The organism is Actinokineospora sp. NPDC051303, assembly GCF_055586285.1.
Genome location: NZ_JBVJIN010000031.1, coordinates 20,032 through 76,766, shown reverse-complemented (window position 1 = coordinate 76,766; position 56,735 = coordinate 20,032). Strand labels below are relative to the sequence as shown.

Here is a 56,735-nt window from a genome sequence, read left to right as displayed (position 1 = left end):
GAGGTGCCGCCGGACGAGATGAGCGGCAGCGTGATGCCGGTGACCGGCAGCAACCCGACCACGTAGCCGATGTTGATGGCCGCCTGCGCTACCAGCCAGACGGTAAGCGTGGCGGCCACCATCCGGATCCACGGGTCGATGTTGCGGGTCGCGATCCGCATGCCGACCACCGCGAGCATCGCGAACAGCCCCAGCACCAGGCCACAGCCGAGGAAGCCGAGTTCGTCGCCGATGAGGGCGAAGATGAAGTCGTTGTGCACGTTGGGCAGGAAGTTCCATTTGGACGGCCCCTGCCCGAGGCCCCGGCCGAACAGCCCGCCGTCGGCGAGCGCGAGTTGCGCTTGCAGCGCCTGGTAGCTCTTGCCGCTCAGGTCGTCTTCCGGGTTGAGGAAGCTCAGCACCCGGTCGAGCCGGTACTGCGTGCCGACCGCGAGGAGGGCGACGCCCGCGAGGCCGCCGAGGGCGAGCGCGCCGAACAGGCGCAGCGGGGCGCCCGCGAACCACAGCAGCGCGATGAGCACCACGCCGAGGGTGATCGTGCCGCCGAGGTCGGGCTGGAGCATGACCAGCGCGAACATCACCAGGGCGGCGGGCACGACCGGGACCAGCAGGTGCCGGTACCGGTGCAGCACGGCCCGCTTGACCACCAGCACGTGCGCGCCCCACAGCGCCAGCGCGAGCTTGCAGACCTCGACCGGCTGGAAGGAGATGGGCCCGAACTTGAACCAGCTCTGCGTGCCGTTGAGCTCCGCGCCGAGCGGTGTGAGGACCACGGCCAGCATAACCAGGCTGATGACGAGCGCCGCCGGGCTGAAGGCGCGGATGCGCGCCAACGGCATCCTTAGCGCTATCCAGAACAAGACAGCGCCGACCAACACGTACAAGAGCTGCTTCTTGAACACGGTGTAGAGGCCCGAGCCCGGGGTGTTGAACGACACCACCGAGGACGCGGAAAGCACCATGACCAGACCGAGCACCGTGAGCAGGCTGAACACGGCCAGCACGAGGTGGAACGACGCCAGCGGCCTACCCAGCCACGCGGTAAGCGCGACCCGGAACGCGACAAGCCTGCCCGCGACCCGCACAACGCGGCGCGGGCGCTCCGGGACGGGCCGGGCGGCCAGCTCGGGCGCGGCCATCACCGCGCCCCGGCGTCGCCGTCGTCCTGCTGGGCGCGCCGGTGGACGGCGGCGGTGAACGCATCGCCGCGGTGGGCGTAGCCGCGGTACATGTCCAAGGAAGCCGCCGCGGGCGCGAGCAGCACGACATCACCGGGCCGTGCCAGGGCGCCCGCCGCGCGAACCGCTGCGATCATGGGCTCATCGTCTCCCGGGGCCACCCGCTCGACGGGGACATCCGGGGCGTGTCGCGCCAGCGACGCCTGGATCACCTCGGCGTCGGCGCCCAGCACCACCACCCCGCGCAGCCGCCCGGCCACCTCGGCGACCAGGCCGTCCACCGTGGCGCCCTTGAGCTGCCCGCCCGCGATCCAGACCACCGACTCGAACGCGCGCAGCGAGCCCGCCGCCGCGTGCGGGTTGGTCGCCTTGGAGTCGTTGACGTAGCGCACGCCGTCGACCTCGCCGACCGGGACCGCGCGGTGCGCGCCCGGCTCGAAGGCGAGCAGGCCCGCCTTGACCGCCTCCGGAGAAACGCCGTAAGAGCGCGCTAGAGCGGCGGCGGCAAGCGCGTTGGCCACGTTGTGCGGGCCAGCCGGGCGGACGTCGGCGAGCGTGGCCAGTTCCACGGCTGTGGTGGCCGGGTCGGCCACGAAGGCGCGGTCGATCAGCAGGTCTTCCACCACGCCCAGTTCCCCCGGCCGCGGGGTGTCGAGCCGGAATCCGACGCGCGTGCCGTCGTGCTCCCCCGCCAAGCGGCTGGACCACTCGTCGGCGACGTTGCTGACAACGAACTTCGCGCCCGTGTACGCGGTGCCCTTGACCCGCGCGTACTCAGCGAGCGAGCCGTGCCAGTCCAGGTGGTCTTCCGCGACGTTGAGCACCACCGCGGCGTGCGCGCGCAGCGAGGACTGCCAGTGGAGCTGGAAGCTGGACAGCTCGACGGCGAGCACCTCGGGGTTGGTCATAAGCGCGTCGACCACCGGGAGGCCCACGTTGCCGCAAGCCACCGCCCGCGCGCCGTGCGCGGTGAGCATCGCCGCCAACATCCCGACGGTCGTCGTCTTGCCGTTGGTGCCGGTGACGACCAGCCAGGCGGGCGGCGCGGGCAGCCGCTCGGACATCCGCCAGGCCAGCTCGACCTCGCCGATCACTGGCACGCCCGCCGCGGCGGCGGCCACGAGCAGGGGGCTGCTCGGCCGCCACCCCGGACTGGTGACGACCAGGTCCGTGCCGGGCGGGGGCTCGGTCAGACCGGGCGTCAGGTAAGCGCCGGTATCCGCCAGCTCGGCAAGTCGGTCCGCGTCGGCGTCCGTCACGGTTACCGACGCGCCCATAGCGACCAGAGCCGCCGCTACCGATCGACCGGTAACCCCGGCGCCCGCGACCAGCACGGAGCGCCCGGTGACCAGCCCCGGGAACACCTCGGTCACACGCCGCCGCCTCCCGCCAGCCAGTCGGTGTAGAACAGGCCGAGGCCGAACATCGCGCACACGCCCGCGAGCAGCCAGAACCGGATGATCACCGTGGTCTCCGCCCACCCGGCGAGCTCGAAGTGGTGGTGGAACGGCGCCATCCGGAACAGCCGCCGCCGGGTCGTGCGGAAGACCGCGATCTGCAGCACCACCGACACCATCTCGACCACGAACAGGCCGCTGATCACGATCATCAGCAGCTCGGTGCGGGTGGTCATCGACAGGCCCGCGACCAGGCCGCCGAGCGCGAGCGAGCCGGTGTCGCCCATGAAGATCTTCGCGGGCGCGGCGTTCCACCACAGGAAGCCGATGCACGCGCCCATCGACGCCGCCGCGACGACCGCGAGGTCCAGCGGGTCGCGCACGTCGAAGCACGCCGCCTCGGTCACCCGCGAGCAGTCGTGGCTGAACTGCCAGAACGCGATCACCACGTAGGTGCCCAGGACCATCGCCGACGAGCCGCCAGCGAGGCCGTCGAGGCCGTCGGTGAAGTTCACCGCGTTGGACCACGCCGACACCGCGAGGTAGCAGAAGACGATGAAGCCGATGCCGCCGAAGGAGACGATGGCGATGTCGCGCACGAAGGACAGGTGGTCCGACGCCGGGGTCAGCAGCCGCTCATCGGGAAAGCGGAGAGCCAGGATGGCGAAGGCGATCGCGACGACGAGCTGCCCGACCATCTTCGCGGTCTTGTTCAGGCCCAGGTTGCGCTGCTTGCGGATCTTGATGAAGTCGTCGAGGAAGCCGACCAGGCCCAGGCCGGTGGCCAGCATCAGGACCAGCAGGCCAGACGCCGTCGGCGCCTCCCCGGCCGGGGTGGACATGGCGTTGACGATGTGCGACGTGCCGTAGCCAGCCCACATCGCGACGATGATCGCCACGCCACCCATCGTCGGGGTGCCGCGCTTGCTCTTGTGGCCCTCGGGGCCCTCTTCGCGGATCTCCTGCCCGAAGCCCTGCCGGGAGAACACCCGGATCAGGTACGGGGTCAGCAGGATGGACACGACCATGGCGACCGCCGCGGCGATCAGGATGCTCTTCACTGGGCATCCTCCGCGAGCAGCGCCTCGGCGACCCGCCACAGGGCGGCTGCCTTCGACGCCTTCACGAGCACGACGTCACCCGGCGCCAGTTCGGCGCGCAACAGCGCCACCGCGGCATCGACGTCCGGCACCAGCACCGACTCCTCTCCCCACGAGCCCTCCAGGCTCGCCCCCTGGTGCATGGCCCGGGCCTGCTCGCCCACCACCACCAAGCGGTTGATGTCCAGTCGAACCGCGAGCCTGCCGATCTCGTCGTGCGCTTGCACCGCCGAGTCGCCCAACTCGCCCATTACCCCGAGGACGGCCCAGGACCGGCGCCGGTTGCCTGTGCGCGCCATCGTCGCCAAGGTCTTGAGCGCGGCGCGGACCGATTCGGGGTTGGCGTTGTAGGAGTCGTTGACCACCGTGACGCCGTCCGGCCTGGTGATCACCTCCATGCGGCGCGCGGAGACGCGCTGCGCGCCAGAAAGCCGGTCGGCGACCTCTTGCGGAGTCGCGCCCAGTTCCAAGGCCACCGCGGCGGCGGTAAGCGCGTTGCCCACGTGGTGCGCGCCGTGCAGAGCCAGGCTCACCTTGGCCTGCCCCTGGTCCGTGACGAGCCGGAAGCTCGCGCGGGCCTGCTCATCGAGGGTGATGCCGGTCGCCCGCACGTGCGCGGCCTCGGCCTCCCCGACCAGCACGACCCTGGCCCTGGTGCGCTCGGCCATGGCCGCGACCAGCGGATCGTCGGCGTTGAGGATGGCCACGCCGTCGGCGGGCAGCTTCTCGACCAGCTCGCCCTTGGTCCGGGCGATGTCCTCCCGGGAGCCGAACTCGCCGAGGTGGGCGCTGCCCACGTTGAGGACGGCGCCGATCCGCGGCGGCGCGGTCTCGCACAGCGCGGCGATGTGGCCGGGTCCGCGCGCGGACAGCTCCAGCACCAGGTGGCTGGTGCCCGCGTCGGCGCGCAGCGCGGTCCACGGGTGGCCGAGCTCGTTGTTGAACGACCCGGGCGGGGCGACGGTCGGGCCCATCGGGGTCAGCAGTTGCGCGATGAGGTCTTTGGTGGAGGTCTTACCCGAAGAACCGGTGATCCCGACGACGACAAGACCGCTCTCGGTAAGCCGGTCTACCACCGCGCGGGCAAGCGCGGCCAAGCCCGCCAAGACAGCGGCGCCCGACCCGTCCTTGTCCGCGGTGAGCGCGTAAGCCCGGCTGTTCGCCTGGGACACCGGCGGGACGATCACGGCGGGCGCGTCGACCTCGCGGGCGGCCAGCACCGCGACCGCGCCCGCCTCGACGGCCCGGCCCGCGAAGTCGTGCCCGTCGACCTTCTCGCCGGGCATCGCCACGAACAGCCCGCCCGGGCCTACCCGGCGCGAGTCGAACTCGACGCCACCGGTCACCACCTCGGCCGGGTCGGCCCGGTGGAGCCTGCCGCCGACGGCGTCGGCGATTTCCTGCAAAGTCAGCGGGATCATTCGGTCACCGTGCCCAGTCGCTCGCGGATCGCGGCCTCCAGTTCGTCGCGGTCGGAGAACGGGTGCACGACACCGGCGATCTCCTGCCCGGTCTCGTGTCCCTTGCCCGCGACGACGACGACATCGCCGGTCGTCGCGCGCGCCACCGCCGCGGCGATGGCCTGCCTTCGGTCGCCGATGTCGACCACCTCGCCTCGCTCGGAGAGCGGAACGTCCCGTGCCCCGGCGAGCATCGCGGCCCGGATTTGGGCCGGGTCCTCACTCCGGGGATTGTCGTCGGTGACCACCAGCAGGTCGCTGCGGCGCGCCGCCGCCGCGCCCATCAGGGGGCGTTTCGCCACGTCGCGGTCGCCGCCGCAGCCGAGCACGACGATGAGCTTGCCGTCGGTGCGCGCGCGCATGGCGTCCAGCGCGACCGCGACGGCCTCGGGCTTGTGCGAGTAGTCGACGACGGCGGTGAAGTCCTGGCCGAGGGCGACCCGCTCCATCCGGCCGGGCACCTGCACGCTCGCCAGGCCGCGTGCGATGGCCTCGGCGGGCACCTGGGCCGCGGTCAGGATCGCGGCGGCCACGAGCGCGTTGGCGACGTTGAACGTCCCCGGCATCGGCAGCGTCACCGGCAGGCTCTCGCCCTCGGGGGTGCGCATGACGAACGACTGCTCGCCCGCGAGCGAGACGCGCAGGTCTCCGGCCGTCCAGTCCGCGTCCCCGATCGTGGACACGGTGATGGTCTGCGGCGTGACCAGCCTGCGGCCCCACTCGCCGTCGACGCAGACGACCTCGGTGGTGGAGCGGCCGTCGAACAGCAGCGCCTTCGCCTGGAAGTAGTCCTCCATGTCCCGGTGGAAGTCGAGGTGGTCCTGGGACAGGTTCGTGAACGCGCCGACGGCGAACCGGGTCCCGGCGACCCGGCCGAGGCTCAGCGCGTGGCTGGAGACCTCCATCGGCACGTGCGTGACGCCGCGCTCCACCATCACCGCGAACAGCGCCTGCAGGTCGGGCGCCTCCGGGGTGGTCAGCGCGCTGGCGAGCCGCTGGCCCGCGATCCGCGTCTCGATCGTGCCGACCAGCCCGGTCGTGCGGCCCGCCGCGGCGAGGCCCGCCTCGACCATGTAACTGGTCGTGGTCTTGCCGGACGTGCCGGTCACCCCAAGGACGGACAGGGTCAGCGACGGCTCCCCGTAGATCCACGCGGCGACGGAGCCGAGCACGGCGCGCGGGTCCGGGTGCACGAGCACCGGCAGTCCCGCGTCGCGGACCGCGGGCCGCGCGGCGCCCGCCTCGTCGGTGAGCACGGCGGCGGCGCCCGCGGCGACGGCCTGGCGCGCGAAATCGGCCCCGTGCGCGCGAGCGCCGGGGAGGGCGGCGAAAAGGTCTCCTGGGAGGACATGCTGCGCGCGCAGCGTCACACCTGTGACGGCCACATCGGACACCGAGGCGTCGCGCGGGACGTCACCGCCCCCGGCCGCGATCGGCCGCGCGTCCGCGCGCGCGACGAGGGTGGCGAGCGGAACGGGCTTGGTCCGGGAGGGGCGAGGCGGCGCTGTGACAGCCTTGCCTTCGAGCTTGGCGGGCACGACGCGGAAGGCTACCTGCGCACGGAGGGCGACTATCCAGCCCCTCGATCACACCAGCGCACCCGAATGAGGTAAGTGTGCCGAGAGTGACAAAAAGTCACCCAGTCGCGGTGCCCGGCGACACGTTTGGGTTGTTCCCGTTTTCGCACTTCACAATGCCCGCCAGGCCGGTATTGTCGAACATATGTTCACCTCATTCGCCACCCCGGCCCAGCGCCTCGGCGCCCGCCTCCTCCGCACGCGTCGCCGACATCGCGGACACGAGCCCCATTCGGATCCGCCCACTGTCCTGATCGGACGGTCAGGGCACGACCAGCGGGACGATCGGCGTGGGTTCCTTCGACAGCGGCAGGTTGTAGCGCTGCGCGATGAAGGAGGCCACGTCGTGGAAGAACGGCGCGGCGGAGTGACCGTCCGGAGTGGAGTAGGTCGGAGTGTCGTAGACCATGCCGACCACGAAGCGCGGGTTGTCCGCGGGCAGGATGCCCGCGAAGGTGATCCAGTACTTCGAGTTGCTGTAGCGGCCCGCGGCCGGGTCGAACTGCTGCGCTGTGCCGGTCTTGCCCGAGATCTGATAGCCGGTCAGGGCCGCGGCTGGCGCGGTGCCCGAGTTCTGGTTCGGCGCCTTCTGGGTCACCGCCCGGAGCATCTCGCGGGTCGTGCGGGCGGTCTCCGGGCTGACGACACGGACAGACTCCGGCCGGGGCTCCTCGATGCGCGTCCCGTCCGGGGCGATCTTGGCCTTGACGATGCGCGGCGGCACACGGACCCCGTCGTTGGCGATCGTCTGGTACATGCCCGCCATCTGCAGCACCGTCATGGACAGGCCCTGGCCGATGGGCAGGTTGCCATAGGTGCTGCCCGACCACTGGCTCTGGGGCAGCACCTTGCCCGGGCTCTCGCCGGGCAGGCCGATCCCGGTGCGCTTGCCGATGCCCAGCTTCCCCAGCATGTCGGCGAACCGCTCGGGCCGCACCTGGTTGGCGATCATCAGCGTGCCGACGTTGGACGACTTGGCGAACACCCCGGTGGTGGTCATGTTCAGCGTCCCGTGGTCCCAGGCGTCGCCGACCACCCGGTCGGCGACCTTGATCGAGCCGGGCACGGCGTGGACGGCGTCCGGCGTGGTCACCCCGTACTCCAGGGCGGCCATGGCGGTCACGACCTTGTTCACCGACCCGGGCTCGAACGGCGTGGTGACCGCCGGGTCCGCCATCAGGTTCGGATCACGGCCACCCGGCGTCGACGGGTCGAACGTCTTGTCGTTCGCCAGCGCGTAAACCTCGCCGGTCTTGGCGTCCATCACGACCACGCTCGCGCTCTTGGCGCCACTGCGCTGCGCGTACTCGGCCGCCTTCTGCTGCACGAAGAATTGCAGGTCCGCGTCGATGGTCAACTCGATGTCCTTGCCGTCGACCGCGGGCTGCAGGTCGCGCTCGGTGCCCGGGATGATGACGTCCGCGCCCTCCTCGGTCTCCACCATCTGGCTGCCCGGCGTGCCGGACAGGTCGTTGTCGCGCAGCATCTCCAGCCCGACGAGACCGTGCAGGTTGTGCTTCTGGTGGTCTTTGTCCTCCATGCGCCAGTTGGCGAACCCGACCACGTTGGCGGCCAACGTCCCGCCGGGATACTCGCGCACGGCGCGATACTCCACGTTCAACTGCGGGAACTCTTCCTTGAGCTGCCGCGCGGCCGCGGGCTCGGCGGTGGTGGTCAGGTAGACGAACGCGTCGTCCGACCGCAGCTTCGCCAGCAGGTCCTCTTCGGACACCTGCGGCCCAAGCAGCTCCCGCATCCGCCGGGCGATGGCAGCGGTCTCCTCCTCGAACGACACCGGCTCGTCGGGGTGCTTCCGGTTGAACTCGGCGATCTGCTTGCGCTCCATGTTGGGTTGGAAAGCCAGTGCGCGCGCCTCGACGCTGAACGCCAACTCCACCCCGTTGCGGTCCAGGATCGATCCCCGCGTCGCCGGAATCGGAATCTTCTGCACCCGCTGCCGCTCGGCCCGCGACGCGAGAGCCTCCGCCTCAAACCCCTGAACCTGCACCAACTTCAACCCGGCGGCCACCAGCGACGCGATCAACAGAAACCGCACCACCACAACCCGCACCCGGTGATCGGTCCCCGCGGCCCGCTTGGTCACCCGCCGCATCCGCCCAGGCGCGGGCGACCGCCGCTGACCGCCACCGCCCCCACCGCTGCCTCTACCGCCACCACCGGCTTTCCCACCGCCACCAGGCCAGCCACGCGCTCCCACCGGCCCCCGCTGACCACCACCCCCTCGTGGGGTTCCCCCATGCCCTACCGCCCCAGCCCGCACCGCCCCACGTCCGGAGGCTCCAGCACTCCCCTGAACCGCGCGCCCGTGCCCACCTCCGCGCTGCCCACCGCCGCCTTGCCGACTGCTGCCTTGTCCCCCGCCAGCACCTTGCCCACCGCCGCCTTGCCCACTGCCGTGCCACCCACCGCCGCCTTGCCCAGCCCCACGCACGTGTCCACCCTGCCCTTGCCCACCGCCGGACCCTCGCCCATCACTGCCCTGCCCATCACTGCCCTGCCCACCGCCGCCCCGTCCACCGCCGCGCTGCCCAGCCCCAGTTCCGTGCCCAGTTCCGTGCCCACGCCCAGCCCCGTGCCGACCATGCTCATGTGCGCGTCGCCCCGTCACACCAAGCTCCTCAATCCCGTGTGCGGGCGCCCCTTGGGCCACACCGCCGCCCTCGCCCGCAACCCCGTGCCCCTCATCGACCACACCGCGCGTCTCCGCCCCAAGCCCACGCCCTTGATGGCCCTGGCCACCCTCGACTACGCCACGTCCCTCAGCCGCACGCCCAATGTCTCCTTGGTCGGCACCGCGATCGCGCTCATCGCCGGTGTAACCGCCGCCATACGCTTGGCCGCCAACGCGCTCGTCGCCCCCGCCACCCTGCTGGGGCGGAGCATCTCGGGCAGCCGCCCTGCCCCTCCCCCGCGCCTCGCGCCCCCCATTCCCACCGGACTCGGGCACTCCATCCCCCTCGGCCCCCGCACGCCCCTCAACACCCAAGCGACCCGCACGCCCCAACGCACGGTGCCCCCCAGCCACACCGTCCGACATGCGATCCGCACTGTCCCGCCGACCACCCGAACTAGCCACACCGCCACGCCGACCACCCGAACTAGCCACACCGCCACGCCGACCACCCGAACCAGCCACACCGCCACGCCGACCACCCGAACCAGCCGCACCATCCCGCCGACCGTCCGAACCGCCACGCGAACCAGCCACACTGTCCCGCCAACCACCCGAACCAGCCGCACCATCCCGCCGACCGGCCGAACCAGCCGCACCGTCCTGCCGACCATCCGAACCGCCGCCCGAACCAGCCGCACCGTTCCGCCAACCATCCGGACCCCCACGCGAACCAGCCACACCGTCCGGACCGCCACCCGAAATAGCCGCACTGTCCCGCTGGCGATCCGCACCGTCCCGCCCACTAGCCGCACTGTCTGGCCAGCGATCCGGACCATTCCGCCAATCGTCTGGTTCGCCCTGCCTTCTGCCCTGCTGGTCCCGGTAGTCCCCGGACATCAGCCACCTCCTCCCGGAAGCCGACGCCCACAAGCAGCGAAATCAACCCATCTCGCCAGCGCACCACGTACGCCAGTCCGCCGCCCCACCACGGCCACGCACGCCGCACCCGTCCCAGCGCCCACCGCCAAAGCCGAACGCGCCGATGCCCCGTGTGCCGCCATGCCCGCCACCGCGGCCACGCTCTGGAAAGCGCCATCGACCCGAGAGCCGCATACCGCGCCAGCGCTTCCCCCCGACCCAACCACCCGGCCGGGTGCCGGCTGCCCGACCGCGGCACCCCGCGCGGCAGCGCGGGCGTCACCGGCAGGGCGGCAGTCCCTCGACCCCGGAACAGGTGCGGCTGGCAAGGGCGCGGAGCCGGGTTCACGACCGAAGCGCGCGGCTGCCGGCGCCTGCTGGCTTCGGCAGTCGAACCGGCGGTACTCCAACCGCCTTCCGCTTCCCTGCCCAGGTGCCAAGCGGGGCAGGCGCGAAGCCATGCCCCGCGTCTGCCCCTGCAACGAACGGCCTGGCATCAGCCGCCTCCTCCAGGGGGCGTCTGCGTACCCGCCTCCGCCTGTCCGGCGGGCGGTTGGGTGCCTGAGTCCGCGTTCTGGGCCGGACCCTGATCCGAGGGCTGCGACTGGTCCGCCGGGGGTTGGCCGGAGGACGGCTGGGCAGCGGCGTTCGGCGGCGGGGTGGTCACCGGTTTGGCGTCGCCGACCACCGCCACGGTGCCGTCGGGGTTCACCACGAGCCACGAGGGGTCGCCCGCGGGGACCATGCCGAGGGCACGGGCGCGGTCGGCCAGTGCCGAGGGGGACTCCTGCTTGGTCACCTCGCGCTGGAGTTGGGCGGCTTGTTCGGACAGGCGGGTGGCCTCCTGCTTGGCCGCTTCGAGGCGGTAGGAGTCGGCGATGGCCTGTGTGGTCAGCCACAGGGTGGCCACGACACCCACGACCAGGAGGGCGATGATCAGGACCACGAACGAGGCGCGGCCGGAGGTGGCCTCGTCCGCCTGGACCGCGGGGGCGGTGTGCGAGCGGGTGGCGCCGCGGCCCTCGCGCTGGGCGCGGCGGGCGTAGGCGCGCTCGGCGGCGGGCGTGCGGGGGCGGCCCGCGGTGCGGTCGGCGCGGGTGGGCTTGGTCGGGGCGGCGACCGAGTCGGTGTCGGCGGTGCGCGTCCGGCGGGTGTGGTCCGGGGTGCGCTCGGGTGCGCGGCGGCTGCCTCGCGTGCTGCGCGTCGGCGCGGTCATGATGCCTCCCGGATGCGTTCGGCGGCGCGCAGTCGGACCGACTGGGCGCGGGGGTTGTGGGCGATCTCCTGCTCGTCGGCGAGTTCGGCGCCTCGGGTGAGCAGTCGCAGATGCGGGCCGTGGCCGGGGAGTTCCACCGGCAGGCCCGGCGGGGTCGTCGACTTGGCGAGGTCGGCGAACGCGCGCTTGACGATGCGGTCCTCCAGCGACTGGTAGGCCTCCACGACGATCCGGCCGCCGACGCGCAGAGCGTCGAGGGCGGCCGGGATGGCGCGGCGCAAGACGTCGAGTTCGGCGTTCACCTCGATGCGCAGGGCCTGGAAGGTGCGCTTCGCCGGGTGGCCGCCAGTGCGCCTGCTCGCGGCGGGAACCGCGTCGTACAACAGCTCCACGAGGCGGGCGCTGGTGGTGAACGGCTCCTTGTCGCGGGCGGCGACCACCGCCTTGGCGATCCGGGGCGCGAACCGCTCCTCGCCGTAGTCGCGCAGGACGCGGATCAGGTCGGCGGCCGAGTAGGTGTTGAGGACGTCGGCGGCGGTCAGGCCCCCGGTGGGGTCCATCCGCATGTCCAATGGGGAGTCCCGCGAATAGGCGAAACCGCGTTCGGGCACGTCGAGCTGCATCGAGGACACGCCGAGGTCGAACAGCACGCCGTCCACACGCGACAGTCCCAGGTCGGACAGGGCGTCGGGGAGTCCGTCATAGACAGTGTGCACGAGGTGGACGCGGTCGCCGTGGCGGGCGAGGCGGTCACGGGAACGGGCCAGCGCGTTCGGGTCGCGGTCCAGGCCGACGAGGGTGAGCTGGGGGTGCGCCGACAACAGGGCGTCGGCGTGGCCGCCGAGGCCAAGGGTGGCGTCGACCAGGACAGCGGGGTGTCCGGCCAGGGCGGGCTCGAACAGGTCGAGGATGCGGTCCACCAGAACCGGCTCGTGCCGTGGCTGCTCCGTCATCACCCGCCCACCCCTCTCGACCAAATCCGGCCGGATGGCCGGATGCCGCCAGGTCCCCGCCCGCTCGTCGAACCTGGCACCGGGGAAGGTGCGCCAGGGCCGAAAGCGAGCGGACCGAGGCCTCGCGGCACCCGTGTCCCTCCTGTTCCCACACTCAGAACACGCCGGGCAGGACCTCCTCCCGAGCCTGGGAATAGCTGTCCTCGTGCTCGTCCAGGTAGGCCTGCCACGCCTGCGCGTCCCAGATCTCCAGCCTGGTGATCGCGCCGATGACCACGCACTCCTTGGTCAGCCCCGCGTACTTGCGAAGCTCCGGCGCGACCGCGATGCGCCCCTGCCCGTCGGGTCGCTGCTCGTCGGTTCCGGCGAACAGGTACCGCTGGTAGGCGCGAACCGCTTCGTTCGTGAGAGGTGCCGCGGCGACCTTGCGCGCCATCTCCTCGAACTCCGCGCGCGGGAACACGTAGAGGCAGTGATCCTGACCCTTCGTGACCATCAGTCCACCCGCGAGCGCTTCCCGGAACTTGGCAGGCAGCGTCAGCCGCCCTTTGTCGTCAAGCTTGGGGGTGTGCGTGCCGAGAAACATCGGACACCCACCTCCCCACCGAACCAGTCGGATCGGCCGTGAGGCCCCCTGCTGCCCCACTTGGCGCCACAGTACCCCACTTTTCACCACAGTCAACGCGAAACGAGCGCGTCTCGAACTCGAAGGTGGGACGTTTTCCCAGCTAGAAGGCCATTCATCTGGGTGGGGGGCGGTGGGGGCGTAACCGCGGCGGAACCGGCGGCAGCCCCGCGCGAGGGCGTCGAAACGTCCGGTTTCACCCCCGTGAGGGGTCTCGAACCCGCACGTCACGGCCAATAGTGGGGACGAGTGGGGCATCCGGGAGCGGCGCGGTGGGGCGGAGTGGGGAGCACCGGCCCGCACCCGAACGGGATCCCCTCGTCCGGTGTGGTCCGCCTACTCACAGTGACTTTGCGGCTCTCTCAATGCGGCCGAGCGGCGCAGCCCCCGGCGGGGTTCAGCCGAGCCCCTACGGCCGACCGAACCGGTCGAGGACCGGCGAACGGACCACGACGCACGGAGCCACGGCGGCCTGTGGATAACTCGCACCGGCCTCCGTTGCCCCGGCCTATCCTGGCAAGATCGGCAGCGATGACCGGCGATCGCCGGGGTTGGGTTGGAACATTGGGTACTTCGCCCTGGTTTGACACACTTCATGGCAGGCTGTCTCGGCCACGGGACGTGGTCGGCGACGTCGAACGCGCCGATCCTGGCCGCACCCCGACCGGGTGCCGACAGGCCTGGACAGCCGCCGAGACTCACCAGGAGGTCGCGTGACGTCGAGTACTCCGCCAACCGCTCTGCCGGGCAACCCCTACGGAGCACCAGGCGGCGAGCCGTTCACCGGCCACAACTCCACCGGTCCCTTCCCCACGGGCGACGGCAGGCCGCCGCAGGCCCAGCAGCACCACTCCCCGCCGCAGCCACAACCACCACAGTCCCCGCAGCAACAACAGCCGCAGTGGCCGGGAGCGGGCAAGCTCGACGAGCTGCACGCCACCGCGCAGCGGATCGCGGCGAACGTGGAGCGGGTGCTGGTCGGCAAGCCCGAGGTGGTGCGCATCGCGCTGGTCACCCTGCTCGCCGAGGGCCACCTGCTGGTCGAGGACGTGCCCGGCGTCGGGAAGACCTCCCTGGCCAAGGCGCTCGCCCGGTCCATCGACTGCTCGGTCAGCCGCATCCAGTTCACCCCGGACCTGCTGCCCAGCGACGTCACCGGGGTGTCGATCTTCAACCGGCAGACCAACGAGTTCGAGTTCCGCCCCGGCCCGGTGTTCGCGAACATCGTCGTCGGCGACGAGATCAACCGCGCCTCCCCCAAGACGCAGTCCGCGCTGCTGGAGTGCATGGAGGAGCACCAGGTCACGGTCGACTCCAACACCTACGACCTGCAGTCGCCGTTCATGGTGATCGCCACGCAGAACCCGATCGAGATGGAGGGCACCTACGCCCTGCCCGAGGCGCAGCGCGACCGGTTCACCGCGCGCGTGTCGATCGGCTATCCGGACCCGCAGGCCGAGTTGGCCATGGTGGACGAGCACGCGGGCCACGACGTGTTCAAGACGCTGCGGCCGGTGTCGGACGCCGACCAGGTGCGCGGCCTTATAGAGACAGTGCGGTCCGTGCAGATCGCGCAGGAGGTCCGCCGCTACGCGGTCGAGGTGGTCTCGGCCACTCGACGGCTTTCCGAGATTCGGATAGGGGCCTCGCCGCGCTCGACGCTGCACCTGGTGCGCGCGGCGCGGGCGCAGGCCGCCCTGTCCGGACGCGACTACGTGGTGCCCGACGACCTGCACGTGGTGGCGGTTCCGGTGCTGGCCCACCGGCTCGTGCTCACCCCGGAGGCGCAGGCCGCGCGCCGCTCCCCCGCCGAGCTGATCCGCGGGCTCATCCAGCGGGTGCCGGTGCCGCAGGCGGCGCCCGACCTGGGCGCGCCGTGGGCCGGGGCGCGCGGGCACTAGCGGCGAAGGGGGGATGGAGACGCGATGCGGGGAGCACTGTCGGGGCTGACCACTCGGGGCCGGTGCCTGCTGGCGGCCGGGCTGGCGGCCGCGCTGTGCTCGATCGTGCTCAACGAGCGCGACCTGCTGCGCGTGTCCGTGTTCGTGGTGGCGCTGCCGCTGCTGGTGTGCTTCCTCACCGCGATGACCCGGGTCGGTCTGCACGCCCAGCGGCACATCTCGCCCTGGCGGGTGCCCGTCGGCGGGCGCGCCGAGGTGGTGCTGTCGGTCCGCAGCACCGGCAGGCTGCCCACGGTGGGGCTGCTCGTCTCCGACGGCGTTCCCTATGCGCTCGGCGGTAAGCCGAGGTTCCTGATCGACCACCTCCCCCGGCACGGCGGCACGCGGCTGCACTACACGGTGCAGCCGATGCTGCGCGGCATCCAGCAGATCGGCCCGCTCAAGGCCACCGTGACCGACCCGTTCGGCCTGGCCGAGTTCGAGCGCGAGCTCGCGCACACGTCCCGCCTCGTCGTGGTCCCCCGGGTGGTCGCGCTGTCCGGGGTCCCGGGCGGGTCGGGCCTGGGGTCCGGCGACGACGGCTCGGTCCGGCTCAACGCGGGCCAGGGCGAAGACGACGCCGTGGTCCGGCCGTACCGGCAGGGCGACGACCTGCGCAAGGTGCACTGGCGGTCCACGGCCAAGCGCGACGAGATGATGGTGCGGGTCGAGGAAAGCCCCTGGCGCGGCGGCACCACCGTCCTGCTCGACCGGCGCGTCTACGGCCATCGCGGCTCGGGGGCGAACTCCAGCCTGGAGTGGGCGGTCTCCTTCGCCGCGAGCGTCTGCGTGCAGCTGCACCGCCACGGCCACCCGATCCGGCTGGTCACCGAGACCGGCGGCGTCCTGGTCAACGACTCCGGCGACGCGGGCCACAGCGACAACGCGATGCTCGACGCGCTCGCCGCCCTGCAACCGGTGCACCAGCGCGACATCGCGTGCCCGGCCGATCCCGGGCACGGCCAGGAGCTGATCGCCGTCCTCGGCGCGGCGACCCCGGAGTCGCTCGGCCAGCTCATCCGCTACCGCACCCGGGGCGCGCGCAGCCTGGCCGTCCTGCTCGACACCCCGGCCTGGGGGCAGGGCGACGGCCCGGACATCGACCCGAGGCCAGCGGCCACCCTGCTCAGCGGCGCGGGCTGGGGCGTCACGATCGCGCGCCCGGACGTGTCGATGACCCGGGTCTGGGGCAGTGTCTGCCGCACCGGCTTCACCCGGGGCGACGCGATGATCGCGGGGACCGGGCCATGACCAAGCGATCGTGGAGACGCGGGCCCCGCCCACAGCGCTCGGACGAGCACAGGCGGCCGCGAGTTCGTGCTGATCATGGGAGCCGGGTGGCGATGTCCCCTTCCCTCTGCGCCTCGGCCGGGAGGGCGGCCACGATCAGCGGCAACCGCGGGACGACCACAGGGGCGGCGGCGTGAGCGAGCAGACAGCGACCCCCCAGGCCCAGTGGTCGACCACGGTCACCCCGGTCGTCGCCGCCGCGACCACGCTCTGCGCGTCGACGGCGCTGGCGGGCGTGATCGACGGCATGCGGTGGCTCGGGTACGCGGGCGTCGCCGTGATCGTGGTGGCCGCGGTCGGTCTCGGCCTGCGGGCAGTGCGGACGCCGACGCTCGTCGTCGGGCTGTCGCAGATGGTGGCCTTGCTGTGCCTGCTGGTCGCCCTGTTCACCAACAGCGGTGTCCTGGGGCTGCTTCCCGGCCCTGCGGCGATCGCCGACCTCGGCGACGTCTTACGCAGCTCCGTCGAGGCGGTGCGCGTGGGCGTGCCGCCGGTGCCCGCGTCCGCGCCGGTGCTGTGCCTGGTCGTGATCGCGATCGGGCTGGTGGCCGTGCTGGTCGACACGCTCGCGGTGGCCGCGGGCACCCCCGCCGCGTGCGGGCTGGTGCTGCTGTGCGTCTACGCGGTGCCCGCGTCGCTGGCCGACGACCTGCTGCCCTGGTGGTCGTTCGTGCTGGGGGCGAGTTCGTTCGCCGCGCTGCTGGCCGTCGACGGCACGCACCGCCACCAGCTGTGGCGCAACCGGCCGCAGCTGCCGAGCACCGGAACCGGGTTCGGGTCGCCGGTGGCGATGGTGTCCTCGGCGCTGGTGCTGGGGCTGCTCGCCGGTGGGCTGATCACCGGGATCGGCACGGTCGGGAGCCTGCCCGGCGGGTCCGGCGGCGGTGGCGGGGACGGCGGGCTGGCCCTCAAGCCGTTCACCGCGTTGCGCGGGATGCTCGACCAGGGCAGCAACGTCGAGCTGTTCCGGGTCCGCGGGCTGGGCAACGAGAGCCGCTACCTGCGCGCGATGACGCTGCCCCGCTACGACCGCAACGGCGGCTGGATCGCCGCGGACGCCCTGGCCGACGACATCGTCGCCAACGGCGACCTGCCGCCCGCCCCGGGCGACGACGGGGCCGGGACGATCACCCGCGTCGAGATCGAGCCGATCAACTCGCAAGACCTGTGGGTCCCCGTCTACGGCATCCCGCGCAGGCTGAGCGACGTGCCCGAGGGGCTGTTCTACGACCGCAGCGGCGGAATGGTCTACTCCCGCAATTCGCGGAAGCTGCCCAAGTACGTCGAGGACGCCGACCTGAGCCAGCCCACCGCGGCCGACCTGCGGGCCAGCGGCGCCGACTTCGGCGAGATCGACCCGGTCTACCTGGCCGCGGACGGCATCGACGCCCAGGTCGTGCGGCTGGCCGACGAGCTGACCCGGGACCGGCCGACGATGTTCGACAAGACGCTGGCGTTGCAGGAGTACTTCTCCCTCGCCAACGGCTTCCGCTACCAGACCCAGACCGGCGCCGCCAGCGACGAGGACGCGCTCAAGGAGTTCCTCTTCGGCGCCAAGGTCGGCTACTGCGAGCAGTACGCCTCGGCGATGGCGATCCTGGCCCGCGCGGCGGGCATCCCGGCGCGGGTCGCCATCGGGTACACGGCGGGCTTCGTGTCCGGCGACTACCGCTCCATCACCACCCAGGACGCGCACGCGTGGGTGGAGGTGTTCTTCCCCGACCAGGGCTGGGTCACCTTCGACCCGACGCCGCTGTCGGACGGCCGCGCCTACGAGCCGCCGTACGTGAGTTCCGACCCCAGCACGGACCCGTCGACGGGTGCGACCGAGGAGGAGGTCCCCACCGGGGCCAGCAGCAGCGCGGCCGCCCCGCGCGACGACCTGCCCGACCCCGAGGACCCGGCCGCGAACGCCCCCGCCCCGGCCGAGGGGGACGGTTCCTGGCCCTGGCAGGCGTGGACGGCCCTGGGACTGGCGCTGCTCGCCGCCCTGGCCGTCGTTGTCACCCGGTCCACCCGCGTGCGGTTCGGCATGGCGGGCGCGGCGGGGGTGGGCGTGCTCGCGCTGGTCTTCCTGCTGTCGATCGTTTCCTGGTGGTTGAGCGTGCTCTTGCTGGTCGTGGCGGCGGCCGCCATCCCGGCCGGGGTGCGCGCGTGGCACCGTACCGAGCGCAGGGACGCGATCCTCGCCCAGTCCCCCTCGGCCCCGACGGCGGCGTGGGCGGAGCTGATGGCCGAGTCGTGGGACCGCGGCGCCGACGCCGCCGAGTCGGACACCGTGCGCACCGCCGCCCGTCGGCTGGCGAAGGAGCACAGCCTTGACGACCACAGCAAGCAGGCCCTGCGCACGGTGGTGAACTCGGTGGAGCGGTCCTGGTACGGCGGCCGGACCACGCACGAGCCGGAACTGGCCCTGGCCTTCGACCAGGTCGTGCAGGGGATGCGCCGAAGCTCGCCGCTGGACTGGAAGAGCAGGCTCCTGCCCCGCTCCGTGCTGCGTCCGCGCAAGAAGCGCCCCACTGACCCGACCGACTGAGCTGCCCTCGACCGGCTGAGCGGCTGAGCGCTGACCCGACCGGCCTGAGTCAGCCTGAGTGGCCGAGCTGATCCGGCCGAACTGGGCTTACCCGGCTGAGCCGACCCCTTCGGCTGGGCATGCGGGCGACCGGCCGGGTGAAGAAGACACGGCTGTGCGCCGAATCCACAGGCGGGATTCGGCGCTCAACCGGAGCTGCTGATGAAGTTAACGCTCTTCGTCAAAGCGCTTACGGAAGCGCTCTTCCATGCGTTGTGAGAACGAGCTTCGGCGATGGTGGGCGGCCGCGCCGCCCCCACCACCGGGGGACTCCTCACCTGGCTCCGGGTCGGAGCCGCCCTGGCGAAGCGCCGTCAGCGTCAGCAGAGCGCCGACGAACATCACCAGGAAGCCGAGCAGGCTCACCACGGGGATACCAGCCGGTTTGAACGGCAGCATCACACCGATCACGAGGAGCGCCACCCCCAGGACGAACAGGGCGACGCCCTGCAGCCTGCGCCGTCGGGACGGCTTGCGGAGACGAGCGCCTCGGACGGTGGAGGCGAACTTGGGATCCTCGGCGTAGAGCGCGCGCTCGATCTGGTCGAGCAGTCGCTGCTCGTGCTCGGAGAGTGGCATACGTTCCTCCTCCGGCACAGCGGTCGCGGGCGCCGGGCGATCACGGTTGCCGCCGGACCCGGCGGGCACCCCGCAAGGGGGGTGTCGGACTCCAGGATACGGGGCGTTCCCCTTGGCGACTACCCGATCCTGGATCACGGTGCCGCAGCTTTGCCGGAGTCCTCCGTACGGGGTAGCGCCAGGTCGCGGTGACTACTTTGCGCTTGCTGGCGATCACTTTCCGCACCCAGGGCGATCGGCGCGCCGATGAGGGCGTCCGGGATGGCGAACGCGTCGACCAGGACCTCGGCGTGCCCGCGCAGCGCCTTGCACAGCGCGTTCACCGCGCCGGTGACCGCCTTCGCCCGCGCCGCGGTCAGCCTGCCGTGCCCCAGGAACCAGTCCAGGTCGGCTTCGACGGTGCTCAGCACGTGCAGGTCGCAAACCCGGTCCAGCAGCGCCGCGGCATCCGGGTCGGGGCAGCGATCGACGGCGGCGACGAACGCCTCCAGCACGATCCGGTCGATGTGCGCGCGGGCGGCGCGCAGCACGTGGTCCTGGGCGTCGTTGAACACCTCGAACGCGTCGGCGTCGGCGTCACCCGCCCGGCGCAGGCGGCGGGCGAGGGTGTCGAGGACGTGCTCCTCGCGGTCCTCGAACAGCTTGAGGTGCCAGCCGCGGTCGAGCAGGTCGGTCTCCTCGTCCTGCGGGGTGACCGCGGTGACGAGGCGGTCGATGAGCGAGCGGGCCGCGGTGCGCTCGATGACGACGCCGACGAACTTCTCGGCGATGAACCGGGCCATGCCGACGCTGCCCAGCTCGTGGAGGTGCTGCTGGTAGCCAGTGAGCAGGCCCTTGGCCACGAGTTGGAGCAGGACCGTGTTGTCGCCCTCGAAGGTGGTGAACACATCGGTGTCGGCCCGGAGCTGGGGCAGCCGGTTCTCCGCGAGGTAGCCCGCGCCGCCGCAGGCTTCGCGGCAGATCTGGATGGTGTGGGTGGCGTGCCAGGTCGCCACCGCCTTGAGCCCCGCGGCGCGGGACTCAAGCTCGCGCCCGCGGCGGTCGGGTGGAGCGTCGCCCCCGCGGTCGGCGTGCTCGGAGTCCGACAGCTCGTGCAGGGTGGTGACCAGCTCCTCTTGTGCGAAGTGCAGCGCATAGGTGGTTGCCAGGGCGGGCAGGAGTTTGCGCTGGTGGGCGAGGTAATCGAGGATGACGACCTCGTCGGCGGAGCCGGGCCGCTCGAACTGGCGGCGGGCCAGGCCGTAGCGGATGGCGATGGTCAGCGCGCTCTTGGTGGCGCTGCCCGCCGCGCCCGCCACGCTGATCCGGCCGCGGATGAGGGTGCCGAGCATGGTGAAGAACCGCCGGGAGTCGCCCTCGATCGGGCTGCTGTACGTCCCGTCTTCGGCCACGGAGCCGTAGCGGTCGAGCAACGCCTCGCGCGGAACGCGGACCTGGTCGAACCACAGCCGCCCGTTGTCGACCCCGTTGAGCCCGGCCTTGCGGCCGCAGTCCTCGATCCGCACGCCAGGGACCGGGCCGCCGTGCTCGTCGCGGATGGGCACGAGCAGCGCGTGCACGCCGTGGCTCTCGCCGCCGGCGACGAGTTGGGCGAACACGACCGCCAGCCGCCCGTCGCGGGCCGCGTTGCCGATGTACTCCTTGCGCGCGGCCTCGTGCGGGGTGTGCACCACGAACTCCCGGGTCGCCGGGTCGTAGGTCGCGGTGGTCCGCAGGTGCTGGACGTCGGAGCCGTGGCCGGTCTCGGTCATCGCGAAGCAGCCGAGCAGGTCGCCGGACATGATCGCGGGCAGGTGCCGCTCGTGGTGGCGCTCGGCGCCGAGGGCTTCGACCGCGCCGCCGAACAGGCCCCACTGCACGCCCGCCTTGACCATGACGGACAGGTCGCCGAAGCCGAGCATCTCGAACGCCGTGAGGAAGCCGCCGGGGTCGCCGCCACCGCCGTGCCGCTTCGCGAAACCGACCCGCGGATAGCCGGACGCGGCCAACTCCCGCAGCTCGGCCAGGACCTGCGCGCGGTGCTGTTCGGTGCTCAAGTCATAGGTCCGGGGCGACGGCGCCGCGGCCATCCGCGTTCGCGCTTCCCGCCGGATGTGGGCCCACCGGCCGTCGAGCAGGTCGGTCAGCGTCGCGGCCGCGACCGGCGGGGTGGTCGGAATGTCCATGGCGTCCTCCTTGATCACCGCGGGTCCGACGCTAGCCGCGCCGGGGAGAGCGCGCCCGCTATGCGAACCGGGGCGGTTTGCGGTTTTCTTGGCGCATGGACCCGGTGGCGGCGCTCAAGCAGATCGCGCTGTTCCTGGAGCGCGCCGGAGAGCCGACGCACAAGGTGCGGGCGTTTCGGCGGGCGGCGGCCGTGATCGCCGACCTGCCGGCAGGCGAGTTGGCCAAGCGGGTCGACGCGGGCACCCTGACCGCGCTGCCCGGGATCGGCAAGGCGACCGCGACGGCCATCGCCGAGGCGGTCGCGGGCGGCGAGCCCGGGTATCTCACCCGGCTGACCGAGGGCGCGGCGGTGCCGGTCGCGGGCGGCGACGCGCTGCGGGCGGCGCTGCGCGGGGACTGCCACACCCACTCGGACTGGTCCGACGGCGGCAGCCCCATCCGGGAGATGGCCGAGGCCGCGATCGCGCTCGGCCATGAGTGGATGGCGCTGACCGACCACTCGCCGCGGCTGCGGGTGGCCAACGGGCTCAGCGCCGACCGGCTGCGCAGGCAGTTGGAGACGGTGGCCGACCTGAACGTGGAGCTGGCGCCGTTCCTGATCCTCACCGGCATCGAGGTCGACATCCTGCTCGACGGCTCGCTCGACCAGACCGAGGAGCTGCTCTCGCGGGTGGACGTCGTGGTGGCCAGTGTGCACTCGCAGTTGCGGATGCCCGAGGACGAGATGACCGAGCGGCTGCTCACGGCGGTGTCGAACCCGCACGTGGACGTGCTCGGGCACTGCACCGGCAGGCTCGTCACCGGCCGGGGCAGGCCGGAGTCGGCCTTCGACGCCGACGCGGTTTTTGGGGCCTGCGCCGAGTACGGGGTCGCGGTGGAGATCAACTCCCGGCCGGAGCGCCGCGACCCGCCGTTGCGGCTGCTGCGCCGGGCCGCCGAGCTGGGCTGCGAGTTCGCCATCGACAGCGACGCGCACGCGCCCGGGCAGCTCGACTGGCAGCCCTACGGCTGCGAGCGGGCGGAAACGTGCGGGATCGGCCCGGACCGGGTGATCAACACCCGGACGGCGGACGAGCTGCTGGCCGGGATCGCCGCGCGCCGGTGAGGTCGGCTACGCGGTCTCGTCCTGGCATTCGGCGCCGACCGGTTCGCGGTTGGCGACGGCGCTGAACTCGCGGAGGCCGTGCAGCAGGGCCGCGCGCCCCTGTGGGGTCATGCCCGCCAGTACCTCGGCCAGGTCGGCGCGGCGGGCGGCGCGGAGCCGGTCGAGGAGCCTGCGGCCGTCGCCGGTGAGGACTAGCTCCACTTCCCGGCGGTCGGTGGTGGCCGGGCGCCGGTCCAGCAGGCCCGCGGCCTGGAGCCGGTCGCACAACCTGCTCGCCGACGAGGGGATCGTGCCCAGCTCCTCGGTCAGCCGGGTCAGGTTGATCGGCTCGTGTCTATCGATGTAGTGCAGCGCGCGCAGCTGCATGGCCGGGACCTTGGGATAGACAGCGGTGTTGGCGCGGGTCAGCACGAGGCCGAGCGCCTCGGCGGCGATCTCGGTCTCCAGCGCCTCGTCCGGCCCCGGCGCTCCGGGCCCCCGCAGCGCGGCAGCAGCCATACTGCAACTCTCGCACACTGACGGCCGTTTCGGCCGGTTCCCCCGGCGGAGGCCCCGGTGACCATTTCGGAAAGACTGCGCGCGCTGGAGTCGGCGCTGAGATCGCTGCCGCTGCACTCCTTCGTCGAGCGGCTGCCCGCGCTGCTGGACGAGTGCGCGCGGCTGGCCGACGCCCGGGTGCGGCTGGTGGACTACCCGGCGGCGAACCTGGTCAGCGTGCACGACGGCGAGATGGTGGCGATCACCGGCACGCTGCCGGGCGCGGCTTACCGCGAGCAGCAGGCGGTGGTAGAGAACGACGGCACGGTGCACCTGCCGCTGCTCAGCCGGGGCAACTGCCACGGCGTGCTGACCGGCCGGGTGGACGGCGACCCGGACCGGGCGCGGCTCGGCGCGCTGGGCGAGGTCGCCGACGCGGTGGCGGACGCGCTGCTGGTGGCCGACATCGGCACCGACCAGCTCATGCGGGCGCGGCGCGACCGGCGAATGACCGTGGCCGCGGAGATGCAGTGGGAGCTGCTGCCCGGCCGCGGCCTGGCGTGCCCGGAGCTGACCCTGGCTGGCCAGTTGGAACCGGCCTACGCGGTGCGCGGCGACAACTTCGACTGGAGCCTCGACCCGGGCAAGCTGACCCTGGGCGTGACCAACGGGATGGGCGAGGGCCTCAACGCCGCTCTGCTCACCTCGATCGCGATCACCGCGATCCGCAACGCGCGCCGTTCGGGGCATGGGCTGGCCGAGGCGGCGGCCCTGGCGGACCAGGTGGTGTGGGGGCAGTACGGCGGCGAGCAGTCGGTCGCCGCGCTGCTGCTCTCCCTCGACCTGACCAACGGCGCCGTCCAGATAGTCGACGCGGGGTCGCCGCAGCTCTGGCGGGTGCGTGCGGACACCGCCGAGCAGATCGAGTTGGAGGTGCAGGTGCCGCTGGGCGCGCTGGAGGAGACCCAGTACCGCGTCCAGCACGACAGCCTCCGCCCCGGCGACCGGCTGCTGATCGTCAGCGACGGCGTCTACGCCTCCGAGAGCGACGACCGCGCGTACTCCGAGGTCGCCCTCCCCAGAACCATCCGCACCACTCGGGCGCTGCCGCCCGCGCAGGTCGTGCGCGCGGTGCTCTCGGACTTGGCCGTCTTCCGCGAGCACCGCGACCTCGATGACGACGCGGTGGTCGTCTGCCTCGACTGGCACGGGCCCGCGAGCTAGGCCCTAGTTCGCGAGGTCGAACTCGCCCTTGGCCGACGACGATGGGTGGGCCTCGTCGGCGTCGGCGGACGGGGCCAGGGCGAACTCGGCCCACACCCACTTGCCCTCGCGGTCGGGCTGGTGCCCCCAGGCGCGGCTGAGGGCGGCCACGATGGTCAGCCCCCGGCTGCGTGCCGAGAGCAGGCCGGACTGCCTGCGCACCGGCGCGTCGCTCGTCTCGTCGCGCACCCGTAGCAATACCCGGTCCGCCGCCACCGACAGCGCTACCGTGATCTCCCCCGCCCCATGCTCGACGGCGTTGGTCACCAACTCCGACGCCGCCAGCACGACGTCGCAGACCAGGTCTTCCGGAACGCCCCACGACCGCAGGGCCGAGCCCGCGAACTCCCGGGCCTCGCCCGCCGACCGCGTCGACCGCGGCAGGCGGGTGGTCAGCTCACGCACCCGCCCGCCGTCGGCCGCGGCCCGCATGTCCTCGCTCACGTCTGACGACACCACCCCTCACGCGCGGAATCGCGCGCCTTGACGCACATCGTTCCGCTCGTCCGTGCCCACGTGGCTCGCCGATGACGGGAAACGCTGCTTGCACGGGGGGTGAGATACCCCGGGAACCCGGGACTGAATCAAGACCGGCTCACCCCGACTCCGTGCTCGCCGAGTCGGCGAGTCCGAACACCTCGGCGAGGCCGGTGATCTCGATGATCCGCCGGACCCGGTCGTGCGGGGCGTGCAGCACCAGGCTCTGGCCCTTGGTCTCGGCGGTGCGCCGCGCGGCGACGAGCACCCGCAGCCCCGCCGAGTCCATGAACTCGACCCCGGACAGGTCGACGCGCACTCCGGTGGCCTCCGGCTGGGACAGGGCGGTGTCGAGCGCCCGCTCCAGATCCGGGGCCGTGGCGAGGTCGACCTCGCCGGTCACAGAGACGACGACCGGGTCGACGCCCACGCTGGTGATCTCCACTATCGGTCCTTCCTCACAGAGTTCGACGCGGGACGGGCACTCGGCCCGGCCACGCCGAGGTCACAGTAATTGGCGCCGTCCGCCGACGCCGTGCGGCGCGGGTCACCCCACCAGTCGTCCGAACGGCCGCGGGAACCTCGTTTCGGCCCTCGACGGCCGGGGTAGTTCCCGGTCGAGCCCGCGGTGCGGTGCGGGACCACGAGGAGGGAACCAGCATGGCCGAGATCACCCGACTGCCCAAGCCCGTCTCCGACGAGTGGGCCTGGCAGCTCAACGGGTCGTGCCGCGGGGCCGACAGCATGATGTTCTTCCACCCGGACGCCGAGCGCGGGCCCGCTCGGCACGCGCGCGAGGAGCGCGCCAAGGCCGTCTGCCGGGCCTGCCCGGTGCTGGAGCAGTGCCGTGAGCACGCGCTCGCCGTCCAGGAGCCGTACGGGATCTGGGGCGCGATGGGCGAGGGCGAGCGGCGCACGCTGATCGCTCAGCGCAGGCGCGCGCTGCGGGTCTCGTAAGGGGCGCATTCAGCCCGCCAGGGTGTCCTCGCCGAGAGCGGCGCGCAGCCGCTCAAGCGTCTTGGCCAGCAGGCGGGACACCTGCATCTGCGACACGCCCACCCTGCGGGCGATGTCGGCCTGGGACAGCCCGCGGAAGAACCGCAGCACGATGATCTTCCGCTCGCGCTCGGGCAGTTCCGCCAGCAGCGGGCCCAGCGCTCGTCTGTTGTCCACCTCGGCTAGGCGCTCGTCCTCGTAGCCGAACCGGTCTCCGGACGGCTCGGCGAGCCGGGCGTCCAGCGAGGTCCCCTGCTTCGCCGCGCTGGCCACCAGCGCCTCGTAGACCTGTTCCCGGGGCAGGCCGAGGTGCTCGGCCAGCTCGCTCGGCTTGGGCGCGCGGCCCAGCTTCTGGCTCAGCTCGTTGCGGCCAGCGGCGATGGTGACGTGCAGTTCCTTGAGCTGGCGTGGGACGCGCACCGCCCAGCCGGTGTCGCGGAAGTGCCTGCGCAGCTCCCCCATGATGGTGGGGATGGCGAAGGCGTAGAAGTTCCCACGGTCGGCCTCGAACCGGTCGACCGCTTTGATCAGGCCGATGGTGGCCACCTGGATGAGGTCTTCGAGCTGGTCGCCGCGCCGGTCGAACTTGCGCGCCAGGTTGCGGGCGAGGTCCATGTGGTCGGCGACGAGATCGCCGCGCAGCACCGCCCGGCGCGGGTCGTCGCCGTCGAGTTCGGCCAGGGCGCGGAACCGGTCGACGTCCCGGTCGCCGCGGTCGGCTGGGGCGTTCACCGCTGATCCGTTTCCCCTGGCACCGCACGGAGTTCGACGCGAACGCGGTAGCCGCCGTCGACGGCCTCGACCGACTCGGCGACCGACTCGGCCAGCGCGGTGAGGATCTGCCAGCCCATCGGGTCCGACGACGGGGCGGCGGGGCGGTCGGCGTCGACCACGACCTTCACCCGGATCGCGTGGTCCTCCGGCTCGAACCGGCAGTGCAGGGAGGTGTCGGGCAGCGCGGAGCGCACCAGCAGCGAGCACGCCTCGTCCACGGCCATGCGCAGGTCTTCGATGGCGTCGAGGTCGAAGTCCATCCGCATCGCGATGTCGGCCGCGAACGATCGGAGCAGAGGCACCTGTTCGGCGTCCGCCGACACTCGGACCTCCACGGCACGCACCCCGTGGGCGCGCGCGACCGGGCTGGTTTCGACCTCAGACACGCTTTCCTCCTGCCGTCCCGATACTGGCGAGGACCGTACCGCGAGGCCGAAAAAGGTGGAGCGGGGTGGGATTCGCGCCGTGCGGCGCCCTCGGCCACCCCGCCCCACAGCGGCAAGCTCGCAGGGCAGGACCCTCCTACGCATACCCGCTCTCGATCACGTTCAAACCATGATCACCGAAAAGAATTTCTGAGGTACGCGAGGCTGAAGGTCCCCTCGCCCGCGAAGTACTGTCCGACCAGGTAGGCGGGGTCGGTGGCGAGTATCCCGCGCGGGATGTCGCTGCCGTCGTTGCCGTCGTCCCAGCCCCACGGCGCGTTGGCGGCGTTGTCCTTGCCGTTGTCACCGCGGAAGGTGCCGTAAGAGGCGAAGGTCAGCGCGTTGTGGCGGCGCGCCCAGAGGCCGTCGGCGGCGAAGACGTCCACGAGTGTGTAGCCGACCGACTGGTCAGCGCCGCCCGAAGGCACCTCCGCGGTGCCGCTCGGGTAGTAGACGACACCGTCGCCGTCGGGCGAGTGGGCGCTGTTCATCGCGTAGACGCCGTGCCCCTTGGCCTCCTGGAACGTCGTGGGATGGCCCACACCGTTGTAGGTCTGGAGGTTGAGCGGGCCGTCGACGTTCTCCCGGCCGCTGGTGAACGGGCTGCCAGCGGGGACATAAGAGTAGAAGTCGGAGTGCGCGACTGTGACCATCGCCTCAAGCGCGCCGTAGGTCGTGCCGTTCTTGCGCACGGTGAGCAGGACGCCTTCGAGGTCGTTCTCGTGGGTGTAGACGCCGAACGGGTCGGAGAAGTCCTCCCAGTCCCGCGGGTGGTAGAACGAGTACGTCAAGAACCAGTGGGTGCCCGTCTCGACCACCGAGTAGTAGACGGTCCCGGTGAGCCGGAACAGCGCGTCGTCCTGGTGCTCCCAGTTGTTCAGCGTGTCCCACTCACCGTCAAAGTCGATCTTCGACAGGTAGTCGGCGTCGTAGTCGCTGGAATCGGTGTCCTGGTAGTGGATCGGCGCCCAGCGGGTGGCCAGGGCCAGGTCGGTCGGCGCGGCGGCGGCGGGCGGGGCGAGCGCCGCGCCGGTGAGAAGCGCCCCGGCGACCAGGGCGGCAAGGCGGGGTAAGCGGGTCATCGACGTGCTACCTCCATGGCGTGCCCTCCGCCTGCGATGGCGGAGCGGTAGCGAGTTGATTACCGTGCGCGCGCGTCGGCGCGGTTACCCGAACCCGAACCGGGCGGGACGACCGGAAGATCGTTCGCCGCCGCCAATCGAACATGTGTGCTAAATTGGTGGCATGGCCGAGGTGTTGCTGCTGGTGGATGTGCAACGGAACATGCTGTTGCCACCCGAGCCGGTGCCGGACGCGGTCTCGGTCGGCGCGGCCGTCACCGGGCTGCTCGCCCGCGCCCGGACGGCGGGTGTCCCGGTGGTGCACGTGCGCAACAACGGCGGCGTCGGCGAGCCGGACGAGACCGGCACGCCGGGGTGGGCGCTCGTCCACGACGTCCTCGCGGGCGAGCACGTGGTCGACAAGTTCGAGTCCGACGCGTTCGTCGGCACGTCCCTGGCCGACCTGATGGCCGAGGGCGCGGCGATCGCGGTGGCGGGAATGCAGAGCGAGCACTGCGTCCGGGCGACGGCCTTGGGCGCGTTGGGCCGCGGCTACTCGGTGACGCTGGCCGCGGGCGCCCACGCCACCTACGACGGCGCGACCCCGGCGGCGACGATCTCCCGGGAGGTCGAGCGCGAGTTATCGGACGCAGGCGCCCATGTCGTGCGGCACGGCGAGATCACCTTCGAGCGGCCGTCAACCCGCCCGTGAGCGGCTTGGCGGGGCACCGGCGGCGCTGAACCGGGTCATCGAGCCGAGCACCTGGTTCGCAGCGGCCGTCTCGACTGACTTCCTGAGACACCTCGCGTGTGTGCGCTCGCGGCAGTTCCGCTCGGCGCGGACCGCTCGACCTGTCGGGCGGACTCCACGCGGCATCCGGAAGCTCGTGCGGAAAGCCGACTATCGCGCACACCGAACCGAAAGCTCGCCGTAGGCCGGTGCGCGGGCGGAGCCGTTTGGCCGCCCAAGCCCCACGGGCAACCCACGAAACTCGGGCCGAAGGCCGACCTGGCATGCCCGAACGAGAGACTCGCCCTCAACCATGCGCGGCGCAGAGCCGCGGCCTGCCAGGGCGAACTCCAACGCCGAGCCCCGAAAGTCCTGCGGGAGGCAAACCTGGCACACCCGAACTGAAAGCCCGCGTCGGCCATGCGCGGGCGGAACCGTTCGGCCTCCCGAGCGAACTTCACGGGAAGTCCGTGAAACTCGTGCGGGAGGCCGACCGTCGCACACCCGGGCCGGAAGCCCGCGTCGGCCGTGCTCGGGTCCGCCTGCGCGGCGTCGGATGTGCGGTTCCTTGGCGCGGCAGGCGGCCGGTCCGGCCGAGGGCGGCCGCTATCCGCTCGGCGGCTGGGCTGGCCGGGCGGGCGCGGTGCGGCGCGCCCGCCGAAGTTCCCGCGATGCCCGCTCCGCGATCCTCGCCGCCGGTGGCGGTGACCACCACCGGCGCCAGGTGAGCGAGCGCGTTGCGCTGGAAACTCGGCCGTGTCCCAGGGTAGAGCGGGTTCGGGCCTGGCGCTCGGTCAGCGCGGGCGCTCCGGCTCGGGTTCGGTGGCGCCTGCCCGGTCCGGGCGGTTGCCCAGGAGCGCCGCGGGCCGGATGGCGGTGGCGCCGAACTTGGAGCGGGCGCGGTCGGCGGCCTGGTCGGCCTCCCGCCAGCCCTGTTCGGGGGCGTCGAGGGCCAGTTGCTCCGCGCCGTCCGCGCCCAGTTGCTCCACCCGCACGCCGATGAGGCGGATCGCGCCGGGTGGGGTTTGCTCGTCAAGCAGTTGGGCGGCGGTGCGGTAAATCTCCTGGGTGACGTCGGTGGCCACGGGCAGCGTCTTGGCGCGGCTGATCGTGGTGAAGTCGGCGAAGCGGACCTTGATCGAGACCGTGCGCCCGCGCAGGCCCCGCGACCGCAGGGTGGCCGCGGTGCGCTCGGAGAGCCGCAGCAGCTCCCGTTTGAGCAGGTCGCGGTCGAAGTGGTCGACCTCGAAGGTCTCCTCCGCGCCCACGGACTTCTCCACGCTCTCGGGCACCACCGCGCGGTCGTCGTGGCCCAGCGCCAGGGCGTGCAGGTGCTCGGCCATGGCCACGCCGAGCAGGCGTTTGAGCCGGGGCAGCGGCGCGGCGGCGACGTCGGCCACCCGCTCCAGGCCGCTGTCGACCAGGCGCTCGGCCGTGCGCTTGCCCACACCCCACAGCGCGGACACCGGCAGCGGGTGCAGGAACTCGGTGATCTCGCCGCGCGGGACCACCAGCATCCCGTCCGGCTTGGCCAGGCCGGAGGCCAGTTTCGCGACGAACTTCGTCGGGCCGACGCCGACCGAGCAGACGATGCCGTGCTCGGCGCGGACCCGGCGGCGGATCTCGGCCCCGATCGCCGCGGGCGTGGCGCGCAGTCTGCGCAGCGCGCCGCCGACATCGAGGAACGCCTCGTCCAGGCTCAGCGGCTCGACCAGCGGGGTGATGTCCCGGAAGATCGCCAGAACCCCGGCCGAGACCTCCTGGTACAGCGCGAACGTCGGCGGCAGGAACACCGCGTGCGGGCAGAGCCTGCGCGCGTGGCTGGTCGGCATGGCTGATCGGACGCCGTAGGTGCGGGCCAGGTAGTTCGCCGACGACACCACCCCGCGCGGCCCCACGCCGCCGACGACGACCGGGCGGTCGACCAGCTCCGGCCGCTCCCGGATCTCGACGGAGGCGTAGAACGCGTCCATGTCGACGTGCAGCAGCGGGCAGCCGGTGTCGTCCGGCCACCCGTCCGCGCCCGCCCGGTACCGCTCGACCAGGCCCCTCGGCAGGTCACCGCTGCGCCCCATGCGGTGAGCAAACCACAGGGCGCCGACAGTCCCCGACCAGTGCCGGATCGCTTCGGTTCAGCGGCGGGCGAGCGCGTGCAGCCGGGTGGCGATGTCGCGCAGCGCGGGCGTGGCCGCCGCCGCCAGCTCCAGCTCGGCGAGCGCGTCCGGCGCGCCCGCGTTGACCTCCAGCACCGAGCCGGTGACCAGGTCGGACACCACGCCCTGCCCCTGGATCAGCTCGACGGCGAGGTCGGTGTCGGCCAGCAGCGCGCGCAGGCTCTCGGTGTCGAAGCGGCGCAGCAGCGCCTCCCCCGCCCCGCCGAGGACGCCCGCCGGGTCGTCCAAGAGCTTGCGGGCGTCCACCAGGCGGCCGGAGATCGCCCGGTGCAGCACGGCCGCGAACCGATTGGCGACCAGCACCGACAGGGCCCCGCCCGGGGCCACCGCGCCCGCCAGCGCGGCCACGGTCGCCTTCGGGTCGTCCACGACTTCCAGCAGCCCGTGCGCCAGCACCAGATCGGCCGCGGCGGGCTCGACCAGCTGGTCGAGGGCGTCGCTGTCGCCTTGGACGGCGGTGATCCGGTCGGCCACGCCCGCCTCCTGGGCGCGGCGGTGCAGGGTGGCCAGGGCGTTGGGGCTCGGCTCCACCACGGTGACCGCGCAGCCCTCGACGGCCAGCGGAACGGCCAGCACGCCGCTGCCGCCTCCGACGTCGAGGACACGCGGCGCTTCCCCGCCGCGGCGCTCGCGCGCGGCGATCAGCTCGGCGTCGAGCACTCGGCGAACAGCATCCGGTCGCATGGACACGAACTGTAGAGACTCTAAGGTCTAGGACGTGCAAACGGTGGCAGTGCTCAGCCTCAAGGGTGGCGTCGGGAAGACCACGGTCGTGCTCGGTCTCGCGTCGGCGGCCCTGCGTCGCGGCGCGCGCACCCTGGTGGTCGACCTCGACCCGCAGTGCAACGCGACGGCCACGCTCGACCCGGACGAGACCGAGGCCACACTGGCCGACGTCCTGGAGACGCCACGCCCGTCGGTGTTGCGCGCGGCGATCGCGCCCAGCGCGTGGAGCGACGAGGTGGACGTGATGGTCGGCTCCGAGGAACTCGAAGCGCTCAACGACCCCGACCCCGGCCTGCGGCGGCTGGAGAAGCTGGGCCGGGCCCTGGCCACCCTCAGCTCCCTCCTGGCTGACGGTGAACTGCCCTACCAACTCGTGCTCATGGACTGCCCGCCGTCACTGGGCAGGCTGACCCGCTCGGCGTTAGTCGCCGCCCAGGGCGCCTTATTGGTGACCGAGCCGACGCTGTACGCGGTCTCGGGCGCACAACGGGCCTTCGAGGCGGTCGAGGACACCCGACGCGAGCACAACCCCAACCTGGTCCCCCTGGGCGTAGTGGTCAACAAGGTCCGCACCCACTCTTACGAGCACCAGTTCCGCATCGCCGAACTGCGCGAAAGCTTCGGGTCGCTGGTGATGCCGGTGGCGCTGCCGGACCGGTTGGCCGTTCAGCAGGCGCAGGGCGCGTGCATGCCGATCCACCAGTGGCAGACCCCCGGCGCCCGCGAGATCTCCCTGGCGTTCAACCTTCTGCTGGCCCGGGTCCTCCGCACCGGCGGACGCGGTCGGCACCAGGCCATCGCCTGGCCGGACACCGACGAGACCGGCGACGCCGTGGGCGAGTGACGCATGCCCGAGGGCGACACCGTCTACCGGACCGCGGTCAAACTGACCGAGGCGTTGGCAGGTGAAACCCTTGTGGTGGGCGAACTCCGACATCCTCGTTTGTCTACTGTGGACCTACGGGGACGGATCGTGACAGGCGTTCGCAGCGTCGGCAAGCACCTTTTCGTGCGGTTCGACCGGGATCTGAGCCTGCGCAGCCACCTCGGGGTGGACGGGGCCTGGCAGATTTACGTCCCAGGTGGACGGTGGCGGCGACCCGCTTTTCAGGTGCGGGCGCTGTTGACGACATCGTCGCGTCAGGCTGTGGGATTTTCTCTGCACGAGATGGCGCTCGTCGCGACTGCGGAGGAAGACCGGCTGGTCGGGCACCTCGGCCCTGATCTGCTTGCCGCCGACTGGGGGCCTGGGCACTTTCGGGAGGCTGTCACGCGGTTGACGGCGCAGCCTGGCCGGGAGATCGGGTTGGCGCTGCTGGACCAGCGGGTGATGGCCGGGGTGGGGAACGTGTTCAAGGCCGAGATCTGCTTCTTGCTTGGCGTGTCGCCGTGGACGCCGGTGTCTGATGTGGACGCTGAGCGGGCGGTGTCTTTGAGTCGGGAACTGTTGGAAGACAACAAGATGCGGGTGGATCGGATCACTACGGGGGATTCGCGGCGGGATCGGCGGTTGTGGGTGTATGGGCGGCGGACGCCTTGCTTGCGATGTGGGGGGCGGGTGGTGGCGGGGGCGCAGGGGGCGGATTTGCGGGAGCGGGTGGCTTACTTCTGTCCGGTCTGTCAGCCGGGGGTGCGGGGGTGAGTGGCCTGCTGGGGGCTCGCTTGGGTGGGGTTGCTCGATGGGGTTCCGTGGGTGGCTGGGTTGGTGGGGTTGCTCGATGGGGTTCCGTGGGTGGCTGGGTTGGTGGGGTTGCTCGATGGGGTGGAGTGGTTTCTTTGGGGCCCCTACGAAGGAAGATCCCGTCGTGGGAAAGACGGGTGGGGAGCCTTCGGCCCCACGACCACGGCCAGTTTAGGGATCTTCCTTCACCCCCAAAGAAACCACTCCACCCCATCGAGCACCGGGCGAGCCTCGGTGCGGCCTGGCTGGGAGGTGGTTAGGGCCGGGTGCGGCTTCGTGGGGGCGGGTGGCAGGAAAGCGGGGCTAGCAAGAAGGCCGGGCGGGCAGCAGAGCGGGCCAGCAGAAGGGTGGCCCGGCAGCAGAAAGGATCAGCAGCAGAACGGCCTGGCAGGAACGCGGGCTAGCAGGAAGACCGGGCTGGCGGGCGGGCTGACCGGCTGACCCACACGAAGGCCACTCAACCGCCCCAGCCACGTCCGCGACAGTCCTTGATTTGCCGCCCCGCAGCCCTACAACAAAGCCCCACCCACCCTGGGGGCTGACCCCGCTCCAGTCTATCGGACCAAGCCGACAATCGGGGCTGGAACGATCTTGCCTGTGGATAACTTGCGATCATGAGCAACTCCGGGCTCTGCGCGCGTGCCTTGGGCTGTGCGCCCGGAGTTGGGGAGTGCCCGCGTTTGGCTGGGGGTTAGCAGAAGAGTAGGCCGCAGGGTTTGCGGCTGGTGGTGGTTGTCGTCGTCGGGAGGGGAGGGGTGGTGGTGGGAGGGGGCGCGGCGGTGGTGGTGGGGCGTGGCTTGGTGGTTGTGGTGGTCGTGGGCGGGGGTGCGGCGGGGGGCTGGGTGGTGGTCGACGTCGTGGTGGTTGACGTGGGGGTGGTGGTGGTTGTGCTACTGCTGGTGACCGACGATGACACTGTGGTGGTCACGGTGTCGGTGGCCGAAGGGGGGGACGAGGGGGTGGAACTGGGCTCCAGCGCGGCCTCGGCCGCCGGGCGGGCGGCGGGGACGGTGGGGATGTCCTGGTGGGCTCGTATGCCTTCGTAGAACAGGGCTGCTGTCGCGGCGCCGACTACCGCGCCTAATGCCACTCGCCCTGGTCGGGCCAGCAGTTCCCGCACCGCCAGTCCCCCTCGCCCCGGTTACGGCTCGGCTCTCACAGGTGAGTGATATTCACACGCTGCGTATTTGGTCATTCACCTTAGCACCACCCTAACGGGTGACTCTGAAAACCCGTTGTCGAGTGGCGGCGAACCGCCTATGTTCGTCGGTACACGAGAGAGGAGGTGGTCCGACGGTGATTTCGTTGAGGACTCGTGAGGTGGCTGTCCGCTAGGACCACCCATCCGAGAACGATGGTTGCCGGCCTGGCGCACACGGCTGACACCGGATCTCCGGTGCCGTAGGCGCGGGCGTGTGGTCGGCGAATACCAGGCAGTCACCCAGCCCTCGGGCTCCCGGGACCCAGTCCGACCCGGGCCCCTCCGCCGCCTTGTCGGAAGGGGAGCCAGCCCGGGGGCTGTGCCTTGTCCGGAGGCAGACGCCACCGGCCAAGAATCAGCCTTCGACCTGCTGGAGCTTGCGCCAGGCCTGGCTGGCGGCCCGCTCGGCGGCCTTGGCGTCGCGGCGGGCGGTCTGCAAGAGCCTGCGCGCGTCCAGCTCGGCCTGTTCGGCCGCGTCCAGTTCGGCGTTGATGTCGCGGACCCGTTTTTCCGCCGCCGCCACCCCGGCCTCGGCGTCCCGCACGGCCCGGTCGGCTTCGGCCCGCTCCGCCTCGGCCTCCTTGACCGCCGCCTTGGCTTCGGCCAGGGCCTTGCGCTGCCGGGTGTCGGTCGCGCGTTGCCTGCTCACCGGCTTGGCCGCGCGTTCGGCGGGCGGGGACGTGGCCAGGGCCAGCCCCGGCCACGCCTGCTCGACCTGGAGGTCCTTCGCCGAGGCCACCCGGCCCGCGCGCAAGGTCTCCCCCGCTGTCTCGTCGGCGATGGCCGCGGTGAACATGTCCTCCAGCTCCCTGGTCACCGACTCGCTCAGGGAGTCGCCCGACAGCGCCACCAGGCGGCGGATCAGCTCGGGGCGGCGCCGGGTGAGTTCCCGCAGCTCGTCGCCCGCCGCGCGGCTGTGCGCGTCACGGAGGTCGGCGCCGAGGGCGAGCAGTTCGGCCACCGCGTCCGGGTGGGCGCGGACGAGTTGGTTCACCAGCCACGCCGCGGTGGTCGGCTTGGGCAGCTTCTCGATCGCCGCGGCCGCCGCCTTGTCGCCCTCGGCGCGGACCCTGCGCGCGAGTTCGCGGCGGGCGGGGATGAACTCCTCCCTGGGCAGGGCGTACAGCTCGTCGGGATCGGTCACACCGTCCATCATGGTCCACCTCGGCGGATGACACGATGTGCGCGTGGTCTACAAGCAACTCGTCCGGCGCGCCCTGTTCTCCCTCGGCGACGGCGACCCCGAGATCGCCCACGAGCGCACCATGGCCGCCCTGGCGCGCCTGGCCCGCGTCCGGCCAGCGGTGTCGGCGCTGCGCAAGGTGTTCGGGTCCACGGTCGAGCGGACCGTGTTCGGCGTCCGCTTCCCCGGGCCGGTGGGGCTCGCCGCGGGCATGGACAAGGACGGCCGGGCGCTGCCCGCGTGGCAGGCGCTGGGATTCGGGTTCGTGGAAGTGGGCACCGTCACCCGGCACCCGCAGCCGGGCAACCCGCGGCCCCGGCTGTTCCGGCTGCCGGAGAGCGGGGCCATCGTCAACCGGATGGGCTTCAACAACGCGGGCGCCGACGCGCTCGCCGACCGGCTGCGGGCGCTCGGGCCGATCGGGGTGCCGCTGGGCATCAGCATCGGCAAGTCCAAGATCACCCCTGTGGAGGAGGCCGTCGAGGACTACCGGCACTCCCTTCGCGCGCTGCACCCGTTCGGCGACTACTTCGCGATCAACGTCAGCTCGCCCAACACCCCGGGCCTGCGCGGGCTGCAGGACCGGGCGGCGCTCGACGCGCTCGTCGGGGAGCTGCGCCGGGAGTCGATCGCGCTGGCGGGCGGCGGCGAGCCCCGGCCGCTGCTGGTCAAGATCGCGCCGGACCTGACCGACGACGCCATCGCGGAGGTCCTCCAGGTGTGCGCCGACCACCAGGTCGCGGGCCTGATCGCGACGAACACGACGCTGAGTCGCGCCGGCCTGGCCGCGGCGGACGAGAGCACGGGGGCGCAGGCGGGCGGGCTGAGCGGGCGACCACTGGCCGAGCGGGCCCGCGCGGTGGTCGGCTTTGTGACCAAGCAGACCGGCGGGACGCTGCCGATCATCGGTGTCGGCGGGATCTTCACCGCCGACGACGCGCTGCGGATGCTGGACGCGGGCGCGAGCCTCGTGCAGGTCTACACCGGGTTCATCTACGAGGGCCCGCCGCTGGTGCGGCGGATCAACCGCGCGGTCGCCGCCCGGTGACCTCGCGGCCATCGCCGCGGTGGCGCAGCCAGCGCAGCAGCGGGTAGGCGGTGACCACGAACATCGAGCCCCAGGCGATGCCGCTGACGGTCATGCCGCCCAGGGTGATCTCCAGGTTCCCGATGCCCGCAACGATCGCCGCGGCGACCACGAGCAGGTTCACCGGGTCGGCAAAGTCGATCCGGTTCGCCATCCAGATGCGCACCCCGACCAGGCCGATCATGCCGTAGAGCAGCAGCGTGGCTCCGCCGAGCACGCCCTCGGGGATGGTGCCGACCAGCGCGCCGAACTTCGGGGACAGCGACAGCAGGACCGCGGTGAGCGCGGCGACGGCGTAGGCGGCGGTGGAGTACACCCTGGTCGCGGCCATGACGCCGATGTTTTCCGCGTACGTCGTGGTGCCCGACCCGCCGGAGGCCCCGGCGAGGGCGGTGGCCACGCCGTCGGCGATGAGTGAGTCGCCCACGTTGCCGTCGAGGTTGCGCCCGGTGACCGCGGCGACGGCCTTCACGTGGCCGACGTTCTCCGCGACCAGCACGATGACGACCGGGATGACCAGCAGGATCACCGATGGCCGCAATTGCGGCGCGTGGAACTCGGGCAGCCCGAACCACGCCGCGGCGGCGAGCGCGTCGAGTTTGCCCTCGTTGAGTCCGCCAGTCAGAGCCGCGACGACCCAGCCGGTGAGGACCCCGGCCAGGATCGAGACGCGGGAGAGCAGGCCGTGCGAGACGATCCCGCACACCAGGATCACCGCGAGCGTGATCGCGCCGATCAGCGGCTGCTGCCCGAACGACTTGGTGGCCTCCGGCGCGAGGTTGAGCCCGATCAGCACGACCACCGCGCCGGTCACGACCGGCGGCATGACCGATTCGAGCAGCCGCACCCCCAGCGCCTTGACCGCCACCCCGACGCCGATGAGCAGCAGGCCCGCGACCAGCACCCCGCCGAGTTGCGCGGCGATACCCTCGGTCTCGGCGGCCGCGAGCGGGGCGATGAAGGCGAAGGACGAGCCGAGGTAGGCAGGCACCCGGTTGCGGGTGATCACCAGGAAGAGCAGTGTGCCCACCCCGGAGAACAGCAGGGTGGTCGCCACGGGGAACCCGGTGGAGGCCGGGACCAGGATGGTGGCGCCGAACATCGCCGCGACGTGCTGCACGCCGAGCCCGATGGTCAATGGCCAGCTCAGGCGCTCGTTCGGGGCGACGACCTCGCCGTCCCGCACACGGCGACCGTCTCCGTGCACGGACCACAAAGTCAACGTCGCCCTCCCGCTCCCCCGGCTTGTTGCCGAGCATGGTGCCACAGCACGTAGTCGATCAGTCGATACGACACCGTGATGTTCACACTGATGACCTAATGCACGGCGTGCAAAGCCGGTCACAAGCCGGGTGCGGCTACCCGAAGTGATGCAACCCGTTAGGCCAAACGCCTACCGAGGCATCCAAGAGAGGACCAGCGCGTACGGGTCGCACACCGTCGCGCGGCCCGCCCCGATCCACTCGACCGCGACGTCGAGCAGGCGGTCCGCCTCCCCGCGGTCGAGCCCCGCTTCGTCGACGATGGCCCAGAACCGATCTTCGTGGGCGGGCATCTCGGCGACTCGCGCGGCCACGGTCCGGCGCAGGCGCAGGTCCGGGATCATGGCGTTCATCGGGCGCTCTCCCCTCGTGTCGGTCGCCAATGAGACGCATCTGCGCCCAGGGCATGACGGCACACCCGCGGGAATCTCAGCGCCGGACACGGCCCGTGCGCGCCCATTCTCAGCCGGGGACCGGGCGGCCTGCAATGTCCACAACGGAATGTCGGTCGATCCGACGAGAGCGGCGCGGAACACGCTCAGCCGCTGACGAAAAGCAAGTGTTCAGAAGTGGTTGCCCGAGAGGTCGCGCAGCGCGACGGCCAGGGCGGCGAGGCGGTCCGTCGCGTCGGTCAGGTCGCGGCGCGGGGCGGCGGCCGAACTCGCGGCGACGGCGTGCGCCGCCGCGGCGACGAGGGCGCCGTAGCCGTCGAGTCCCTCGTCCAGCTGGGCGCGCAGCCGCCGGACGCTGTCGGAGAGTTGGCCGCGGTCAGCGGGCGGGGCGTGCTCGCGGGCGCGTTCCACGGCCTGCAGCCGCGCCGCGACGGCCCGCAGGGCGGCGGCGGCCTCCGCGCCGGTGTCGCGGGCCTCGGTGACCGAGTCGGGCGGCACGAGGGCGGCCCGGGAAAGCTGCGTCAGCAGTTCGCGGAGGGTGTCTTCTGCCTCGGCGAGCCTGCGCATCGGGTCGCGCGCCTGGGAGTTGCGCGCGGGGAGGACGACCGGGGCGGGCGGCGCTTCGGGAAGCGGCTCCTTGTGCAGCCGCCAGGTCCGGAAACCGGAGGAGACCGCCGCGACGCCCGAGATGATCGCCGCGCCGATCAGCACCGGCACGCCCGCGCCGGGGGTGGCCGCCGCGGTCTCCAGCACGACGGCCCCGGCGCCGGTGGTGACCCCGGCCCCGGTCCACATCTTCGTCGCGCGCACCGCTCGGCGGCGGCGGCGCAGGGCTTTGGCGCGCGGGTCGCGCCAGCCCGTGAGCTTGCCGCGAAGCTGGTCGGCGTAGGGGCCGCGGAGCTGCTGGGCGAGCAACTCGCCACCGATCTTGATCAGCTCGTTCCTCCGCGACCCCATCGTCTGGCCGCCGTCAGGAACCGGCTTGCGGGTTGGCCTTCTGCTCCTGGGCCACCCGCTGCTGGATTTCGGCCTGGATGTTGTTCGGGGTGGCCGCCGGGGTCGCCGCGCCGGTGACCTGGCCCGCGACCGGGCCGCCCGCCATCGACGCGCGGATCTGCTCAAGGCGCGACTGGCCCGCCATCTCGGTGGTGGACGCCTGGACCTCCATCATCCGGCCCTGCACCGAGTTCTGCGCCAGCTCGGCGGAGCCCAGCGCGGTGGTGTACCGCTTCTCGATCTTGTCGCGGACCTCTTCCAGCGACGGGGTGTTGCCCGGCGCGGCGAGCTCGCTCATCTGGTTCAGCGAGCGGGAGACCTGCTCCTGCATCTTGGCCTGCTCAAGCTGGCTGAGCAGCTTGGTGCGCTCGGCGAGCTTGTTCTGCAGGACCATCGCGTTGCGCTCGACGGCCTGCTTGGCCTGGGTGGCCGCCTGCAGCGCCTGGTCGTGCAGCGTCTTGAGGTCCTCGATGCCCTGCTCGGCGGTGACGAGTTGGGTGGCGAAGGACTGCGCGGCGTTCTCGAACTGGACGGCCTTCTGCTCGTCGCCCTTCGAGCGCGCCTCGTCGGCGAGGACCAGCGCCTGCCGGGCGGAGGCTTGCAGCTTCTCGACCTCGCCGAGCTGGCGGTTCAGCTTCATCTCCAGCTGGCGCTGGTTGCCGATGACCGCTGCGGCCTGCTGCGAGAGGGCCTGGTGCTGGCGCTGCGCCTCCTCGATGGCCTGCTGGATCTGCACCTTCGGGTCGGCGTGCTCGTCGATCTTCGACGAGAACGACGCCATCAGGTACTTCCAGAACTTCACGAACGGGTTGGCCATCTCCTCCGCCTGCCTTCTTTCCTACTGCCGCCGGACCACTGGACCCCGCTGCCACGCACCGACGAAACGGCAACGCCCCGGCACCGTTGTGGGTTCCATCGTGTCAGGTGCGCCCAGCCGCTTCCACCGCACCCGGGAGAAATCAGGGATCACTCGGAGATCGGCCCCGAGACCCCGGATCGGCGGTGGGGAAATACCCGGACCTGGGCGCGGTCGGGCAGGCCCGTCGACTTGAGTCACCAGCGCGTCATGGGGCAGACGTGGGCGAGGTCACCGACCGCGGCGGGGCGTCAGCGGGCCGGACACGGCGAAGGCCGCCGTCCGGCGCGGACGGCGGCCTCGGCCGATGGCTGGCGCCTCAGGCCGCGAAGACCGCCCCCGCGTGGGCGTTGCCCAGGGACGTGTCGATGCGGTGCGTGAGCGCGGGCTGGATGCGCAGGTCCGCCAGGTTCTCGCCGACCACGGCGGGCACCAGGCGCCCGCCTTCGACGGCGGCGCGCGGTGCCGACTCGCGGGGCGCGTCGAGCGCGTCGACCTGGTCGGGGACGCCCTCGGGCACGCCGTGCTCCACCGAGGTCAGCGCGCCGATGTCGGTCGCCACGTGGTGCAGCAACTCCGACAGCGGCAGCTCCAGGGCGTCGCAGATGGCCGCGAGCAGCTCGCTGGACGCCTCCTTGCGGCCGCGTTCGACCTCAGAGAGGTAGCCCAGGCTGACCCGCGCGGAGCGGGAGACTTCCCGCAGCGTGCGCTGCTGGTTGGTGCGGGCGTGTCGGAGCCGATCACCGATCGCCTCGCGCAAGAGCACGGTCATCGCGCACCTCCCTTCCTCGGCGGACCCTGGCCGAGCACCGAACCCGTCCGGGGTCGCTGCCGGAGCGGGGACTGCGCGTGGCCGTCACACTGACAACGTTACCGAGAGGAACTGACACCGCGCAGCGACTTCCCGGGTAGTCCGCCAAGAGCGAACGAGCGGACCGGCTGGAATGTTCCCAGCTGGACCCGGGCGAGGGCACTGCGGAGCGCGTCCCGTCGGACACCGACCGTGATCGTAACCTCACTCGAAAAGCGTACCTAGTTCCCCGGCGATCAGCTCAAGCGCCGCCCGAACGGCCGCGGCGCGCACGTCCTCCCGGCCGCCTGCCTCGGCGACCACCCTGGTCCGCACACCGGCGCGACCGGCCAGCGCCACGTGCGCGGTGCCCGCGGGCACGCCGTCTTGCGGGGCGGGCCCGGCGACGCCGGTGAGCCCGACGCCGATGCTCGCGCCGCACCGGTCCCGGGCGCCGTTGGCCAGGTGGACGGCCACTTCCGGGTCGACCGCGCCGCGTTCGGCGAGCAGCGCGGCGGGCACGCCAGCCAAGGTCGTCTTCAGGTCGGTCGCGTAGACCACGAGCCCGCCCCGCACGACCGCGCTGGCGCCGGGGACGCTGGTCAGCACGGCGGTCAACAGGCCCGCGGTGAGCGACTCGGCGGTCGCGACCGTCTCGCCGCGCCTCCGCAGGGCCTCGACCAGCGCGGCCACGGACGCCGAGGACAGGCCCGGGACCAAGGCGAGCGCGGTCACGAGGCGAGCGCGCGCAGGCCGCGGGCGCGCAGTCGGATGGCGCGGATCACATAATCGATTCCCGTGACCACGGTCAGCGCGACCGCGAGGCCCATCACCGCCCACGACAGCGGCGTGAGCCAGTCGGGCAGCGGGATCAGGAACAGCGCGATCGCCAGCACCTGGGCCAGGGTCTTGGCCTTGCCGCCGCGGCTGGCCGGGATCACGCCGTGGCGGATCACCCAGAACCGCAGCAGGGTCACCCCGATCTCCCGCACGGCGATCACCAGCGTCACCCACCAGGGCAGCTCGCCGAGCAGGCTGAGTCCGACCAGCGCGGCTCCGGTGAGCGCCTTGTCCGCGATCGGGTCGGCGATCTTGCCGAAGTCGGTGATCAGGCCGTGTTTGCGGGCGAGCCTGCCGTCGACGTGGTCGGTGATAGAGGCGACGCCGAACACCGAGGCCGCGACGAGCCGCCAGAAGGTGTCGTGGCCGCCGTCGGCGAACAGGGCGTAGAGGAACACCGGCACCAGGGCCAGGCGGGACATCGTGAGCAGGTTCGCCACGTTGAGCAGCGGCACCTGGGTCGGCTCCGGCAGCGCGGCTGCCGCCGGGGGCGGCGCGGCCACCGGTGGGACGGGTTCCCGCTCGGCTGCGGGGGCCTCGGTGCACCCCTCGTCGCCGACGGTCTCGCCCGGCCCGCCGGTCGCCGCGGAACTCACGGCGACTCCACCGCCGCGCGCGGCACGATCTCGATCGGCTCGACGATCAGGTCGACGCCCGCGCTGTCGACAACGCGGCACCGCACCAGGTCGCCGACCTCGAACTTCGCCACGTCGAACTCGTCGCTGTCGAGGACGACGCACTCGCCGTCGACCTCGGGCGCCTGGTGGGCGGCGCGGCCAGCGCAGTCCTCGTCCTCGGACTCCGGGCGCTCGATGAGCACGACCACCTCCGAGCCGATCCGGTCTTCCGCGCGTTGCGCGGTCAGCTCCTCGACCAGCGCGGAGATCCGGGCGACGCGGGCGTCGATGGTGTCGGCGTCGAGCTTGCCGTCGAGCTTCTCGGCCTCGGTGCCGTCCTCGTCGGAGTAGCCGAACACGCCCACCGCGTCGAGCCTGGCCTCGGTGAGGAAGCGGGCGAGTTCGTCCACGTCGGCCTCGGTCTCGCCGGGGAAGCCGACGATGACGTTGCTGCGGATGCCCGCGGCCGGGGCGAGGTCGCGGATCTGGCGCACCAAGGCCAGGAAGGAGTCGGTGTCGCCGAAGCGGCGCATCCGGCGCAGCACCCGCTCGCTGGAGTGCTGGAAGGACATGTCGAAGTAGTCGGCGACATTGGGGGTGGTGGCGATCGCGCGCACCAGGTTCGGCCGGGTCTCCGCCGGTTGCAGGTAGGAGACCCGGACGCGGTCGATGCCGGGGATGGCGGCCAGGCGGGTGAGCACGGCCTCCAGCGCGCCTTGGCCCGCGTGCTCGCGGCCGAGGTCCTTGCCGTAAGAGGTCGAGTTCTCGCTGACGAGCACCAGTTCGCGCACGCCCTGGCCCGCCAGCCAGGCGCCTTCGGCGACGATCTCGTCGGGCAGCCGGGACACGAACGAGCCGCGGAAGGACGGGATCGCGCAGAACGAGCAGCGGCGGTCGCAGCCAGAGGCGATCTTGAGCGAGGCCACCGGGGCGTCGTCGAGCCGCTTGCGCAGGATCGTCGGCCCCCAGGCGTGCCCGGGGACGGTCACGTCAGCGGCTGCCTCTTGGCGGCGCACGGGCGTGATCGGCAGGAGGGTGCGCCGGTCGACCGGGGTGTGCGCGGGGATCGCGTGGCCGGAGACGACCTCGCCGAGGCGCTCGGCGAGGTCGGGATAGTGGTCGAAGCCGAGGACCGCGCTGGCCTCGGGCAGGCTGTCGGCCAGTTCGGCGCCGTAGCGCTCGGCCATGCAGCCCACGGCGACGACCTTGGCGCCGGTGTCGGCGGCGGCGAGCAGGGTGTCGACCGAGTCCTTCTTCGCCGACTCCACGAAGCCGCAGGTGTTGACGACGATGACGTCGGGCGCTTTGTCGTCGTCGGCGGCGAGGTCCACCAGCTCCCATCCGCCGCCGGACAGGCGGCCAGCCAGCTCCTCGGAGTCGACCTCGTTGCGCGCGCAACCGAGGGTGAGCATGGCGACACGTCGGGACGTGGACGGAGAAGACACGGTCAAAGGGTAACCGCCGGGTGTCCGCGGGCTTGACCCGAGCGGACCGGCGGCGAAAACGGGGCCGGTCCCAGGTGTGCGAAGGTTCACCGCGGACGCCCTACCGGCCACACGATAGAACTGTGCGCGGCGGACTAAGACCAGGGGCGGACTTGTCAGCCGAGCGCAGTTTTTCACCCCGTGCCGATTTGTGACGTGAGCGCGGTCTCCCGGTAAGGCAAAGTGATCAGGTCAGGATCGGACGACGAGGGTGGCTGGTAGGCGCATGGCCAGGGGAAAGCATCGCAAGAGGCGGAATCTGGCGGGGGTCGCGGCGGTCGTGCCGTTCGCGGTCGTGTTCGTCGTCTCCAGCGGCGACCAGCCCACTCCGCCCGGGCTCGCGGGGGCCGACGCGGGCTACCCGGTGCCGCCCGAGCTGTCGATGCCGGTGCGGGCGCCGGACGGCGACCTGGCCGTCGACGGGTCGCTGCCCGCCGACCAGGGACTGACCCCGGAGCTTGCCGCCGCGCTCGCGGCGAACCAGCCGGTTCCAGCCGCCGCGGACTCGCAGGCGTCGGCGACGCCGGAACAGGGCGTCCCGAATATCGCGCTGCGCGCCTACAGCCGCGCCGAGGAGCTGATGGCGATCGCGCAGCCCGGCTGCGGGATCAAGTGGTGGCTACTCGCGGGCATCGGGCGGGCGGAGACCAGCCACGCCCTGGGCGGCAGCACCGACGGCAACGGCACGACGACCGCGCCGATCCTGGGGCCCGTGCTCGACGGCAACGGCTACGCCATGATCCACGACACCGACGGCGGCGTCTGGGACGGCGACCGGGTGTGGGACCGCGCGGTGGGGCCGATGCAGTTCATCCCCGGCACCTGGGAGGTCTACGGCATCGACGGCAGCGGCGACGGCGTGGCCAGCCCGCACAACATCTTCGACTCCGCGCTGGCCGCGGCCCGGTACCTGTGCTCGGGCGGGGAGAACCTGTCGACCGCCGAGGGCCAGGCGCGCGCGGTCTTCCGCTACAACCACTCCGACGCCTACGTGCGGACCGTGCTGACCTGGGCGACCGCCTACGGCGCGGGCGCGGCGCCGTCCGCGCCGCCGGAGGCCGATCCGGGCCAGCAGGTGCTCGCGGTGCCCGCGCCGGACGCGCCCGGCGTCGCCGGGCAGCCGCAGGCGGCCGACAGCGCGCGGCAGATCGTCGACCCGGCGGCCCCGGTCGCCGGTGTCCAGGTCCCCGGCGTCCAGGCTCCCGCTGTCCAGGCTCCCGCCGTGGCGGTCCCGCCGGTCGCGCAGCAGCCCGCGCCCAAGCCACCCGCGCCAGCACCTGCCCCCGCGCCAGCACCAGCGCCGCCCGCCCCGGCGCCTGCTCCGGCCCCCGCGCCCGCGCCTGCCCCAGCACCGGCGCCCAATCCCGCGCCGCCGTCGTACCCCGGAACCGGTTACTACGACTGGACGAAGTGGCTTCCCTGGAAGCCGTGAGTCCACTTCGGACCCGTTGAGGACAGTCCTCCTGGGACTGTCCTCAACGGACTGAGAGCGGTCAGACGCGCTCGAACACCGCCGCAAGACCCTGGCCGCCGCCGATGCACATCGTCTCCAAGCCGTAGCGGGCCTCGCGGCGGTCGAGTTCACGCAGCAGGGTGCTCAGGACCCGGGCGCCGGTCGCGCCGAGCGGGTGGCCGAGGGAGATGCCCGAGCCGTTGACGTTGGTGCGGTCCCAGTCCGCGTCGGCGAACTTCCACTCCCGGCTGACGGCGAGCACCTGCGCGGCGAACGCCTCGTTTAGCTCGATGAGGTCCATGTCGGCCAGGGTGAGGCCAGCACGGGCCAGCGCCTTCTCGGTGGCGGGCACGGGGCCCAGGCCCATGGTCTTGGGCGGCGCGCCCGCGGCCGCCCAGCTCACCAGCCGGGCCAGCGGGCGCAGGCCCAGTTCGGCGGCCTTCTCCGGGGTGGTGACCAGGCAGGCCGCCGCGCCGTCGTTCTGGCCGCTGGCGTTGCCCGCGGTGACCGTGGCGTCCGGGTCCTGCCTGCCCATGATCGGGGTGAGCCCGGCCAGCGTCTCCAGGCTCGCGTCGGCGCGCGGGTGCTCGTCGCGGTCGACCACGGTGTCGGGCTGACGGCGCTTCCCGGGCACGGTGACCGGCACGATCTCGTCGGCGAACAGGCCGGTCTCGATGGCGGTGACCGCCCGCTGGTGCGAGCGCACGGACAGCTCGTCCTGCTCGACGCGGCCGATGCCGTACTCGCGGCGCAGGTTCTCCGCGGTCTCGACCATGCCGCCGGGCACGGGAAAGTTCACCCCGCCCGCGGTGACCCGGGCGCGGGCGAGCCGGTCGTGCAGCTCGATGCCGGTCCCCTTGACGCCCCAGCGCATGGCCGTGGAGTAGAACTCGACCTGGCTCATGTTCTCCGCGCCGCCCGCGAGCACGACGTCGTTGACGCCGGTCTGCACCCGCATGGCGGCGTCGATGACGGCTTGGAGGCCGGAGCCGCAGCGGCGGTCGACCTGGACGCCGGGGACCGTCACCGGCAGACCCGCGTCGAGCGCGGCGACCCGGCCGAGCGCGGGCGCCTCGGCGTTGGGGTGGCACTGGCCGAACACCACGTCCTCGATCACGCCCGGGGCGATGGCGGTGCGCCGCAGCAGTTCCCTGATCACCGTCGCGGCCAGGGTGGCCACCCCGACGTCGGCGAGCACGCCGCCGAACCGCCCGACCGGGGTCCGGACCGGCTCGCAGATCACTGCCTCGCGCATGGCGCTCCTCTGACGTCGCTGCTCGGGATCGTTGTTCGGGTCCGATTCTGCCCCGCCTTCGGAGTGCCCGGCTACCGACTGGTAGTTGACGTCGGGCACGAGCCCTGGCGAGCGTGCGGGCCGCTCACTTTCCCGGCCATGGCCACCCACCGGGCACGGACCAGGAGCTCGGGACCACCCGGCGCGCGGCGATGTGGCGCGACAGCCGGGAGTGAGAGGGCTATTTTCTCCCGTTGTGAAACCGCTGGTGCGCAGGGCGCGAACAACCGACGTCCGGGCCATGAAGGCCGTGATCGACACCTACGTGGGCAAGGTGCTGCTCGCCAAGGCGTTGGTGACCCTGTACGAGGACGTGCAGGAGTTCTGGGTGGCCGACCTCGACGGTGAGATCGTCGGCTGCGGGGCGCTGCACGTGCTGTGGGAGGACATCGCCGAGATCCGCTCCATCGCCGTGCTGCCCCAGGCGCTCGGCCATGGCGTCGGCCACGCGATCGTGGAGCGGCTGATCGCGGTGGCCCGCGACCTCGGCCTGGCCCGGATCTTCGTGCTGACCTTCGAGACGGAGTTCTTCGCCCGGCACGGGTTCGTCGAGATCGACGGCACGCCGGTGAGCCCGGAGGTCTACGCGGAGATGCGCCGGTCGATGGACGAGGGCGTCGCGGAGTTCCTCGACTTGGAGTACGTCAAGCCCAACACCCTGGGCAACAGCCGGATGCTGCTCAAGCTCTGACCGGGCGAACTGCCTCGACGGCGGGGCCTTCTGGGGTTGACGCCCGCCGGGACAGGGGTGCCGAAAACCGGCAAAACCGTTGGCGCGCTTGGACTTTCGCTGCCGGACACGAATCGTTCCGCTGCGGTAGGCCGAACGGTGGTTTCAGAAAACGCACAGCGCGGGCGTAATGATCTCACCGACTCCACACGTGGGTCGGACTGTCCTGAGGGAGTTGAACACGTGCCCACGTCCACCCTGCGTCGTGTCGCGCGCGGCGCGGTCTCGTCCATCGCCGTCACCGCCGCCCTGGTCGCCGGAGCCGGAACCGCCGCCGCCGACCTGAGCCAGAGCCAGCTTCAGGCCACCACCGACAACTACCTGTTCACCCAGAGCCTGTCGCAGTTCCAGACCACCCGGGCGAGCCAGCCCTACGCCAACCAGCTCGACTGGTCCTCCGACGGGTGCTCCAACTCCCCGGACAACCCGTTCGGCTTCAACTTCGTGCGCGCCTGCTACCGGCACGACTTCGGCTACCGCAACTACAAGCGCCAGGGCAGATTCAACGAGACCACGCGCCTGTCGATCGACAACAAGTTCAAGTCCGACCTCTACACGATCTGCGCGGGCAACTGGGCCTGCAACCGCACCGCGGACGTCTACTACGCCGCCGTGCGCCAGTTCGGCAACAGCTGAGGATGGAAGCGGGGTCGTGGCGTGCCACGACCCCGCTTCACCGCGTCAGCCCTGGTACGGCGGCTGGCCCGGCTGCTGCGGGTAAACCTGCTGCTGCGGGTGGCCGCCCTGCTGCGGGTACCCCGGCTGCTGGGGATATCCCTGCTGCTGGGGCTGCTGGGGGTAGCCCGGCTGCGGCTGCTGCGGGTAGCCACCCTGGGCCGGGTAGCCGCCCTGCTGCGGGTAACCCTGCTGCGGGTAGCCCGGCTGCTGCGGGTAACCGCCCTGCTGGGGGTAGCCGCCCTGGGGGTAGCCCGGCTGCTGGTAACCGCCACTGGCCAGGTGCGCGGCGAACTGCGGGTCCGCGACCGGGCCGACGTAGCGGGCCTTGCCGAAGCCGAGGATGCAGTACCCGATGAAGCTGAAGAAGATCAGCACGAGCGCGAACGCGCCGCTCTTGCCGAACGCCTTCGCCAAGTCGACCATCACCATGATGAGGATGACGATGTTGACCAGCGGGATGAGCAGCAGCACCAGCCACCAGCCCGGCCTGCCGACGATCTTGAGCAGGGTGTAGGTGTTGTAGAACGGGACGATGGCCGCCCACCCCGGTTTCCCGGCCTTGGTGAAGATCTTCCACATGGCGATGATGATCACCAGCAGGAAAGCCAGACCGATCAGGGACATGGCCACCATGGCGCCGACCGGGAGGTCGGACGAGTACGTGGTGTTGTAGTAGTAGTCGGGCTGCTGCACTCCGGATGGTCCTTCCTCGGGCACGCCACGACGAGGGCGCGCGACTGTCCGCGCGTACCATCCCTGGCCCAGCGCCGCCGTGGTGCGGATCAGCCGAGTCGTTAGCGGTTCGAGACCTAACCGGTCTTCAGTCCGGGTCCTGATCTGCCGAAGGCCCGCCGCGGATCGTCCACAGCACGTTCTCCAGCTCGTCCGGCTTGATCAGCACCTCGCGCGCCTTGGAGCCCTCGGACGGGCCCACCACGCCGCGGGTCTCTAGCAGGTCCATCAGGCGGCCCGCCTTGGCGAACCCGACGCGCAGCTTGCGCTGGAGCATCGACGTCGAGCCGAACTGGGAAGTGACGATCAGCTCGGTGGCCTGCACGAGCAGTTCGAGGTCGTCGCCGATGTCGGGGTCGATCTCCTTCTGCTCGCCGGGCTTGGCCGCGGTGACGCCGTCGGTGTAGTCCGGCTGCGCCTGCTCCTTGGTGAACGCCACGACCGCGGCGATCTCCTCGTCGCTGACGTAGGCGCCCTGCACGCGCACCGGCTTGGACGCGCCCATCGGCAGATAGAGCCCGTCACCCATGCCGATCAGCTTCTCCGCGCCCGGCTGGTCGAGGATGACCCGCGAGTCGGTGAGCGAGGACGTGGCGAAAGCCAGCCGCGACGGCACGTTCGTCTTGATCAGGCCGGTGACCACGTCGACGGAGGGGCGCTGGGTCGCGAGCACCAAGTGGATGCCCGCGGCGCGGGCCTTCTGGGTGATCCGGACGATGGCGTCCTCGACGTCGCGGGGCGCGGTCATCATCAGGTCGGCGAGCTCGTCCACGATCGCCAGGATGTAGGGGTAGGACCGGTAGTCGCGCTGGCTGCCGGGCGGAGCGGTGATTTCGCCGGACTTCACCTTCTTGTTGAAGTCATCGATGTGGCGGACCCGGTTGGCCTGCATGTCCTGGTAGCGCTGCTCCATCTCCTCGACCAGCCAGGTCAGCGCCGCCGCGGCCTTCTTGGGCTGGGTGATGATGGGCGTGATCAGGTGCGGGATGCCCTCGTACGGGGTCAGCTCGACCATCTTGGGGTCGATGAGGATCATCCGGACCTCGTCCGGGGTGGCCCGGGAGAGCAGCGAGACCAGCATGGAGTTGACGAAGCTCGACTTGCCCGACCCGGTCGAGCCCGCGCAGAGCAGGTGCGGCATCTTCGCCAGGTTCGCGGTGATCATGTGGCCCTCGATGTCCTTGCCGAGGCCCACCACCATCGGGTGGGTGTCGGCCAGCGCCGTCGACGAGCGCAGCACGTCGCCGAGGCGGACCATCTCGCGGTCGCTGTTGGGCACCTCGATGCCCACCGCGGACTTGCCCGGGATCGGCGCGAGCAGCCGCACGTTGTCGGTGGCCACCGCGTAGGCGATGTTCTTGGTCAGGGCGGTGATCTTCTCGACCTTCACCCCTGGGCCCAGTTCGACCTCGTAGCGGGTCACTGTGGGGCCCCGGGTGAAGCCGGTGACCTGGGCGTCGATGGAGAACTGGTCGAGGACCCCGGAGATGGCCTCGATCATGGTGTCGTTGGCCTTGCTGCGCGCCTTGGGCGCGTCGCCGTAAACCAGGATCGACGGGTCGGGCAGCCGGTAGTCGCCGTCCACGACCCGGGTGACGCTGATCGCGTCCGGGTCGGGCTTGGGCTCGGTGACCGGCGGGATCTCCTTGACCTGGGCCCGCGGCCGGGCGGGCTTGACCGGCTCGTCCAGCGGCAGCGTCGGCTGCTCCGGCGCGGCGGCCTCGGCGGCCTGCTGCCCGCGGCGGGGCGACTTGCGCGGCTTGAGCGGCGGCTCGGCCTCGATCTCGAACGGCTCGTCCGCCGCGCTGTCGTCGGGTTCCTTGCCCAGTTCGCGCAGCCGGGTCGGGACGTCGCGGATGCGGGTGCCGGTGAACACCAGCACCCCGAAGCCGAGCACCAGGACCAGCACCGGGATCGCGACCCACGCGGTGACGCCCTTGGCGAGGAGGCCGCCGGAGAGGTAGCCCAACGCCCCGCCCGCGTACATGCGGCCGTCGTTGTCGGCGGGCAGGCCGGTGAACACATGCAGGATGCCCAGTAGTGCCAGCAGCACCAGCAGCGACCCGACGACCAGGCGCGGGCGCTTCTCCGGTTGCGGGTCCGACCGCATCATGGCGACGCCGATGACGAGCAGCACCAGCGGCAGCGCGACGGTGAGCGCGCCGAAGACCGTGCGCACCCCGTACTCCAGCCAGCCGCCGACCTGGCCCGCCGCGCCCCACCAGACCGCCGCGCCGAGCACGACGCCGAGGGCGAGCAATGCGAAGCCCGCTCCGTCGCGGCGGTGCGCCGGGTCGAGTTCCTTGGTGCGGCCGATGGCGCGCGCGATCGAGCCGACGCCCTTGGCGAGCAGGCCCCAGCCGGAGGCGAGCACGCCCTTGCTCGGCGGGGGCGGCGGCTTGCGGGCGGGCGCGCGCCGGGCCGGGGCGCGGGAGGCCGCGGGTTTGCGCGTGCCCGTGCTCTTCGCGCCCGAGCCCCGGGCGCCGGTGCTCTTGCCGCCCGCGCTCTTGGCGCCGGAGGTTCTGGCGCTGGAGTTCTTGGAGCCCGCGCTCTTGGATGTCGTCGACCGGCTCGCCATAGACCACACGGTAGTCGGCCCCACTCTCCTGTCCCAGGGGTCACTCCTGTCACAGAGAGCGCGCGACCTGGCCTGCCGCGTCACCCCGGGGCATGTCATGCTCTCGCCCATGGTTGCGCTGCGCAGCGACGCTGACGAGCCGACACGCCGTGGTGGCTCCGTCGCGGACACTCCATTGGTGTGGCGGGTGATGAACGCCATCGATCGGGCGCTGGTCCGCTCGGTCGGTCGGATCGAGGTCACCGGGGCGTTTCCCGAGGAGCTGCGCGGCAAGCCCGTGCTGGTCGCGGCGAACCACATCGGCATGTTCGACCCGTTCGTGCTGATGGCCGCGTGCCACCGGGTCGGGTTCCTGCCCCGGTTCATGCTCACCGCGGGCCTGCTCGACGCGCCGGTGCTGGGCTACTTCCTGCGCAAGAGCGGCCACCTGCGCGTCGACCGGGGCAAGTCGAACATCGTCGAGGCGTTCGACCGGGCCACCGACGCCCTCAAGACCGCCCGCGTCCCGCTGCTGCTCTACCCCGAGGGCCGCGTCAGCCGGGAGCCGGGGCTGTGGCCCGAGCGCGGGAAGACCGGCGCCGCGCGGATGGCGCTGCACGGGAACGTGCCGATCGTGACGATCAGCCAGTGGGGCGCGCACGAGGCCGTTTACTGGGGCACCGAGACGGTGACCGGGTGGCGGGACGTGGTGCCGTTGGTCGTGTCCTTCCTGCGCGCGGTCCGCGACCGGCCGGTGTTCCGGGTGCACTTCGGCGGGCCGGTCGACCTGTCCGGCCTGTCCGCGGACAAGCCCGGCGACGCGATGCGCGCGCACACCCGGATCATGCGGCAGATCACCGCGAACCTGATTCCGCTGCGCGCCGACGAGCCGGACACCCCGCGCTTCCACGACCCGACCCGCCCGTGCGACGCCAAGAGCCCCTGGCGCCCGCGGCCCGACGCGCCGTGATCCGGTAGGCCGATCTCGACGCGCGCCCCGTTGGCTGCTCGTGGCCGATCACGTCGAAAAGCCCTCTGACTCGGCTGACAGTCCGGGAAGGACTATCCATCGAGGACGGCCCACTCGACCCCCAGGCGAGCCTTGGCCGGTGTGCCAAGCGTTCCGAAACCGGGTCCCCGGCGCCGCGGGAGCCTCGTGGAACCCGGCCACACCGGGTTCGTCATTGTTCACCGTGATTTCACAACTCCGTTGCTCAATGACCGGCCGGTTTACGCATCCACCCGTGCGCATAGCCGCACAAAACCGCTGACCACGGGAAACTCACCCGGCACGAGTGCCTCACCGCGGCGGACTCCGCCTGGTGGAACGCCGAAGCCGAGGTGTGGCGATCACCCGCCGGGCGGGCGGAAACCCTTGCGGCAGTGGGAAACCGGCGTTTAACCGCCGCACCCGAACCGTCACACGCCCGACACCCTGGCCCGGGTCCGCTCTGCCCGACTCCCGCCAACTTCTCCCAAAAATCGGTAAGGTTAAGAAGGAAACGTCCCAAGCACCACGTCAGCACCACGTCGTCAGGCCCCGACCGCGCGGCCGACCGAGGCGCGCCAGTGCTCAGAAGTAAACGGACAACACCGGCAAATCGGTAGGATGATCACGGAAGCGCCGGGACGCGTCCCGCGTCAGTCGACCTGTCAGGCAGAGCGAGGGGGACAGAGCACGTTGTCACCGCACCTACCGACCACGACAGCCGCCGCCCACCGCGACCAAGGGGCGCTCGACGACGAGACCCCGCCCTGGCCAATGTTCACCCGGTTGTGTGAGAGCCGCGCCGCGCTTCCGGCGCGAACACGCAGCGGAGCCCCGTCCCGAGAACGTCGGCGAACCGATTCGGCGCGGTGCAGGCGGCCGCGGCGAATCCGCAGAAGCGAGCCCGCGCGGTTATCCACCCGTCCCGCGGCGCGAAATCGGTATCAGCAGGCATAAAGCAGCGTTCGACCAGGTCAGACTGTTCCGAACCCGCTCGCGCGAGACGACGGTTGACACCCGGAAATGAGAACGTCACAGCAATTCCGGCGCGGCGGGCCGCGCCGACATCGCCCCGCCCGAATGCACGACATTCCGGCGAACACGGGCGTCCAAACCGGAATACCCGCCTCTCCCCCACCCGGAAGAGGTTGTGCTCCCGGACCAGCGTCGACACCGGGAGCGGTCGGCCGTGCCCACCGGCACCGAGCCCCCGACAAGCCGACGACCAGCGGTGACGCCGCCCAGAACGGCCTCCCGACCGACTCGGCCCCCGGTTCGACCACTCACCAGGCGTCACGCAGGCCCCGAGGAGCACGCCACGAGCGCATTGACTGTTGTTTTACTTTCGCCGCTCGACGCCGCGCTCGACCAGTGGCCTTGGCGGCGCCGAACCACTCCGCGGCGAACCCGCTCCGCCCGTCTTCATCTGTCCCGGCAATGCGCGCATTCGCGCACGTAGATGGCACTCGACGCACTCCAGACGCGCTCCCAAGGACGCCAGCGCCCCGGTCACGCAAGTCCGCCAGCATCCGTCGAATGAGGCATTAATCACGTCAAGTTCACCCGGTCGAGTGAAGGCAAACCTCACACTGTCGTCACGGGAACCTGGCATAGTAAAAATAAGTTTACTTGACGGGCGCGACAGGTCGTGGCCTATCGGTCACCATGTGCTTACGCCGCTCGTCCGTGCATCGGCGCACAGAGTTCCCCTTTCCTTGGATCAGGAGGTTCCCAATGGGTTCCGTACGCACCAACGGCCACGCCCACGCCCCGCCGCGCGACCGATTGCGGCAGTGGCTGGGCCAAGACGCCCGGTATGACTTCTCCGCCTCGCTCGTCGTCTTCCTCATCGCCGTGCCGCTGTCGCTCGGCATCGCCGCCGCCTCCGGCGCGCCCGTCCTCGCGGGCCTGATCGCCGCCGTCATCGGCGGTGTCGTCGCCGGTGCGCTCGGCGGCTCGCCGTTGCAGGTCAGCGGCCCAGCGGCGGGTCTCACCGTGGTCGTCGCCGAGCTGGTCAACCAGTTCGGCTGGGCCACGACGTGCGCGATCACCGTTCTCGCGGGCGCCCTGCAGCTCGTGCTCGGCGCCTGTCGGATCGGCCGCGCCGCACTCGCCGTCTCCCCCACTGTCGTCCACGCCATGCTCGCGGGCATCGGCGTGACCATCGTCCTCGGCCAGCTGCACGTCCTCTTGGGCGGCGCGCCGGGAACATCCGCCTGGGAGAACGTGCGCGACCTGCCCGGCCAGATCGTAGGGTTCAACGACTCCGCGGCGATCCTGGGGCTGCTGGTCATCGCGACCCTGGTCCTGTGGCCGAAGCTTCCCGCGAAGTTCCAGGTGGCGCCCGGTCCCCTGGTGGCGGTCGTGCTCGCCACCGTGCTCGCCTCGATCGCCCCGTTCGACGCCGCACGGGTGTCGCTGCCCGAGTCGCCGCTGGCCGCGATCCAGCTCCCCGAACTGCCCGAGCAGGGCCAGTGGGGCGCCTTCGCGGTCGGCGTGCTGACGATGACGATCATCGCCAGCGTCGAGAGTCTGCTCTCGGCCGTCTCGGTGGACAAGATGCGGCCGGGTCACCGCAGCGACCTGAACCGGGAGCTGATCGGCCAGGGCAGCGCGAACATCGCCTCCGGCATGCTCGGCGGCCTGCCGGTGACCGGTGTGATCGTGCGCAGCTCCACCAACGTCGCCGCGGGGGCGCGCACCCGCGCTTCCGCGGTGCTGCACGGAGTCTGGGTGATGCTGTTCACCGTGCTGCTGGTCAGCCTGGTGGAGCGCATCCCGATGGCCGCGCTGGCCGGGCTGCTGGTCGTCATCGGCACGAAGCTGGTGCGCGGCAACGACATCCGCGCCGCCCGCCAGCACGGCGAGCTGCACGTCTACCTGATCACCATCGCGGGCGTCGTGCTGCTCAACCTGCTCGAAGGCGTCCTCATCGGACTCGCGGTCGCGATGCTCGGCATGCTGCGCCGGGTGGTGTGGGCGCGGGTCCGGGTGGAGAAGGACTCCGACAGCGACGAAAACGGCCGCCCGCACTACGCGGTCATCGTCGAGGGCACGCTGAGCTTCCTGTCGGTGCCCCGCCTGTCCCGGGTGCTGGCGCAGGTGCCCGACGGCACGTCCGTCCACTTGGAACTGGTGGTCGACTACCTCGACCACGCCGCCTACGAGCACCTCTCCGCCTGGCAGCGCCAGCACGAGGACACCGGCGGCGTCGTGGTCGTGGACGAGATCGGCGGCCCGGGAACCGATTCCCGGCGCGGCATGCCGCGCTGGTTCTCGCCCTGGTCGCACTGGCAGGGCAGCGAGCCGGTCGTGATCCCGCGGCAGACCCGAGGCGATGACGGCGACGGCGGCAACGATCACGCGCTGCGGCCGCTGGTCACCGGCGCGCGGGAGTACCACCGCCGCGGCGCCCCGGCGATGCGCCCGCACCTGCGCAGGCTCGCGGGCGCGCAGAGCCCGCACGCGGTCTTCCTGACCTGTGCGGACTCGCGGATCGTGCCCAACGTGATCACCGCGTCGGGCCCCGGCGACCTGTTCACGATCCGCAACGTCGGCAACCTGGTGCCCGACCCGCTGCTGACCGGCGACATGTCGGTCCACGCCGGTGTGCGGTACGCCCTGGACAACCTGGGCGTGCCGACCCTGGTGGTGTGCGGGCACTCCGGCTGCGGCGCGATGACCGCCCTGCTCAACGGCCCGGAGGGGGACGACCCCATCGCCCAGTGGCTGCGCTGGGGCAAGCCCAGCCTCGACGCCTGGCGCTCTGGCCACCCGCTGGGCAAGCGCGCCGCGATCGACGGCTGGTCCGAGGTGGATCAGCTGGCCATGGTCAACGTCGCCGTGCAGCTTGAGGCCCTCCGGGCGATCCCCGGGGTGGCCGAGAGCGGCGTGCGCCTCGTCGGCCTGTTCTTCGACATCCCGACCGGGAACCTCCTGATGCTCGACGGAGACCAGTTCTCCCCGATGCCGGGAACGAACGCGGCACTCACGGTCTGACCGCGCGCGACCCCGGTGGGGGGGGGGGGGGGGGGGGGGGGGGGGGGGGAGGGGGGGGGGGGGGGGGTTGGGGTTGGGTGGGGGGATCCCGGCCGGTT

At 71.9% G+C, this 56,735-nt stretch carries 49 protein-coding genes (1 of these 49 running past the window's edge); 17 read left to right on the top strand and 32 right to left on the bottom strand.

Annotated elements, in window-relative coordinates; genetic code table 11:
- The 10 genes from ftsW to mraZ form a co-directional block, all read right to left on the bottom strand.
- On the bottom strand, positions 1-1,139 hold the 5' portion of the coding sequence (gene ftsW / locus ACZ6SD_RS22660; protein ID WP_465318959.1) for a putative lipid II flippase FtsW. Its footprint begins 355 nt before the window's first position; the window shows 1,139 of its 1,494 coding nt (coding positions 1-1,139); it begins with the start codon at positions 1,137-1,139; the stop codon falls past the left edge of the window.
- Entirely contained in the window at positions 1,139-2,530 is a 1,392-nt protein-coding gene (murD, locus tag ACZ6SD_RS22655) for a UDP-N-acetylmuramoyl-L-alanine--D-glutamate ligase (RefSeq protein ID WP_465318965.1), read from the bottom strand. Before murD ends, ftsW begins: the two co-directional genes overlap by 1 nt.
- Positions 2,531-2,547: 17 nt before the next feature.
- A complete protein-coding gene (gene mraY, locus ACZ6SD_RS22650; RefSeq protein WP_091448294.1) occupies positions 2,548-3,636 on the bottom strand; it encodes a phospho-N-acetylmuramoyl-pentapeptide-transferase in 1,089 nt (362 codons plus the stop codon).
- Entirely contained in the window at positions 3,633-5,096 is a 1,464-nt protein-coding gene (locus tag ACZ6SD_RS22645; RefSeq protein WP_465318958.1) for a UDP-N-acetylmuramoyl-tripeptide--D-alanyl-D-alanine ligase, read from the bottom strand. Before ACZ6SD_RS22645 ends, mraY begins: the two co-directional genes overlap by 4 nt.
- The gene (locus ACZ6SD_RS22640) at positions 5,093-6,673 is read right to left on the bottom strand and encodes a UDP-N-acetylmuramoyl-L-alanyl-D-glutamate--2,6-diaminopimelate ligase (protein ID WP_465318957.1); all 1,581 of its coding nucleotides are present in this window, start codon (positions 6,671-6,673) and stop codon (positions 5,093-5,095) included. Before ACZ6SD_RS22640 ends, ACZ6SD_RS22645 begins: the two co-directional genes overlap by 4 nt.
- A 301-nt stretch (positions 6,674-6,974) precedes the next feature.
- Positions 6,975-8,825: a peptidoglycan D,D-transpeptidase FtsI family protein gene (locus ACZ6SD_RS22635; protein WP_465318956.1), complete on the bottom strand. Its 1,851-nt coding sequence runs from the start codon at positions 8,823-8,825 to the stop codon at positions 6,975-6,977.
- A gap of 149 nt (positions 8,826-8,974) precedes the next feature.
- A complete protein-coding gene (locus ACZ6SD_RS22630) occupies positions 8,975-9,322 on the bottom strand; it encodes a hypothetical protein (RefSeq protein WP_465318955.1) in 348 nt (115 codons plus the stop codon).
- 1,439 nt (positions 9,323-10,761) lie between these two features.
- A complete protein-coding gene (ftsL, locus tag ACZ6SD_RS22625) occupies positions 10,762-11,481 on the bottom strand; it encodes a cell division protein FtsL (protein WP_465318954.1) in 720 nt (239 codons plus the stop codon).
- Positions 11,478-12,434, bottom strand: a complete 957-nt coding sequence (gene rsmH, locus ACZ6SD_RS22620; protein WP_465318953.1) for a 16S rRNA (cytosine(1402)-N(4))-methyltransferase RsmH — start codon at positions 12,432-12,434, stop codon at positions 11,478-11,480. The genes ftsL and rsmH overlap by 4 nt, the downstream gene beginning before the upstream one ends.
- Positions 12,435-12,588: 154 nt before the next feature.
- Positions 12,589-13,020, bottom strand: coding sequence for a division/cell wall cluster transcriptional repressor MraZ (gene mraZ / locus ACZ6SD_RS22615; RefSeq protein ID WP_091448309.1), 432 nt, complete (start codon positions 13,018-13,020; stop codon positions 12,589-12,591).
- A gap of 968 nt (positions 13,021-13,988) precedes the next feature.
- Between mraZ and ACZ6SD_RS22610 the strand changes: the two genes are divergently transcribed.
- The 3 genes from ACZ6SD_RS22610 to ACZ6SD_RS22600 all read left to right on the top strand — a co-directional run bounded on the left by ACZ6SD_RS22610 (position 13,989) and on the right by ACZ6SD_RS22600 (position 18,825).
- Complete coding sequence (locus tag ACZ6SD_RS22610) at positions 13,989-14,960, top strand: AAA family ATPase (protein WP_465318964.1); 972 nt, start codon at positions 13,989-13,991, stop codon at positions 14,958-14,960.
- A gap of 24 nt (positions 14,961-14,984) precedes the next feature.
- Complete coding sequence (locus tag ACZ6SD_RS22605; protein WP_465318952.1) at positions 14,985-16,250, top strand: DUF58 domain-containing protein; 1,266 nt, start codon at positions 14,985-14,987, stop codon at positions 16,248-16,250.
- A gap of 172 nt (positions 16,251-16,422) precedes the next feature.
- Positions 16,423-18,825, top strand: a complete 2,403-nt coding sequence (locus ACZ6SD_RS22600) for a transglutaminase TgpA family protein (protein ID WP_465318951.1) — start codon at positions 16,423-16,425, stop codon at positions 18,823-18,825.
- A gap of 207 nt (positions 18,826-19,032) precedes the next feature.
- On the opposite strand, the gene ACZ6SD_RS22595 is transcribed toward ACZ6SD_RS22600, so the two are convergent.
- Both ACZ6SD_RS22595 and ACZ6SD_RS22590 read right to left on the bottom strand, forming a co-directional pair.
- The gene (locus ACZ6SD_RS22595; RefSeq protein WP_465318950.1) at positions 19,033-19,443 is read right to left on the bottom strand and encodes a DUF3040 domain-containing protein; all 411 of its coding nucleotides are present in this window, start codon (positions 19,441-19,443) and stop codon (positions 19,033-19,035) included.
- 134 nt (positions 19,444-19,577) lie between these two features.
- Complete coding sequence (locus tag ACZ6SD_RS22590; RefSeq protein WP_465318949.1) at positions 19,578-21,608, bottom strand: acyl-CoA dehydrogenase family protein; 2,031 nt, start codon at positions 21,606-21,608, stop codon at positions 19,578-19,580.
- 95 nt (positions 21,609-21,703) lie between these two features.
- Here ACZ6SD_RS22590 and ACZ6SD_RS22585 point away from each other — a divergent pair, with 95 nt between their 5' ends.
- Positions 21,704-22,714, top strand: a complete 1,011-nt coding sequence (locus tag ACZ6SD_RS22585; protein ID WP_465318948.1) for a PHP domain-containing protein — start codon at positions 21,704-21,706, stop codon at positions 22,712-22,714.
- Between the two features lie 6 nt (positions 22,715-22,720).
- Here the strand turns inward: ACZ6SD_RS22585 and ACZ6SD_RS22580 are convergent, their stop codons facing one another.
- Entirely contained in the window at positions 22,721-23,212 is a 492-nt protein-coding gene (locus ACZ6SD_RS22580; protein ID WP_465318947.1) for a MarR family winged helix-turn-helix transcriptional regulator, read from the bottom strand.
- A gap of 57 nt (positions 23,213-23,269) precedes the next feature.
- Between ACZ6SD_RS22580 and ACZ6SD_RS22575 the strand changes: the two genes are divergently transcribed.
- Positions 23,270-24,415, top strand: coding sequence for a PP2C family protein-serine/threonine phosphatase (locus ACZ6SD_RS22575; RefSeq protein WP_465318946.1), 1,146 nt, complete (start codon positions 23,270-23,272; stop codon positions 24,413-24,415).
- Positions 24,416-24,418: 3 nt separating this feature from the next.
- Here ACZ6SD_RS22575 and ACZ6SD_RS22570 read toward each other — a convergent pair whose 3' ends face one another.
- Together ACZ6SD_RS22570 and ACZ6SD_RS22565 are read right to left on the bottom strand one after the other, a co-directional pair.
- A complete protein-coding gene (locus tag ACZ6SD_RS22570; protein WP_465318945.1) occupies positions 24,419-24,898 on the bottom strand; it encodes an ATP-binding protein in 480 nt (159 codons plus the stop codon).
- A gap of 151 nt (positions 24,899-25,049) precedes the next feature.
- Positions 25,050-25,376, bottom strand: coding sequence for an STAS domain-containing protein (locus tag ACZ6SD_RS22565; RefSeq protein ID WP_465318944.1), 327 nt, complete (start codon positions 25,374-25,376; stop codon positions 25,050-25,052).
- 215 nt (positions 25,377-25,591) lie between these two features.
- Here ACZ6SD_RS22565 and ACZ6SD_RS22560 point away from each other — a divergent pair, with 215 nt between their 5' ends.
- Positions 25,592-25,888 (top strand): WhiB family transcriptional regulator, encoded by a 297-nt coding sequence (locus tag ACZ6SD_RS22560; protein ID WP_091448329.1) that lies wholly within the window; start codon positions 25,592-25,594, stop codon positions 25,886-25,888.
- A 9-nt stretch (positions 25,889-25,897) separates the two neighbouring features.
- Here the strand turns inward: ACZ6SD_RS22560 and ACZ6SD_RS22555 are convergent, their stop codons facing one another.
- From ACZ6SD_RS22555 to ACZ6SD_RS22545, 3 genes are all read right to left on the bottom strand, one after another.
- Entirely contained in the window at positions 25,898-26,659 is a 762-nt protein-coding gene (locus tag ACZ6SD_RS22555) for a SigB/SigF/SigG family RNA polymerase sigma factor (RefSeq protein WP_228771340.1), read from the bottom strand.
- Positions 26,656-27,087, bottom strand: coding sequence for an ATP-binding protein (locus tag ACZ6SD_RS22550; RefSeq protein ID WP_465318943.1), 432 nt, complete (start codon positions 27,085-27,087; stop codon positions 26,656-26,658). Before ACZ6SD_RS22550 ends, ACZ6SD_RS22555 begins: the two co-directional genes overlap by 4 nt.
- A gap of 173 nt (positions 27,088-27,260) precedes the next feature.
- Entirely contained in the window at positions 27,261-28,208 is a 948-nt protein-coding gene (locus tag ACZ6SD_RS22545; RefSeq protein WP_465318942.1) for a hypothetical protein, read from the bottom strand.
- Between the two features lie 163 nt (positions 28,209-28,371).
- On the opposite strand from ACZ6SD_RS22545, the gene ACZ6SD_RS22540 reads away from it, so the two are divergent.
- Together ACZ6SD_RS22540 and ACZ6SD_RS22535 are read left to right on the top strand one after the other, a co-directional pair.
- Positions 28,372-28,899 (top strand): isochorismatase family protein, encoded by a 528-nt coding sequence (locus tag ACZ6SD_RS22540; RefSeq protein WP_465318941.1) that lies wholly within the window; start codon positions 28,372-28,374, stop codon positions 28,897-28,899.
- A gap of 488 nt (positions 28,900-29,387) precedes the next feature.
- Positions 29,388-29,645, top strand: coding sequence for a hypothetical protein (locus ACZ6SD_RS22535; RefSeq protein WP_465318940.1), 258 nt, complete (start codon positions 29,388-29,390; stop codon positions 29,643-29,645).
- A 66-nt stretch (positions 29,646-29,711) separates the two neighbouring features.
- Here the strand turns inward: ACZ6SD_RS22535 and ACZ6SD_RS22530 are convergent, their stop codons facing one another.
- Both ACZ6SD_RS22530 and ACZ6SD_RS22525 read right to left on the bottom strand, forming a co-directional pair.
- On the bottom strand, positions 29,712-30,992 hold the full coding sequence (locus ACZ6SD_RS22530; RefSeq protein ID WP_465318939.1) for a DNA polymerase IV: 1,281 nt from the start codon (positions 30,990-30,992) through the stop codon (positions 29,712-29,714).
- A gap of 57 nt (positions 30,993-31,049) precedes the next feature.
- Complete coding sequence (locus tag ACZ6SD_RS22525; RefSeq protein ID WP_465318938.1) at positions 31,050-31,775, bottom strand: class I SAM-dependent methyltransferase; 726 nt, start codon at positions 31,773-31,775, stop codon at positions 31,050-31,052.
- Positions 31,776-31,809: 34 nt separating this feature from the next.
- Between ACZ6SD_RS22525 and ACZ6SD_RS22520 the strand changes: the two genes are divergently transcribed.
- The 3 genes from ACZ6SD_RS22520 to ACZ6SD_RS22510 all read left to right on the top strand — a co-directional run bounded on the left by ACZ6SD_RS22520 (position 31,810) and on the right by ACZ6SD_RS22510 (position 34,544).
- The gene (locus ACZ6SD_RS22520; protein WP_465318937.1) at positions 31,810-32,661 is read left to right on the top strand and encodes a ParA family protein; all 852 of its coding nucleotides are present in this window, start codon (positions 31,810-31,812) and stop codon (positions 32,659-32,661) included.
- 3 nt (positions 32,662-32,664) lie between these two features.
- Positions 32,665-33,459: a DNA-formamidopyrimidine glycosylase family protein gene (locus tag ACZ6SD_RS22515; protein ID WP_465318936.1), complete on the top strand. Its 795-nt coding sequence runs from the start codon at positions 32,665-32,667 to the stop codon at positions 33,457-33,459.
- Positions 33,460-34,223: 764 nt separating this feature from the next.
- Positions 34,224-34,544: a hypothetical protein gene (locus ACZ6SD_RS22510; RefSeq protein ID WP_465318935.1), complete on the top strand. Its 321-nt coding sequence runs from the start codon at positions 34,224-34,226 to the stop codon at positions 34,542-34,544.
- Positions 34,545-35,054: 510 nt separating this feature from the next.
- Here the strand turns inward: ACZ6SD_RS22510 and ACZ6SD_RS22505 are convergent.
- On the bottom strand, positions 35,055-35,843 hold the full coding sequence (locus tag ACZ6SD_RS22505) for a hypothetical protein (RefSeq protein ID WP_465318934.1): 789 nt from the start codon (positions 35,841-35,843) through the stop codon (positions 35,055-35,057).
- A 43-nt stretch (positions 35,844-35,886) separates the two neighbouring features.
- On the opposite strand from ACZ6SD_RS22505, the gene ACZ6SD_RS22500 reads away from it, so the two are divergent.
- Positions 35,887-36,930, top strand: coding sequence for a quinone-dependent dihydroorotate dehydrogenase (locus ACZ6SD_RS22500; RefSeq protein WP_465318933.1), 1,044 nt, complete (start codon positions 35,887-35,889; stop codon positions 36,928-36,930).
- On the opposite strand, the gene ACZ6SD_RS22495 is transcribed toward ACZ6SD_RS22500, so the two are convergent.
- The 8 genes from ACZ6SD_RS22495 to rimO all read right to left on the bottom strand — a co-directional run bounded on the left by ACZ6SD_RS22495 (position 36,905) and on the right by rimO (position 44,134).
- Positions 36,905-38,155: a uracil-xanthine permease family protein gene (locus ACZ6SD_RS22495; RefSeq protein ID WP_465318932.1), complete on the bottom strand. Its 1,251-nt coding sequence runs from the start codon at positions 38,153-38,155 to the stop codon at positions 36,905-36,907. The two genes, ACZ6SD_RS22500 and ACZ6SD_RS22495, sit on opposite strands and share 26 nt — an antisense overlap.
- Positions 38,156-38,362: 207 nt before the next feature.
- Positions 38,363-38,584: a hypothetical protein gene (locus ACZ6SD_RS22490; RefSeq protein WP_465318931.1), complete on the bottom strand. Its 222-nt coding sequence runs from the start codon at positions 38,582-38,584 to the stop codon at positions 38,363-38,365.
- Positions 38,585-38,794: 210 nt separating this feature from the next.
- Positions 38,795-39,580 (bottom strand): phage shock envelope stress response protein PspM, encoded by a 786-nt coding sequence (gene pspM, locus ACZ6SD_RS22485; RefSeq protein WP_465318930.1) that lies wholly within the window; start codon positions 39,578-39,580, stop codon positions 38,795-38,797.
- Positions 39,581-39,593: 13 nt separating this feature from the next.
- On the bottom strand, positions 39,594-40,436 hold the full coding sequence (locus tag ACZ6SD_RS22480; RefSeq protein WP_465318929.1) for a PspA/IM30 family protein: 843 nt from the start codon (positions 40,434-40,436) through the stop codon (positions 39,594-39,596).
- A gap of 358 nt (positions 40,437-40,794) precedes the next feature.
- Positions 40,795-41,247, bottom strand: a complete 453-nt coding sequence (locus tag ACZ6SD_RS22475; protein WP_465318928.1) for a helix-turn-helix domain-containing protein — start codon at positions 41,245-41,247, stop codon at positions 40,795-40,797.
- Between the two features lie 243 nt (positions 41,248-41,490).
- The gene (locus ACZ6SD_RS22470; protein ID WP_465318927.1) at positions 41,491-42,000 is read right to left on the bottom strand and encodes a CinA family protein; all 510 of its coding nucleotides are present in this window, start codon (positions 41,998-42,000) and stop codon (positions 41,491-41,493) included.
- Positions 41,997-42,527: a CDP-diacylglycerol--glycerol-3-phosphate 3-phosphatidyltransferase gene (pgsA, locus tag ACZ6SD_RS22465; protein WP_465318963.1), complete on the bottom strand. Its 531-nt coding sequence runs from the start codon at positions 42,525-42,527 to the stop codon at positions 41,997-41,999. Before pgsA ends, ACZ6SD_RS22470 begins: the two co-directional genes overlap by 4 nt.
- Positions 42,528-42,697: 170 nt before the next feature.
- Entirely contained in the window at positions 42,698-44,134 is a 1,437-nt protein-coding gene (gene rimO / locus ACZ6SD_RS22460; protein ID WP_465318962.1) for a 30S ribosomal protein S12 methylthiotransferase RimO, read from the bottom strand.
- Positions 44,135-44,432: 298 nt separating this feature from the next.
- Here rimO and ACZ6SD_RS22455 point away from each other — a divergent pair, with 298 nt between their 5' ends.
- Positions 44,433-45,638 carry a lytic transglycosylase domain-containing protein gene (locus ACZ6SD_RS22455; protein ID WP_465318926.1) on the top strand — a complete coding sequence of 402 codons (1,206 nt, stop codon included), beginning with the start codon at positions 44,433-44,435 and terminating at the stop codon, positions 45,636-45,638.
- Positions 45,639-45,699: 61 nt separating this feature from the next.
- Here the strand turns inward: ACZ6SD_RS22455 and ACZ6SD_RS22450 are convergent, their stop codons facing one another.
- The gene (locus ACZ6SD_RS22450) at positions 45,700-46,914 is read right to left on the bottom strand and encodes an acetyl-CoA C-acetyltransferase (RefSeq protein ID WP_465318925.1); all 1,215 of its coding nucleotides are present in this window, start codon (positions 46,912-46,914) and stop codon (positions 45,700-45,702) included.
- A gap of 235 nt (positions 46,915-47,149) precedes the next feature.
- On the opposite strand from ACZ6SD_RS22450, the gene ACZ6SD_RS22445 reads away from it, so the two are divergent.
- Positions 47,150-47,644, top strand: a complete 495-nt coding sequence (locus ACZ6SD_RS22445) for an amino-acid N-acetyltransferase (RefSeq protein ID WP_465318924.1) — start codon at positions 47,150-47,152, stop codon at positions 47,642-47,644.
- Positions 47,645-47,866: 222 nt separating this feature from the next.
- Entirely contained in the window at positions 47,867-48,319 is a 453-nt protein-coding gene (locus tag ACZ6SD_RS22440; protein ID WP_465318923.1) for a phospholipase, read from the top strand.
- 45 nt (positions 48,320-48,364) lie between these two features.
- Here ACZ6SD_RS22440 and ACZ6SD_RS22435 read toward each other — a convergent pair whose 3' ends face one another.
- Together ACZ6SD_RS22435 and ACZ6SD_RS22430 are read right to left on the bottom strand one after the other, a co-directional pair.
- A complete protein-coding gene (locus ACZ6SD_RS22435; RefSeq protein WP_465318922.1) occupies positions 48,365-49,054 on the bottom strand; it encodes a DUF5684 domain-containing protein in 690 nt (229 codons plus the stop codon).
- Positions 49,055-49,181: 127 nt separating this feature from the next.
- Positions 49,182-51,671, bottom strand: coding sequence for an FtsK/SpoIIIE family DNA translocase (locus tag ACZ6SD_RS22430; RefSeq protein ID WP_465318921.1), 2,490 nt, complete (start codon positions 51,669-51,671; stop codon positions 49,182-49,184).
- Between the two features lie 97 nt (positions 51,672-51,768).
- On the opposite strand from ACZ6SD_RS22430, the gene ACZ6SD_RS22425 reads away from it, so the two are divergent.
- Together ACZ6SD_RS22425 and ACZ6SD_RS22420 are read left to right on the top strand one after the other, a co-directional pair.
- Positions 51,769-52,620 (top strand): lysophospholipid acyltransferase family protein, encoded by an 852-nt coding sequence (locus ACZ6SD_RS22425; protein ID WP_465318920.1) that lies wholly within the window; start codon positions 51,769-51,771, stop codon positions 52,618-52,620.
- A 1,752-nt stretch (positions 52,621-54,372) separates the two neighbouring features.
- Positions 54,373-56,637, top strand: a complete 2,265-nt coding sequence (locus ACZ6SD_RS22420) for a SulP family inorganic anion transporter (RefSeq protein ID WP_465318919.1) — start codon at positions 54,373-54,375, stop codon at positions 56,635-56,637.
- The last annotated feature ends 98 nt before the right edge of the window (positions 56,638-56,735 follow it).

What these genes read in the sequence shown, in the direction of transcription:
- ACZ6SD_RS22645 (WP_465318958.1), bottom strand. Translation starts at nt 5,096, where the DNA reads ATGATCCCGCTGACTTTGCAGGAAATCGCCGACGCCGTCGGCGGCAGG.
- ACZ6SD_RS22635 (WP_465318956.1), bottom strand. Translation starts at nt 8,825, where the DNA reads ATGCGGCGGGTGACCAAGCGGGCCGCGGGGACCGATCACCGGGTGCGG.
- ACZ6SD_RS22630 (WP_465318955.1), bottom strand. Translation starts at nt 9,322, where the DNA reads ATGAGCATGGTCGGCACGGGGCTGGGCGTGGGCACGGAACTGGGCACG.
- ftsL (WP_465318954.1), bottom strand. Translation starts at nt 11,481, where the DNA reads ATGACCGCGCCGACGCGCAGCACGCGAGGCAGCCGCCGCGCACCCGAG.
- rsmH (WP_465318953.1), bottom strand. Translation starts at nt 12,434, where the DNA reads ATGACGGAGCAGCCACGGCACGAGCCGGTTCTGGTGGACCGCATCCTC.
- mraZ (WP_091448309.1), bottom strand. Translation starts at nt 13,020, where the DNA reads ATGTTTCTCGGCACGCACACCCCCAAGCTTGACGACAAAGGGCGGCTG.
- ACZ6SD_RS22605 (WP_465318952.1), top strand. Translation starts at nt 14,985, where the DNA reads ATGCGGGGAGCACTGTCGGGGCTGACCACTCGGGGCCGGTGCCTGCTG.
- ACZ6SD_RS22595 (WP_465318950.1), bottom strand. Translation starts at nt 19,443, where the DNA reads ATGCCACTCTCCGAGCACGAGCAGCGACTGCTCGACCAGATCGAGCGC.
- ACZ6SD_RS22590 (WP_465318949.1), bottom strand. Translation starts at nt 21,608, where the DNA reads ATGGACATTCCGACCACCCCGCCGGTCGCGGCCGCGACGCTGACCGAC.
- ACZ6SD_RS22585 (WP_465318948.1), top strand. Translation starts at nt 21,704, where the DNA reads ATGGACCCGGTGGCGGCGCTCAAGCAGATCGCGCTGTTCCTGGAGCGC.
- ACZ6SD_RS22580 (WP_465318947.1), bottom strand. Translation starts at nt 23,212, where the DNA reads ATGGCTGCTGCCGCGCTGCGGGGGCCCGGAGCGCCGGGGCCGGACGAG.
- ACZ6SD_RS22560 (WP_091448329.1), top strand. Translation starts at nt 25,592, where the DNA reads ATGGCCGAGATCACCCGACTGCCCAAGCCCGTCTCCGACGAGTGGGCC.
- ACZ6SD_RS22545 (WP_465318942.1), bottom strand. Translation starts at nt 28,208, where the DNA reads ATGACCCGCTTACCCCGCCTTGCCGCCCTGGTCGCCGGGGCGCTTCTC.
- ACZ6SD_RS22540 (WP_465318941.1), top strand. Translation starts at nt 28,372, where the DNA reads ATGGCCGAGGTGTTGCTGCTGGTGGATGTGCAACGGAACATGCTGTTG.
- ACZ6SD_RS22530 (WP_465318939.1), bottom strand. Translation starts at nt 30,992, where the DNA reads ATGGGGCGCAGCGGTGACCTGCCGAGGGGCCTGGTCGAGCGGTACCGG.
- ACZ6SD_RS22525 (WP_465318938.1), bottom strand. Translation starts at nt 31,775, where the DNA reads ATGCGACCGGATGCTGTTCGCCGAGTGCTCGACGCCGAGCTGATCGCC.
- ACZ6SD_RS22515 (WP_465318936.1), top strand. Translation starts at nt 32,665, where the DNA reads ATGCCCGAGGGCGACACCGTCTACCGGACCGCGGTCAAACTGACCGAG.
- ACZ6SD_RS22490 (WP_465318931.1), bottom strand. Translation starts at nt 38,584, where the DNA reads ATGAACGCCATGATCCCGGACCTGCGCCTGCGCCGGACCGTGGCCGCG.
- pspM (WP_465318930.1), bottom strand. Translation starts at nt 39,580, where the DNA reads ATGGGGTCGCGGAGGAACGAGCTGATCAAGATCGGTGGCGAGTTGCTC.
- ACZ6SD_RS22480 (WP_465318929.1), bottom strand. Translation starts at nt 40,436, where the DNA reads ATGGCCAACCCGTTCGTGAAGTTCTGGAAGTACCTGATGGCGTCGTTC.
- ACZ6SD_RS22475 (WP_465318928.1), bottom strand. Translation starts at nt 41,247, where the DNA reads ATGACCGTGCTCTTGCGCGAGGCGATCGGTGATCGGCTCCGACACGCC.
- pgsA (WP_465318963.1), bottom strand. Translation starts at nt 42,527, where the DNA reads ATGTCCCGCCTGGCCCTGGTGCCGGTGTTCCTCTACGCCCTGTTCGCC.
- rimO (WP_465318962.1), bottom strand. Translation starts at nt 44,134, where the DNA reads ATGCTCACCCTCGGTTGCGCGCGCAACGAGGTCGACTCCGAGGAGCTG.
- ACZ6SD_RS22455 (WP_465318926.1), top strand. Translation starts at nt 44,433, where the DNA reads ATGGCCAGGGGAAAGCATCGCAAGAGGCGGAATCTGGCGGGGGTCGCG.
- ACZ6SD_RS22450 (WP_465318925.1), bottom strand. Translation starts at nt 46,914, where the DNA reads ATGCGCGAGGCAGTGATCTGCGAGCCGGTCCGGACCCCGGTCGGGCGG.
- ACZ6SD_RS22430 (WP_465318921.1), bottom strand. Translation starts at nt 51,671, where the DNA reads ATGGCGAGCCGGTCGACGACATCCAAGAGCGCGGGCTCCAAGAACTCC.
- ACZ6SD_RS22425 (WP_465318920.1), top strand. Translation starts at nt 51,769, where the DNA reads ATGCTCTCGCCCATGGTTGCGCTGCGCAGCGACGCTGACGAGCCGACA.
- ACZ6SD_RS22420 (WP_465318919.1), top strand. Translation starts at nt 54,373, where the DNA reads ATGGGTTCCGTACGCACCAACGGCCACGCCCACGCCCCGCCGCGCGAC.